The organism is Azospira sp. I13, assembly GCF_003112695.1.
Classification (GTDB): domain Bacteria; phylum Pseudomonadota; class Gammaproteobacteria; order Burkholderiales; family Rhodocyclaceae; genus Azospira.
Window position 1 is genome coordinate 88728 of sequence record NZ_BFBP01000014.1, and the last position, 55911, is coordinate 144638.

The following is a 55911-nucleotide window of genomic DNA, read 5'->3' on the forward strand; positions in this document are numbered from 1 at the left end:
CCTGCAACCGGTCGCGGTGTGGCGCCACTTCGCCACCCTTTGCGCCATCCCCCGCGCCTCCAAGCATGAGGCGGCCCTGCTGGAATATCTGAGCGCCTGGGCCGCCGGCCTGGGCCTCGCCACCGCCCGGGACGCCGTGGGCAATCTGGTCATCCGCAAGCCGGCCAGCCCCGGCCGGGAGCAGGAGCCCGGCGTCATCCTGCAGGGCCATGTGGACATGGTCTGCCAGCAGAACAGTGGCACGGGCCACGATTTTCACCAGGACCCGATCCGCCCCCTGCTGAAGGATGGCTGGCTGCGGTCAGAGAACACCACCCTGGGGGCCGACAACGGTATCGGCGTAGCCCTGGCCCTGGCGGTGCTGGAAGCCGAGGGGCTCTCCCACCCGCCCCTGGAAGTGCTGCTAACGGTGGATGAGGAGGCCGGCATGGGCGGCGCCCTGGGCCTGGCCCCCGGCCTGCTGCAGGGCCGTCGCCTGATCAACATCGACACCGAGGAGTGGGGCCATCTGTACCTGGGCTGCGCCGGCGGCATGGATGTGAACGCCACCTACCACTATGCCAACGAGCCCCTGCCGGTGGGCTGGATCAGCGCCCGCATCGCCCTCACCGGCCTGACCGGCGGCCATTCCGGCATCGACATCCACAAGGAGCGAGGCAACGCCATCAAGCTGCTGGTGCGGCTCCTGGGAGAGCTGCCGGCGGATCTCTGGCGCCTGATCGCCCTGGATGGCGGCACCGCCCGCAATGCCCTGCCGCGGGAAGCCTTTGCCACGATTGCCCTGGAAGTGGCGTCCCTGGCCGATCTCCAGACTACCCTGGCGGCGAGCGCCGACCGGCTTGCCCTGGAGCTGAAGGGGGTGGAAGACCGCCTATCCGTGCGCCTCTCCGAGCTGCCTGGCTTGCCCGCCCCGGCCATGGCCCGGCCTGCCCAGAAACAGCTGCTGGCCGCCCTCAATGCCGCCCCCCACGGGGTGGCCCGCATGAGCCTGGCGGTGCCGGGCATTGTGGAAACCTCCAACAACCTGGGGGTGCTCAGTGTAGGCAACGGCCAGGCCCGGGCCAATTTCATGGTCCGCTCCCTGGTGGATTCGGCCGCCCAGGCCCACGCCCGGCGCATTGCCGACCTGTTCACCCTGATCGGTGCCGATTGCCAGCTCACCGACGGCTACTCCGGCTGGAAGCCGAATCCCGAATCCCCCCTGCTGGCCCTGGCGCAACAGGTCTATCAACAGCAGTTCGGCGGTGAGGCCAAGGTGGAAGTGATCCACGCCGGCCTGGAGTGCGGCATCATCGGCGCCAAATACCCGGGGCTGGACATGCTCTCCTTCGGCCCCACCATCCACGGCGCCCACGCCCCCGGCGAGCGGGTGGAAGTAGATACGGTGGCCAAGAGCTGGCAGTTCCTGGTGGCCCTGCTGGCTGCCTTGCCTAAAACCTGAAAATCTTTGCCACAGGGGGCACAGAGAACACAGAGGCCTGCAGAACCAAGGCGTGTCAGCCAATAGACCGGCTGCTACCAACGACTACCCCTCTCTGTGAACTCTGTGTCCTCTGTGGCTAAAAAAGAGAACCTCGAGGAACCCCATGCCCATCTACAAGATCGACCAGAAAACACCCCAGATCGCCGCGAGCGCCTGGATTGCCCCCAACGCCACGGTGATCGGCGATGCCCGCCTGGCGGAGAATGTCTCCATCTGGTGGAACGCCGTGCTGCGGGGCGACAACGATCCGATCCACATCGGCGCCAACAGCAATATCCAGGATGGCTCGGTGCTGCATACGGATGACGGCGTACCCCTGCACATCGGCGCCAACGTCACGGTGGGCCACATGGTCATGCTGCACGGCTGCACCGTGGGAGACGGCTCCCTCATCGGCATCGGTAGCACCATCCTCAACCGGGCGGTGATCGGCAAGCACAGCATCGTCGGTGCCAACAGCCTGATCGCCGAAGGCAAGGTCTATCCCGACGGAGTGCTGATCATGGGCGCCCCGGGCAAGGTGGTACGGGAACTCACCCCAGAAGAAATTGCCAAGCTGCAGAAAAGCGCCGCCCATTACGTGGAAAACGCCCAACGTTATCGGGAAAAGCTGACAGAACTGCGCGCTTGAGGCGACAATTCCGCCCCGGCTGGATTATCCCCCGCCGGATGCCGGTGTTCCGGCATCGTTCCACCTCCCCATGAATCATTGCCCCATGACCACCCAGACTCCCGCGCCCGACTGCCGCATCTACGGCATCAAGAACTGCGACACCATGAAAAAGGCCTTCGCCTGGCTCACTACCCAAGGCATCGCCTATGAATTCATTGACTACAAAAAGGCCGGCGTCGCTGCTGCCCATCTGCCGGAATGGAACCAGCGGGTAGGTTGGCAGGCCCTGCTCAACACCCGGGGCCTGATGTGGCGAAAGCTCAGCGAGGAACAGCGGGCCGACGTGGATGAAACTAAGGCCTTGGCCCTGATGGCGGAATTCCCCAGCCTGATCAAGCGCCCGGTGCTGGAACTGAAGGGCGCCGTGCATCTGGGCTTCGACGCCGAACGCTATACCGCTCTTTTCAAGTAAGGATCGCCATGGAAGACACCGTACAACGCCTGCTCTTTGAAGCGCTGGACATCCGCGGCGCCATTGTCCGCCTCGGCCCGTCCTGGCAGGCCATGCAGGCCGGCCGTGCTTACCCGGCCCCGGTGGCCCGAGTGCTGGGGGAAATGACCGCCGTCACCGCCATCATCGCGGCCCAGCTCAAGCAGGCCGGCCGCCTCACCTTCCAACTGCGGGGAGACGGCCCCCTGTCGATGCTGGTCATCGACTGCAACGAAAACCTGCAATTCCGCGGCATGGCCCGGGCCGAAGGCCTGGCGGAAGATGCCAACGCCAGCCTGGAACGACTCTGGGGCCACGGCCAGCTGATGCTCACCCTGGACCTGCCCCAGGCCCGGGAGCCCTACCAGAGCTTCGTGCCCCTGGAAGGCAACAGCATTGCCGCGGTCTTCGAGCACTACCTGGAACAGTCAGAACAGCAGCCTTCCCGCCTCTATCTGGCGGCCTCGCCGGAAGGCGTCACCGGCCTCTTTCTGCAAACCCTGCCCGGCGCTGCCGAAAAGGATGCGGATGGCTGGAACCGCCTGCAGCAGCTGGCCGCCACCCTGAAGCCGGAAGAATTGCTGGGACTGGATACGGAAACCCTGCTCGGCCGTGTTTTCGCCGAGGAAACCATTCGTCTCTATCCTCCTCGGAGCGTGGCCTATCACTGCCCGGAGGACTGGGACAAGGTACGGGACATGCTGCGGGCCGTCGGCCGCCAGGAAGCGGAAGATATCCTGCGGGAGCACGGGGAAATCGTCATCCTCGACGATATCTGCAACCGGGAATACCGCTTCGACGCCCAGGCCGTGGCCGATCTCTTCGGCCCGGATGCCCCCACCCTGCACTGAATTTGGCGAGCCAGGCGCCTAGAGCCTGGCGTAAGCCAACAGCCCGGCCACAGTGGTGGCCAGGCTACCGGCAAAGACCAGGGTATTGCGGTAATAAGCATCCAGCTGCCGGCCCAGGTGCTCAAGGGACGGAAACTCCACGGGATAGCCATCGTCGTCTTCAGGGCGCCGCTGCTCGGGGAAATTCATTTTGCTTCTCCAGAACGGTCAAGGTGGAAGCAATCTAACGGCACCGGCCATGCCGAGGCAATAAGCTGGAATGCATAAAAACAAAAGAATCAACTTCCTGCAACGAAAGTTGAAAACGCCCTTAAAACCATTTTAATAAAAGGGTGATTCCAGAGAGGCCACAGATGGTGGCCCCCCCTGCTAGAGAACCTCGCCGGCCAAGTGAGCGCCCCACGGCGAAATGGCGAATGGACTTGTATTCCGCCCAATGACGACCATTGGCGGGCCATTTCGCAAAGCTGGAAACGTGTAGGAAGGCGTAGTGAGAAGCTGGAACCGCCAGGCGGTATCGTGAGATGGGGATACCACAGGCAAAACGGAAGGGAGGTGAAGCGGAGCCACCAAGGCGGCTGCTATCCGGCATATCGAGGGAAAGCCGGAGGAATGGGATGAAAGTAGCGAAACGCCGCATTTCATGGAGTTCCGCTAGGCATTCCGGGGACAGGCGGGTGCAGGTTAAGCACGCAGAAATGAGAAACGGGAAAGTCGTCACCGACTTTCCCGTTTCTTGAATTCTGGAGCGGGAGAAGAGTCTCGAACTCTCGACCTCAACCTTGGCAAGGTTGCGCTCTACCAACTGAGCTACTCCCGCGTTTCGCTGACCGTTGCTGCATCAGGAAGACTCGAATTATATAGACTTTCGGAGGGCTGTCAACACTTTCTCGAAGTTTCCTCTGTTTTCCCTATTTATCCACATGCCGCGCAATCTCCGGCCAGGCCATCCGCATGTAGTAGCCCATGGACCAGAGGGTCAGCACAGCAGCGATGTAGATGAGCCAGGTACCGGCGGAAAGCACGTCCACTCCGGCCACCGGCTGCTGGTACAGCAACAGGGGAATGGCGGCCATCTGGGCCGTGGTCTTGATCTTGCCGATCATGGAAACCGCGACACTCTTCGAGGCACCGATCTTGGCCATCCACTCCCGCAGGGCGGAAATGGTGATTTCCCGGCCAATGATGATGGCGGCGATGACCGCGTTGGTCCGATCCAGCTGCACCAGCATGATGAGAGCCGCCGCCACCATGAGTTTGTCTGCCACGGGATCAAGGAAGGCGCCGAAGGCCGAGGTCTGGTTGAGGGCCCGGGCCAGATAGCCATCAAGCCAGTCGGTGGCACCGGCCACGACGAAGACCACGGTGGCGATGAGATTGCGCTCCTGCAGACTGGCCCAGGATTCGGGCAGGTAATAGATGGCAATGAGCAGCGGAATCAGGACGATGCGCAGCCAGGTCAGGAAGATGGGTATGTTGAAGGGCATTCAGTGCAGTGCTGAGTAAATTCGTTCTGCCAGTTCCCGGCTGATACCCGGCACCTGGGCCAGGCGGTCCACACTGGCGCCGGCGATGCCTTGCAAGCCGCCAAAATGGGCAATGAGGGCCTTGCGCCGCGTCGGCCCCACGCCAGGGATTTCTTCCAGGGTGGAGGTCTTCCGGGCCTTGCCGCGCTGGGCGCGGTGGCCGGAGATGGCGAAGCGGTGCGCCTCGTCGCGGATTTCCTGAATCAGGTGCAGGGCCGGATGTTCTGCCGGCAATTGTAGCGGCTTTCGCTCATCGGGAAAGACCAGTTGCTCCATCCCCACCTTGCGCTCGGGTCCTTTGGAAACGCCGATCATCGGCACCTGGGCCAGTCCCAGCTCTTCCAGGGCGCTGTAGGCCACACCCACCTGCCCCTTGCCGCCGTCGATGAGAATAAGGTCGGGGCAGACGCCCTCCCCCGCTGCCACCTTATCGTAGCGCCGGGAAACGGCCTGCCGCATGGCGGCGTAGTCATCCCCCTTCTGGATGTCGCGGATGTTGTAGCGCCGGTATTCGGACTTGCGCATGCCGTTGCCCTGGTACACCACGCAGGAAGCCACGGTGGCCTCCCCCTGGGTATGGCTGATGTCGAAGCACTCGATGCGCTGCGGCAGCTCCGCCAAGCCCAGGGCTTCCTGCAGGGCTTCCAGGCGCTGCCCCTGCATGGACAGGGTGGCGCGGCGCGAGGCAATGGCAATACGGGCATTCTGCACGGCCATCTCCACCCACATGCGATGGGCCGTCTGGCGCGGCTCCTGGATGGGCACCGGGCGCTCGGCCAGGGCCGCCAGGCTTTCGCCCGCCTCTTCGTCCGCCGGCGGCACATTGACCAGGATGCGGGCGGGAATCGGATGCTCCCGGTAATGTTGGTCGAGGAAGGCGGCAATGGCCTCCGCCGGTTCGCAATCCGCCGCATTCCGGGGAAACAGGGGCTTGTCCCCGAGATGCTGGCCACCGCGGATCATGGCCAGGTTGAGGCAGAGCATGCCGGCTTCCTGGACGGCCACCACGACATCCGCATCTTCGTCACGGCCGCTATCCACATACTGCTTTTCCTGGATGCGGCGCAGGCCCTGGATACGGTCCCGCAGGGCTGCCGCCTGCTCGAAAGCCAGGGCCAGGGAGGCCTGTTCCATGGCCTCCGTCAGACGCAGGATCACCTCGTGCTGCTTGCCCTTGAGGAAGAGGGCCGCCAACTGCACATCCTTGGCGTAATCCTCCTCGCTGATGAGGCCGACACAGGGGCCGCTGCAGCGGTGGATCTGGTACAGCAGGCAGGGACGGGAACGGTTGGCGAAGACTGAATCCTCGCAGGTGCGCAGGTGGAAGGTCTTCTGCAGCAGATGGATGGAATCCCGCACCACCGAGGCCGCAGGAAAAGGGCCGTAGTAATCGGCCTTGCGGTCCGGGGCGCCACGGAAGAAGGCCAGGCGCGGGAATTCATCCCGGGTGAGCTGCACGTAGGGGTAGGACTTGTCATCCCGGAAAAGGATGTTGAAAGGCGGGTCCAGGCTCTTGATGAGGTTGTTTTCCAGCAGCAGGGCCTCGGCCTCGGAGCGGGTCACGGTGGTGTCAATGCCACGGATGCGGCTCACCATGAGGGCGATGCGGGGGCTCGAAACGGTACGCTGAAAATAGGACGAAACGCGCTTCTTGAGGTTCTTGGCCTTGCCTACGTAGAGCACCTTGCCCGTGGCGTCGAGCATGCGATAGACCCCCGGCAGGTCCGTCAGGGTCGCCAGGAAGGTCTTGGCATCGAAGGCAGGCACCTCCGGCTCGACAGCCTGGACGGATGCTTCCGGAGACTCGCTCATGGCGTCCTCAGTCGAGCCGGTCCAGCTTGTCGCGGATGGCGCCCACCACGGCCTCGAAGCCCTCGGTGGTGAGGCGCCCGGTGCGGGTGTTGTAGCCGCTGCAGTGGTAGCTGGTGAAGGTTTCCACGCCGCCGGGCAGCACATGGCGCACGGCGTGGCCAAAGGGGTAATCCTTGACCTTCAGGCCGAAGGTGCGCAACACCGCCTGGTGGGCCACGGCGCCCAGGATGAGGATAGCCTTGAGGTTCGGCATGGCAGCGATTTCCTGGCCCAGGTAATCGTTGCACTGGCGGATTTCTGCCGGCAGGGGCTTGTTCTGGGGCGGCAGGCAGCGCACCGCGTTGGTGATACGGCAATCCTTCAGCTCCAGGCTCGTGTTTGCCCAGCCTTCCGCATTTAGGGGCCAGGACTCGGTGGCGAAGCCGAATTTGTGCAGGGAGGGATAGAGCAATTCCCCGGCGATGTCGCCGGTGAACGGCCGGCCGGTGCGATTGGCACCCCGCTCCCCGGGCCCCAGGCCCACCACCAGCAGGCGGGATTTCAGGCTGCCAAAAGAAGGCACCGGACGGGCGTGCCAGTCCGGGTCCCGCTGGCGGATCGCCGCCAGATGCTCGGCCAGACGGGGGCAATCCGTACAGTCGGTGGAAAAAGTGGCCGGAGTGGCGGGAGTCTTTACAGCAGCGGGCATGGTCGGAAAGCTCGGGAGAGCGTGGCAGGAAGCGGAGCAGGAAGGCCGAAATGTTACCATGGCGCCCCATGGAATCCGCCGCTCCCCAAGCCTTTCCCGCCCCTGGCAAGCCCTGGCGCTGGGACATTTTCTGCACCGTTGTCGACAATTTCGGGGACATCGGCGTGTGCTGGCGCCTGGCCCGGCAGTTGGCCTCGGAAATCGGTCTCGAGGTATGCCTGTGGGTAGACGATCTCAAGAGCTTCGCCCGGCTTTGCCCGGCGGTGGAAATCGACGCACCGGAGCAAAGTGTCGCCGGCGTTCGTATCCGGCACTGGCAGATGCCATTGCCGGAGGTGGAGGCGGCCCAGGTGGTCATCGAAGCTTTCGCCTGCGAACTCCCCGCGGCCTATCTGGCAGCCATGGCCCGCTGCGCCCGGCCGCCAGTCTGGCTCAACCTGGAATACCTGACGGCCGAAGACTGGGCGGCCCACTGCCATAGCGTTGCCTCCCCCCACCCCCGCCTGCCCCTCATCAAGTACTTTTTCTTTCCCGGCTTCGATGAACGTACCGGCGGCCTGTTGCGGGAGCAGGAACTGGAGGCCCAACGCAGCGCCTTTCTGGCCGATGCAGCGGCTCAAGCGCACCTCTGGCAACAGGTGGGTACGGCGCCCCGGGCCGGCGAACGGCCGGTCTCCCTCTTCTGTTACGGCCACTTGCCCATCCAGGGGCTGCTGGAAAGCTGGAGCAAGGGGCCGCAGCCCATTCTCTGCCTGGCCCCCCTGGGCCCCGCCCTGCCCCAGATCAACGCCTGGAGCGGTGGCCGCTTGCAAGGGGCCGGAGACTCCTGGCAACAGGGCGCCCTGCGAATCAGGCTGATGGATTTTCTTGCCCAGGAAGACTACGACCGACTGCTCTGGGCCTGCAACCTCAATTTCGTGCGAGGGGAAGACTCCTTCGTCCGCGCCCAATGGGCCGCACGCCCTTTGGTCTGGCAAATCTACCCCCAGGAAGCCGAGGCCCATGCGGACAAGCTGACAGCTTTCATCGACGCCTATACCGCCTCGCTGGAACCCGCCGCTGCCACCAGCCTGCGCGCTTTCTGGATGGCCTGGAACGGTCTGGCCGAAGTCCCTCCCGGTGATGGCTGGGATGCATTCATCGCCCACCTACCTGCCCTGGCCGAGCATGCCAAACGGTGGCAAAGCGCCCAGTCTCGCCTGCCCGACCTGGCCGAATCCTTGGTGAGATTCTGCCGAAGTAAGCTATAATCACGCGCTTTGATTTTTGGCTCGGATCTTTGTGCAGGTTGTTTTTCGTCTCCCTGCTCCCGTTTTCCCAGCTCCCAGGCCAGCCCCTCAATATTTTCCGCAGGATTTGACGATGAAGACCGCCCAAGAACTCCGCTCCGGCAACGTAATCATGGTGGGCCCCGACGCCCTGGTGATCCAGAAGACCGAATACAACAAGTCCGGCCGCAACGCTGCCGTGGTCAAGATGAAGATGAAGAACCTGCTGACCGGCGCCGCCAGCGAAGCAGTGTACAAGGCTGACGAAAAGTTCGAAGTGGTCCAGCTGGACCGCAAGGAAGTGACCTACTCCTACTTCGCCGACCCCATGTACGTCTTCATGGATGCCGACTACAACCAGTTCGACATCGAAGCCGACAACATGACCGACGCCCTCAAGTACCTGGAAGACGGCCTGGCCTGTGAAGTGGTGTTCTTCAACGAGAAGGCTATTTCCGTTGAGCTGCCCAACTCCGTGGTGCGTGAAGTGACCTACACCGAACCTGCCGTCAAGGGCGACACTTCCGGCAAGGTGCTGAAGCCCGCCAAGATCGGTACCGGCTTCGAGCTGATGGTTCCCGCCTTCGTGGAAATCGGCGACAAGATCGAAATCGACACCCGTACCGACGAGTACAAGAACCGGGTGAAGTAATCGGCAAGGCCGCTCCTGCGGCCTGTGCAAAAGAAAAAGGGCTGCTGCGGCAGCCCTTTTTGCTTTCAGAAATTGTCCCGAAGCCGCCAAAAACTGGCGAAGCGCGGCAAGCCCCGGGAAGTCAGATCGCGATAACGGTAGGTCACCACCGCCCCCAGGGGCGGCGGCCGGCGCCGTTCGGCGTCGGTAAACCCACTCCCCAACAGGAACTGCCGGCCATCCGGCATTTCCACCCGAAGCGCCCCCAGCACGCCCGCATGGCGCCCCTTGCCGGGTTGGTATCCCACTACCACGGCTTCGGCATCCTGCCAGGGCTTGAGTTTGAGTAAGGCAGGGTTGCGCCCGGTAAGGTAAGGGGCATCGGCCCGATGCAGCATCAAGCCTTCGCCACCGGCTCGCCGCACGACGGACAGGCGCTTCATCAAGGCTGCTTCATCGGCCACCCTGAATTGCTCCACGGCTACCAGCCAGGGCACGCTGGCCGCAGCGACCACTTCCCGCAAGCGGGCCGCGCGCTCGGTAAAAGTACCGTTGCCATCGGGGAGTTCAAACACCATGTAGCGTACCTGCCGCCATGCGGCATCGTCAGGCACTTCCCGGCGAACGATGGCCGACAGGGCATCGAACTGCCCGCGGCCCAACCACAGCTCCCCATCCAGGGGCTGCCGGGCTGGCAATCCGGCAAGAAACCAGGCCGGTGCAGCCACCGGCCGACCACTGCGAAAGCGCAAGCCGACACCATCCCACTGGGCTCTCACGCCATCCAGCTTTTCGCTGACCAGGTAAATACCGACATCAGCAGCGTGGAGGTCGCTACGGTAGGTTTCCGCCAGGAGAAAGCCTCGTTCCTCCACTCCGGCCAGAGAAACAGAAGCAAAGCCGAGCAGAAAGACCGCCAACCCGCCCCGCAGCCCCCACCATTCAAGCCACTGCAGGAGCCTGATCATGGCCTATCCTGGAACCTGGCAAAAAACGGAGCAGTCGGAAGGCCGACTCAGTCGTCGTGCATCTGGGATTGCAGGTAATTCGGCAAGCCCACCTTGGCAATCAGCTCCTGCTGGGTTTCCAGCCAATCCACATGCTCTTCCTCCGCTTCCAGAATGTCCTCCAGGATATCCCGGGTCACGTAGTCGGCAACCGACTCGCAGTGGGCGATGGCTTCACGCAGCAGGGGAACGGCCTGCAGTTCCAGTTTGAGATCGCACTCGAGCATTTCCTTCGGGTTTTCGCCGATGTAGAGCTTGTTCAACTGCTGCAGATTGGGCAAGCCCTCGAGGAAGAGGATGCGTTCAATGACTTTGTCCGCATGCTTCATCTCGTCGATGGACTCGTGATAGGCATGGTCGTTGAGCTTCTTCAGGCCCCAGTTCTTGTACATGCGGGCATGAAGAAAGTACTGGTTGATAGCCGTGAGCTCATTGGCCAGGATCTTGTTCAGGTATTGAATAACCTTCTTGTCGCCCTTCATGGCAGGCTCCTTCTCAATAGGGGAAATTGGTGCCTGAAGATTAGCACACGCCACAAAAAAGAAGCCCCTGGTCCGCAAGGAGCAGGGGCAAGGGGGAATACGGATCGGACTGCCCGACCGAACCGCGACCCGAGGTTGATAAAGCGAGATCGGGGGGAGATGCTCAGGAGGGCTTGCGGCCACAGCCGCCACAGCCCTGGCAGCTACCGAGTTCACTGCGCAGTTGCTCGCGAACGTCGCGGGCGCACTTGCCGCAGCAACTCCCGACGCCCAACTCTTCGCGCAGATCTTTGAGGCTGGTGGCCCCCATAGCCACGGAGGCAGAAATTTGCCGATCGGTCACGGCATGGCAGACACAAACGTACATGGCGGAAAGCTCCTGGGCAGCAATCAATAACTCGTCAATGAGAATTATTATCACAAAAGCCACTTAATGCAAGTGCTTCTCAACAAACTTTTAATGACTCGCCCGGCTGCCCCCTCTCCGGCCCGGAAATTTCAGGCCGGAGAGGTCTGAAGCTTGATACGCAAACCCGCTGGCCAACAGCCGGCAGGAGCGCTGCCGTAACGCCGAGATGGCCCCGCCCGCTTGGTTGTCAGGCCGGGGGGCATTGGGTATAGTCCCCGCGCAAGGCTGCACCGACCCAACAGGGTTGTTTTCCTCTGATGCCACCCGCTTCTGTGGTCCAACCGACCAGGTTTTTCCAATCTTTTCCAAGGCCCGGTAAATTCAGCCGGCATCAGTAAATCGGCAAAATCAGGCAGGACCCAGAAACATGCCGATGGTGCAGCGATTGCATCGCCCCACCCTCCAGCGCGAGGGCAGGAAGTTCCTGAAACTAGGGGGATGGCAGCCACAGCCCCTACCGTCTCATTTTCAGAACAAGCCTGGACCGGCTTTCGTGAGGAACTGAAATGACGAGAAAAACCATCCTGAACGAGTGCCATCGCCAGCACCAAGCCCGCATGGTGGATTTTGGCGGCTGGGACATGCCCGTAAACTATGGATCCCAGATCGAGGAGCACCACGCCGTGCGGCAGGATTGCGGCATGTTCGACGTTTCCCACATGTGCGCCGTCGATATCTCCGGTGCGGATGCCAGGAAATTCCTGGAGCGCCTCATCGCCAACAGCGTGGACAAGCTCCAGGTTCCCGGCAAAGCCCTTTACAGTGCAATGCTCAACGAGACCGGCGGCGTGGTGGACGACCTCATCGTCTATTACCTCGGCGACACCCACTACCGCATGGTCATCAACGCCGGCACCGCCGACAAGGATCTGGCCTGGATGGATCACCTGCTGGGCCAGTGGCAGCTGGAAGTCTCCGTCATTCCCCTGCGTGAAGGCCCCCGGGCCGTGGCCATGATTGCCGTGCAAGGCCCCCAGGCCAAGGCCAAGGTCTGGCAGGTGCTGCCGGAAGTGAAAGCAGCGACGGAAGCCCTGCCCCCCTTCTTCGGCGTGCAGATCGGGCAGTTTTTCATTGCCACCACCGGCTATACCGGCGAAGACGGCTTCGAGATCGCCCTGCCGGCCGGCAAGGCGGAAACCTTCTGGAATGCCCTGCTGGAAGCCGGTGTTCGCCCCTGCGGCCTGGGCGCCCGAGACACCCTGCGCCTGGAAGCCGGCATGAACCTCTACGGCCAGGACATGGATGAAACCGTTTCGCCCCTGGATGCCGGCCTGGCCTGGACCGTCGACCTAAAATCCGGACGAGATTTCGTCGGCAAGGCTGCCCTCCTCGCCAACGGCCAGAAGGCCCAGTTCCTTGGCCTCAAGCTGTTGGACAAGGGCGTGCTGCGAGCCCATCAGAAGGTCATCACCGCCCAGGGCGAAGGCGAAATCACCAGCGGCACCTATTCCCCCACCCTCGAACAATCCATCGCCCTGGCCCGGCTGCCCCTGGGCGTCGCCATTGGCGACAGCGTGCAGGTGGATATTCGCGGCAAGCTGCTCCAAGCCCAGGTGGTCAAACCTGTTTTCGTCCGTCGCGGCAAGGCCGTGGCCTGATCCAGCTTTTTGTCCAGAATGTTCTTATTCAACATTCACCATCCCCATTCAAACCGATTCAAGGAGAAACCCATGTCCAACATCCCCGCCGACCTGAAGTACGCCAAGAGCCACGAATGGGTGCGCACCGAAGCGGATGGCACCCTCACCATCGGCATTACCGACCACGCCCAGGAAGCCCTGGGGGATCTGGTTTTCATTGAACTGCCGGAAGTAGGCAAGAGCCTGGCCGCCGGCCAGGAAGCCGCCGTGGTGGAATCCGTCAAGGCCGCCGCCGATGTCTACGCTCCCGTCGCCGGCACCGTCCTCGCGGTCAATGACGCCGTGGTGGACGCCCCGGAAACCCTCAATGAGGATGCCTACACCGCCTGGCTGTTCAAGCTGCAACCCCAGAACCTGGCCGACGTGGCCAGCCTGCTCGACGCCGCCGCCTACGGCGCTGTCGCAGCCAGCGAATAACCGGGGCCCGGCCGGGAAAGGCTCAGGGTCTTTCCCGGCCTACCCGCCCTCCCGTCCGCTGTTCCAACTGTCGTCGCCCGGAGGCCCCATGCCCGCCCCCCAGCCCAAGGTTCAAGCCCTTTCCGCCCTGGAACAGAAGGACGAGTTCATCGCCCGCCATATCGGCCCCTGCGCCAGAGAAATGAGTCAGATGCTGGCCGCCATCGGCGCCGCCAGCCTGGATGAACTGGTGGGCCAGACCGTGCCCGCCGCCATCCGCTTTCCCGCCCAAGTGACTGATTCGCTGCCCCTGCCCGCCCCCCGGCGCGAGCATGAGGCCCTGGCCGACCTGAAGGCCCTGGCCGGCCGCAATGTGGTGAAAAAGTCCCTTATCGGACAGGGCTATCACGAAACCCTGACGCCCAAGGTAATCCTGCGCAACGTGCTGGAAAACCCGGGCTGGTACACCGCCTACACCCCCTATCAGGCCGAGATCGCCCAGGGCCGCCTGGAAGCCCTGCTCAACTACCAGCAGATGGTCATCGATCTGACTGGCCTGGAGCTAGCCAACGCCTCCCTGCTGGACGAAGCCACCGCCGCTGCCGAGGCCATGACCATGGCCCGCCGGGTTTCCCGCTCGGCCTCCAACCGCTTCTTCGTAGACCAAGCCTGCTTTCCCCAGACCATCGACGTAGTCAAGACCCGGGCCGCCTACTTCGGTTTCGAGCTGATTTTTGGCCCGGTGGAAGAGGCTGCCACGGTGGAAGTCTTCGGCGCCCTGCTGCAATACCCGGAAGACAAGGGAGAGGTGAAAGACCTGACCGCCACCATTGCCGCCTTGAAGGCCCGAGGGGGGACAAATTGCCCGGCCGTGGCCGTGGCCTGCGACCTCATGGCCCTGGTGCTGCTCAAGTCCCCCGGTGCCATGGGGGCCGACATGGCCCTGGGTTCCTCCCAGCGCTTCGGCATCCCCATGGGCTTCGGCGGCCCCCACGCCGCCTTCTTCGCCTGCAAGGACGAGCACAAGCGCTCCGTCGCCGGTCGCATCATCGGCGTCTCCGTTGATGCCCGGGGCAACAAGGCCCTGCGCATGGCCCTACAGACCCGGGAACAGCACATCCGCCGGGAGAAGGCCAACTCCAACATCTGCACCTCCCAGGTACTGCTGGCCAACATGGCCGGCATGTACGCCGTCTACCACGGCCCAGAGGGTCTCAAGACCATCGCCCGCCGCATCCACCGCCTGGCCGCCATCCTGGCTATGGGCCTGGCCAAAGCCGGCATCAGGCAGCTCAACGCCTGCTACTTCGACACCCTGCAGCTGGACCTGGGGGCCAAGGCCCTCACCGTGTACCAGGCCGCCCAGAACGCCGGCTACAACCTGCGGCTGATCGAGGGCGGCCGCCTCGGCGTCGCCCTCAACGAGAAGACCACCCGGGAAGACGTGGCCACCCTGCTGCAGCTCATCGCCGGGGTGAAGGTAGATATCGAAGCCCTGGACGCCCAGGTGGCCGCTGCCGACCCATCCCTGCCGGCCGAGCTGCTGCGCACCGACGCCATCCTCAGCCATCCCGTGTTCAACACCCACCACACCGAACACGAGATGCTGCGCTACCTGAAGAAGCTGCAGAACAAGGACCTGGCCCTGGATCACTCCATGATCTCTCTGGGTTCCTGCACCATGAAGCTCAACGCCACCAGCGAGATGATCCCCGTCACCTGGCCCGAGTTCGGCGACATCCACCCCTTCGCCCCCCTGGACCAGCCCCAGGGCTACCTGGAGATGATCGAGCAGTTGGCCGAGTGGCTAAAGACCGTCACCGGTTTCGACGCCGTCTGCATGCAGCCCAACTCCGGCGCCCAGGGCGAATACGCCGGCCTGGTGGCCATCCGCCGCTACCAGGAGGCCAACGGCCAGGGCCAGCGCGACATCTGCCTGATCCCCAAGTCCGCCCACGGCACCAACCCGGCCACCGCCCAGATGGCCGGCCTACAGGTAGTGGTGGTGGATTGCGACGACAACGGCAACGTGGACGTGGCCGACCTCAAGGCCAAGGCCGAGCAGCACGCCGCCAAGCTCTCCTGCCTGATGCTCACCTACCCTTCCACCCACGGGGTGTTCGAGGAAGCGGTGAAGGACATCTGCGACATCGTGCACGCCAACGGCGGCCAGGTGTACATGGACGGCGCCAATCTCAACGCCCAGGTGGGCCTCACCGCCCCCGGCTTCATCGGCGCCGACGTCTCCCACATGAACTTGCACAAGACTTTCGCCATCCCCCACGGCGGTGGCGGCCCGGGCATGGGTCCCATCGGCCTCAAGGCCCATCTGGCGCCCTTCATGGCCGACCATGCAGTGCAGGCCACCGGCCCTGCCGAGCGCAAGCACAAGGGCCAGGGCGCCGTTTCCGCCGCCCCCTTCGGCTCCGCCTCGATCCTGCCCATTTCCTGGATGTACATCGCCATGCTGGGCGGCAAGGGAGTCAAGACCGCCACCCAGGTGGCCATCCTCAACGCCAACTACGTCGCCGCCCGCCTGCAGGAGCACTACCCGGTGCTGTACCGGGGCAAGAACGGCCGCGTCGCCCATGAGTGCATCCTGGATATCCGCCCCATCAAGGCGGCAACAGGCGGCAATGCGGGCATCACCGAACTCGATATCGCCAAGCGCCTCATGGACTACGGCTTCCACGCCCCCACGGTGAGCTTCCCGGTGGCTGGCACCATCATGGTGGAGCCCACCGAGTCCGAATCCAAGGCCGAGCTGGACCGCTTCATCGACGCCCTGATCGCCATCCGCAACGAAATCCGCAAGGTGGAAGCAGGCCAGTGGCCGGCGGACAACAATCCGCTGAAGCACGCCCCCCACACCCAGAAAGATCTGGCCGACGAGGTCTGGAGCCGCCCCTACAGCCGTCAGGAAGCCTGCTATCCCCTGCCCTGGGTGGCCGAGAACAAGTTCTGGCCCAGCGTGAACCGCATCGACGACGTGTACGGCGACCGCAATCTCTTCTGCGCCTGCGCCCCTGTGGAGGACTACCAACATGGCTGATCAGATCTTGGTGCTCACCGTCATCGGTGACGACCGCCCCGGCCTGGTGGAGCTGCTGTCCACCGCCATCTCCGCCCATCAGGGCAACTGGCTGGAATCCTCCATGTCCCGCCTGGCGGGCAAGTTCGCCGGTATCCTCAAGGTCAGCGTGCCCACGGCCCAGGCCGAAGCCCTGCAGCAGGCACTGGCCGGCCTAACCCTGCTCAAGGTGACGGTGGAAAGCTCTCCCGAGAGCGTGGAAGCGCCAAAGGGCCGCCTGCGCCTGTCCCTGGTGGGCCACGACCGCATCGGCATCGTGCGCGAGGTCTCCCAAGTGCTGGCCCGCCACGGCGTCAATGTGGAGGAGCTGGCCACCCACACCTCCAGTGCCCCCATGTCCGCCGAAATCCTCTTCCACGCCCAGGTCAGCCTGCTGGCCGCACCGGAGCTGGATGTGCGCAGCCTCACCGGCGAGCTGGAACGGCTCTCCAACGATCTCATGGTCGATATCTCCCTGGATGAAAAGCTCGCGTCCTGAACCTGTCTGGAAGAGGCGCCTGGGGTAGCGAGGATGGAGACGGTAGGGAAGCAGCCCTGACGTGGATGGATTCTCCCGCCATTCTGGCTTGCCAGGCCCGCCACCATCCCGCGCTTTTCATTTCGGTCAAAGGCGCACTGCCGGCCTTCTGGCAGAATTTCCTACACTTTCCCACCTGAACACCCCATGAGTCCCATCGAAGTCCGCATGCCGAAGTACCCCGAATGCTGGGAAAGCTGCGGCAATTGTGCCCAGGGCGAGATCTTTGTCCTGGAAATCCAGGTCAAACCCGGCGATCTCCTGGAACGGGACGACACTATCCTCACCCTGGAAACCGGCAAGGTGGCCTTGGACATTCCCAGCCCCCACACCGGCACTGTGGTGGAGGTTTTCATCACGGAAGGCGACGTGCTGGCCGAGGGCGCCCTCCTGCTCACCTTGCTCCCGACCTGATCCGGATGGCTCAGGGGGAAGAACAGCGGATGCCATGAACGTGCCCCTACCTAGCAGCTCCCCACCCAGCCCCTGCAAATTCACCCTGGCCAGCCTGGGGCGCGCCCTGGCGACCGGCTGGCGTACCTTTGCAGCCCATCCCCGCCCCAGCATGGCCTGGGCCCTGCCCTTCGCCATCGTCGCCTTGCTCCTCTGGCTCATTCTCGGCCAGGCGGCCGTGGCCCCCATGGCCCTGGCCGTTTCCGGTGGCTTTATGCTGATCGGCCCATTGCTGCTGGTTGGCTACTTTGAACTGGCCGATTGCAATGCCCGGGGCGAGACTGCTGGCCTGGCCCAGGCCCTGGCGGCCTACCGTCGTGCTCCCGCCGGCCTGTGGGCCATGGGAGCCATCTGCGCCTTTTTCTACCTGATCTGGATCACCGACGCCGCCACCCTCTACGGTTTCATTGTGGGCGGCGAAGCCCGGGGCTTTGCCACCCTGCTGGCCCCGGCCACCGAGGTACGCCGCTTCGTGCTGTGGAGTTCCCTCATGGGGGCCGCGCTGGCTTTCATGATTTATGCCGTGACCGCCTTTGCCGTGCCGCTGCTGCACTACCGCCGCGCCACCCTGATTCCGGCGGTTGCCTTGAGTGTCCGCACCGTATTCGGCAGTTTCCCGGCAGCCCTGGCCTGGGGACTGCTATTGGCCGGCGGCGGCATTGCCAGCATCATCGTGCTGCCCCTCTTCCCAGTGGTTTTCCCGGTACTGGCCTACGCCAGTCACGCCCTTTACCGCGAAGCCCTGCAGGAACGCCAGCCTTAGCCGGACAACACCCATGGGATGGCAATGGTCACTGACGCTCATGCCCTTGCCATGCACCTGACACTACCACCAGGAGCTCCTCAAGCCGCCTAAAAACACACTCGCCAGAGGTGTGAGCAAAGGCAGGAAGCACCTGATTTAATGCGGCAACGGCCATAAAAATGCAGTAAACTATTGCACCTTGATCGGCAGGCATGCCGATCAAGGCGATGCCCCATCTGCTCTCAAGCCCTCCGCCCCAGTGATACTCTTCCAGCCCTTGCGGCCTTGAGTATCCCTCGAAGCACACGCGCTTGTAGTTGGTTGTAGTTGGCCACCTGTCTGATGTTCCTGCTGCCATGCCCGCACCTGCGTCGGGTATCCAGCACCGGCCCCTGCCCAGAAGATCGCATCAGCCCGTTGCCGGCGCGGCGCGCCGGGCTTGCACTCACCCGCTGTCCCGTCTGTTTCGCCAGGAAAAGGGGCAGACCCATCGGAGAATTGAATGGCCAAGGAAGAAGCTCTCGAATTTGAAGGCACTGTCATCGAAGTGTTGCCCGAGTCCCGCTATCGCGTGACCTTGAGCAATGGCGTTGAAATCCTGGCCTATGGCTCGGGAAAAATGAAAATGCACCGCATCAAGGTGCTGATGGGTGACAAGGTCACCGTCGAAATGTCCCCCTACGACCTATCCAAGGGTCGCATCACCTTCCGTCACCTGGGTGAAGGTGCCCGGGGCCCGGCCCCCGCCCGCCGCCGCTGACCTGCACACCGGCCCCGCCCACCAGCCGCACACGGCACGGCCGGGGCCAAGCCTAGTCTTGCACTGCTGATCCCGGCCTGGCACCACCGCCTGGTGACCGGGACAGGGTGGCGGGCAGCCGAAATGATGTTATCGTCATCGAATCGGTGCCTGGCCGACGTATCGCATTGCCTCCTGCACCGAACAGGCTCGGCCATCCCCTGATGGCCGAACGTTCATTCCCGCCGCCTTCCGGCAAAGGAGCTTGCATGCGATCCACTCTCCGCCCCTCCCTACTTCTTTCCACTCTGATGCTCCTGGGACTCGGCCTGCCCCTGGCTGCCAGCGCCGGGGATCTCCCCAAGCGCAAATCCGGCCTGTGGGAAATCCGCACCCAGATGGCCGGCGCCCCCAGTATGGGGCCGATGAAAATCTGTGTGGACGAGGCCAAGGACAACCTGATGCAGGAACAGCCCGGGCAGAAGCCGGACTGTAGCGTCATGGACGTCAAACCTGGCAACGGCAAGGTAACGATCCACACGGTCTGCCGCATGGAGCAGACCACCGTCACCACCGACGGCACCATGACCGGGGATTTCAGCAGCGGCTACAAGAGCGACATGACCATGCGTTACTCACCGCCTATGCATGGCATGGCTGAAATGCGCGTCACTCAAGAAAGCCGCTGGGTCGGCCCCTGTGCCAAAGGCCAGAAACCTGGCGACGTCATCATGCCGCAGATGGGGGGAGGCCCGGGCAATGGCCAGGGAGCCGGCAACGACATGATGAACGATCCCAGGGTCCGGGAAATGATGAAGCGGCAGCGCCAGTAGTCTTGCCCCGACAGCACCTCCCACCCACCTCGCCAGGGCACAAAGCACAACGGCCTGCACGCATTCTGCGGCAGGCCGTTGATTTTGGGGCTGGCAGCACGGGCAAGCAGGCCCGGTCGCCGACAATTGGCGGAATCAGGCCGAACCTGGCCCCTGGCGCCCGTCTCCCTCACCCCCCTCGGCTTCACTCTTCGCCGCTGCGGCAGCCTGCAGCAATAGCTGGCGGGTTTCCGGCGTTTCCAGACTGATACGCCCCAGGGTACCGTTGCGGTAGTCGTTGAGCAGGATCAGGGAAGCCTTCTCCAGATCCAATTCTCCAGCCCGGCCCTTAATGATGCAACCGCGCTTGCGGGCGACGGTCTCCACTACCCCCACCGCATCGGTTTCTACCGCCTTCAGGCCGTAACGGGCTTCCAGGCATTCGGGATAGCGCTGCAGCAGCAGCCCGGCGAGATAGACGCCGACTTCCTCGTCGATATAGGCATTGGGACCCACCGCATGGCTGGCGGCAAGCATCAGGCCATCACTGGCCAGTTCGATCCGGGGCCACATCAGGCCCGGGGTATCAACGATGGAGAGGCGGGGCCCCAGGTCCATGCGCTGTTGCTGCTTGGTCACCGCCGGCTGGTCGCCAACGGCAGCCACCTTGCGCTTGACCAGGGCGTTGAGCAGGGTGGATTTGCCCACGTTGGGAATACCCATGATCATCAGCCGCAGGGGCTTGACGTTGCTATCGCGGTGGGGCGCCAGGGTCTGGGCGAGGCTGGGGATACGGGCCACCTCGCCGGGCTTCTTGCAGGAAATGGCCACGGCCTTCACATCAGGCTGCCGCTTGTAGTAATCAAGCCAGGCCTGGGTAGCGGCGGGATCGGCCAGATCGGACTTATTGAGAAGCTTGAGACAGGGCCGCTGACGGTGCTTGCGCAGTTCCTCGATCATGGGATTGCGGCTGGCTTCAGGCAGACGGGCGTCGAGCACTTCGATCACCACATCGGCGAACTCCATGGTCTCGGCGGCCTTCTTGCGGGCCGAGGTCATATGGCCGGGGAACCACTGTATTGTCATGTCTTGCCTGGAATCTCAAATAAGGTACAACGGGGAAAAACGGCGCAAGACGCCGGGAATATCCCCGGAAAGGGCGCCATTATCGCAGGAGTTGGCCGCCTCATCCGTTACAATCGCCCACTTTCAGCCAAATAACCTGTCCAACATGGCCACTCCCCCTCTCAAAGCGCAAAAAATCTTCGCCCTGATGCAAATCATCGGTGGCTTCGTCGCTGCCCTGGTACTGGGCTACTCCACCATGAACAACCTGACTCCGGGCCAGATGAGCGGCACCCAGCTGCTGCTGGCCTGCCTCACCCTGGCCGCCTTGGCCTATGCCGGTTATTTCACCCAGAAGCTGGGCAAGCTCGTAGCCCAGGAGAAGGCCGCCCGGGATCAATGATCCGCGGCGGGCCCGCCGATACGGCTGGAAAATAGGCTGGCAGCCACGATCATGCCGCCCCCCAGCCACTCCCGCGGGCCCATGGTTTCTTCCGCTAGCCACCAGGATGAGAGGGCTGCAAAGAGCAGCTCCGAGAGCAGGATAACGATGGCCCGGTTGGCAGGTGTGTGGTGCAAACCATATTGCACGACCTGATTGACCAGCATCAGCACCACGCCAATGCCCAGCAGCCAGAGCCAGGCTTGCCCGGACGAGGGCCAGAGCAGCGCGCCCTGACCCGCCAACAGCAGGCTGGCGCTGACCACCAGGGCGCCGGCAAACATGGCAAAGGATTTGACCTGGATGGACAAGTCCTGGGCCCGACGGGAAAGCACGTTGGAACAGGCAAAGAGCATCCCCGCAGCCAGGCCCAGCCATTCGGCGCCATGCCGGGGCCAGGGCAGCCCGAGGGCAGGATGCCACAGCATGGTGGCGGCGCCGGCAATGGACAGGGCCACCACGCCCAGGCCGGCCCGGTCCAGGTGCTCCTTCAGCCACCAGCGGGCGAGGAGAATGGTCCATAAGGGCGCCAGGTAGAACAGCAGCAGCACCCGCATCACCTCGCCGTGGAGGGTGGCCAGCACATAACCCAGGTTGCAGCAGGCACCGGCCAGGCCGATGGCCAGCAACAACCAGGAAAAGCGCAGCTGACGCAGGGCCGGGCGCCAGAACAGCAGCGCCAAGACCAGGGCAACGGTATAGGTCAGGCCTGAGGCCAGGATGCCGCCGATGCCAAGGGCCGCCAGCACCCGGTAGGGATACCAGAGTACGCCCCAGATCAAGGCCCCCAGGACCAAGGCTGCCGATGCCAGATGCCTGCCCTGGCCCGTCCCTGCTTCTTCCGCCACGCTCCGCCCTTTATAATCGGTTTTTTTCAGTCCGGCCCGCCACTGTGAACCCCAATCTTGCCAAGCTTCACCCCTATCCCTTCGAAAAACTGCGCCAGCTGTTCCAGGGCATCACCCCGAATCCGGACTACCGGGAAATCAAGCTTTCCATCGGCGAACCCCAGCATGCGACGCCGGCCTTCATCAAGGAAGCCCTGACGGCCAATCTCGGCGGGCTGGCGAATTATCCCACAAGCCTCGGCATACCCGCCCTGCGCCAGGCCATTGCCGCCTGGATGGAGCGCCGCTACGGCCTCGCCGGCGTCAATCCTGAAACGGAAATCCTACCGGTAAACGGTTCCCGGGAGGCCCTCTTCGCCTTCGCCCAGACCGTCATTGACCCCAGCCGCGGCTATGTGCCCCTGGTGGTCAGCCCCAATCCCTTCTACCAGATTTACGAAGGGGCGGCCTATCTGGCCGGGGCCGAGCCCTACTTTCTCAACACCCTGCCGGAGAACAACTTCTCCCTCGACCTGGAGGCACTCTCAGAAGCCGAGTGGGCCCGAGTGCAGCTGCTTTACGTCTGCTCCCCCGGCAACCCCACCGGCAAGGTGCTGGACCTGGAGGACTGGAAGAAGCTCTTCGCCCTCTCCGACAAATACGGCTTCATCATCGCCTCCGACGAGTGCTATTCGGAGATTTTCTTCGACGAGGCCAACCCGCCCCTGGGCGGCCTGCAGGCTGCCAAACAGCTGGGCCGCAGCTTCGAGCGGCTGGTCATGTTCTCTTCCCTCTCCAAGCGCTCCAACGTGCCGGGCCTGCGTTCCGGCTTCGTCGCCGGCGATGCCGCCATCCTGAAGAAATTCCTGCTCTACCGTACCTACCACGGTGGCGCCATGAACCCCGCAGTGCAGGCTGCTTCCGCCGTGGCCTGGAACGACGAGGCCCACGTCCTCGACAACCGTCGCCAGTACAAGGAAAAATTCGCTGCGGTGACCCCTGTGGTGGCCTCGGTGCTGCAAACCGGCCTGCCGGATGCCAGTTTCTACCTCTGGGCAAAAACCCCCATCGCTGACACCGAATTCGCCCGCCGCCTGCTCGCCGACTATAATGTCGTGGTCCTGCCGGGCAGCTACCTGGCCCGCGAAGCCCGGGGCGTCAATCCCGGTGAAAACTACGTCCGCATCGCCCTGGTGGCACCGCTGGCCGAATGCCAGGAAGCCGCCGAGCGCATCCGCAAGTTCGTACAGCAGCTTTAACCCCCTACATAACCCCCACAACGGAAAAACCAACATGCAAGAACTGCAACAGATCATCGAAGATGCCTGGGAAAATCGCACCTCCCTGCAACCCGGCAGCGCACCCGCCAAGATCGGCGAAGCTGTGGACCACGTGCTGGAACAGCTGGACAAGGGCCAACTGCGCGTCGCCGAGAAGATCGATGGCGACTGGGTGACCCACCAGTGGATCAAGAAGGCCGTGCTGCTCTCCTTCCGCCTGGAAGACAACGTGGTGCAGCAATCCGGTGACCTGCGCTTCTTCGACAAGGTGCAGACCAAGTTTGCCAGCTACGACGAACATGCTTTCCGCCAGGGCGGTTTCCGCGTCGTGCCTCCCGCCGTGGCCCGTCGTGGCTCCTTCATCGCCAAGGGCGCCGTGCTGATGCCTTCCTACGTGAACATCGGTGCCTACGTCGATGAAAACACCATGGTGGATACCTGGGCCACCGTCGGCTCCTGCGCCCAGATCGGCAAGAACGTGCACCTTTCCGGCGGCGTCGGCATTGGCGGCGTGCTGGAACCCCTGCAGGCCAACCCCACCATCATCGAAGACAACTGCTTCATCGGCGCCCGTTCCGAAGTGGTGGAAGGCGTCATCGTCGGTGAAGGTTCCGTCATCTCCATGGGCGTGTATATCAGCCAGTCCACCAAAATCTACGACCGTGAAACCGGCGAGATCAGCTACGGCCGCATCCCCCCGGGTTCCGTGGTCGTCTCCGGCAACCTGCCGGCCAAGGACGGCAGCCACAGCCTGTACTGCGCCGTGATCGTCAAGAAGGTGGACGCCCAGACCCGGGCCAAGACCAGCATCAACGAACTGCTGCGCGACTAAGCCAATAACAACAGGGGCGCCACGAGGCGCCCCAATCTTTTCGGCGGGAGGGAGGAAGCGTGATTCTCGACAAGCTGTTCCAGCTGATGGCGGAAAAGCAGGCCTCGGACATTTTCATATCCGCCGGCGCCCCGATCCACATCAAGATCCAGGGCAATACCATTCCGGTCAATCAGCAGATGATGGACCCGGCGATGATCGAGAAAATCGCCCAGGAGTTGCTCACTCCCGAGAAATACGAGGAATTTGAACGGAACATGGAAATGAACCTCTCCTTCGGCATGGCCGGGGTGGGCAATTTCCGCGTCAACCTGTTCCGCCAGCGGGGCTCCATCTCCATGGTGATCCGCTACATCCTCGGCAACATCCCCAGCCTGGACAGCCTGGGGCTGCCCTCGGTGCTTTCCGAGCTGATCATGGAAAAGCGGGGCCTGATCCTCATCGTCGGCTCCACCGGCTCGGGCAAGTCCACCACCATCGCCTCCATGCTGGATCACCGCAACGCCAACCGTTCCGGCCACATCCTGACGGTGGAAGATCCGATCGAATTCCTCTTCAAGCACAAGAAGTCCATTGTGAACCAGCGGGAAATCGGCATGGATACCGCTGACTGGGACAATGCCCTGAAGAACGCCATGCGCCAGGCACCGGACTGCATCCTGATCGGCGAAATCCGCGACAAGCAGACCATGACCGCCGCCCTGGCCTACGCCCAGACCGGCCACCTCTGCCTGGCCACCCTGCACGCCAACAACAGTTACCACGCCCTCAACCGCATCATCAACTTCTTCCCGCTGGAAAACCGCTCGGCCCTCTACCTGGACCTGTCGGTGAGTCTCAAGGCCATCGTTTCCCAGCGCCTGGTGAAAAAACCCGACGGCAAGCGCGTACCCACCGCGGAAATCCTGCTCAACACCCGCCACATCCAGGAACTGATCGAGCGGGGCGAGATCAACGCCATCAAGGAAGCCATGGAGCAAAGCCTGGCCCCTGGCTCCCAGACCTTCGAACAGGACCTGTTCCGGCTCTACAAGAGCAGCGTCATCACCCTGGACGAGGCCCTGGGCACCTCCGACTCGCCCACCAACCTTTCCTGGCTGATCAACAACTCGGAGTTCGGCAACAACGGCACAGCCCAACATGACGAGCAGCCGGCCAAGAACACCCAGGACTCCACCGCCACCAACAGCAACGGCGCCGCCTCGTTCAAGGAATTCACCCTGAACCTGAGCGACGAGTAGCCGCCCAAACGGACCTTTTCCTGCCATGCCCCACCTGCCTCACCCCGACCAGGACCCGACACTGGCCCTGGCCGAACAGCTCATTGCCCGCCGCTCCGTCACGCCGGAGGACAACGGCTGCATGGAGATCATCGGCGCCCGCCTGAAGCCCATGGGCTTCACCCTGGAAGCCATCAACCGGGGCAACACCGTCAACCTGTGGGCCCGCCGCGGCACCGCTGCCCCCCTGATCTGCTTGGCCGGCCATACCGATGTGGTGCCCACCGGCCCCGTGGAGCAATGGACATCAGACCCGTTTACGCCCACCTATCGGGACGGCGTACTGTACGGCCGTGGTGCGGCCGACATGAAGGGCTCACTGGCGGCCTTCGTCACGGCGGTAGAAGCCTTTGTCGCCCGGCACCCAAACCACAACGGCTCCATCGCTTTCCTGCTCACCTCTGACGAGGAAGGCGATGCCACCGATGGCACCGTCGCCGTGGTGGAAGCCCTGCAAGCCCGGGGAGAAGCCATGGATGCGTGCATCGTCGGCGAACCCACTTCGGTCAACACCCTGGGCGACACGGTCAAGAACGGCCGCCGCGGCTCACTCTCCGGCCGGCTGACCGTAAAGGGCATCCAGGGCCACATTGCCTACCCCCATCTGGCCAAGAACCCCATCCACCTGGCGGCACCGGCTATCGCCGAACTGGCCGCCATGGAGTGGGATCAGGGCAACGAGTATTTCCCGCCCACCACCTGGCAGATTTCCAACATCCGGGGCGGCACCGGAGCCACCAATGTCATTCCCGGCACGGTGGATATCCTCTTCAATTTCCGCTTCTCCACCGCCAGTACGCCGGAAGGCCTGAAAAACCGCCTGGAAGCCGTCCTGGCCAAGCACGGCATCGACTACGACCTGGCCTGGACCCTCGGCGCCAAGCCTTTCCTCACCGGTCGCGGCCCCCTGGTGGATGCGGCCATGGCGGCCATCCGCGACGAACTGGGTATCGCAACCGAACTCTCCACCACCGGCGGCACCTCCGACGGCCGCTTCATTGCCGAGATCTGCCCCCAGGTCATCGAACTGGGGCCGGTGAATGCCACCATCCACAAAATCGACGAGTGCGTGGAGGCTGCGGCCCTGCCCCGTCTTTCCGCCACCTACCGGCGCATTCTGGAAAATCTGCTGACCTGACCATGCTCGAACAAGCCCGTACCGAACTCCTCACCCTCCGGGATCTGCTGCGCTTTGCCGTCAGCCGCTTCAACGAAGCCGAACTTTTCTTCGGCCACGGCTCCGACAACGCCTGGGATGAAGCCGCCTACCTGCTGCTGCACACCCTGCACCTGCCCCTGGACCGCCTGGAGCCCTTTCTCGACGCCCGCCTCACCGAGGCCGAGCGCAATACCGTGCTGCACCTCATCGAGCGCCGGGTGAAAACCCGGGTGCCGGCGGCCTATCTGACCCACGAAGCCTGGCTGGGGGAACACCGCTTTTACGTGGATGAGCGGGTCATCGTGCCCCGTTCCTTCATTGCCGAACTGCTCGAAGAACAGCTGACGCCCTGGATTGACGACCCCTGGGCCGTCACCCGGGTGGCCGACATCTGCACCGGCTCCGGCTGCCTGGCCATCCTCGCGGCTCTGGCTTTCCCCGAGGCCGAGGTGGATGCGGTGGATATCTCCCCGGATGCCCTGGAAGTGGCCAAGCGCAATGTGGCCGACTACGGCCTGGAAGATCGCCTGGAACTGGTGCACTCCGACCTGATGGCCGGCCTGGCTGGCCGCAAGTACGACATCATCATTTCCAACCCGCCCTATGTGAATGCGGCCTCCATGGCCACCCTGCCGGAGGAATACCAGCGCGAGCCCGAACTGGCGCTGGCCGGCGGTGAAGATGGCCTGGACCTGGTGCGCATCCTGCTGCGCCAGGCTCGGGAGCACCTCAACCCCGGCAGCCTGCTGGTGGTGGAAATCGGCCACAACCGGGACGACCTGGAGGCAGCCTATCCCGACACCCCCTTCACTTGGCTGGATACCGAAGCCGGCGACCAGTTCGTCTTCATGCTGCGCCAGGAAGAGTTGCCAGACTAAAGCGCCGGCAACCTGTACCAACAGGAAGGCCCAGGCCAGTCGCCTGGGCTTTTTGCCCCGGGCCACCAGGCACCGGGCCATCGAACGACAAGACAAGCATTCCCGTACGGGCCCATAATAAGCACCATGCAATGGGCCCATCCCGGAGACTTCAGACAGGTGCACAGTCCCACGCTTCTCATGCTGCTGGTGATCCTTTTGGGGATCATGGCGCTGACCCAGGTTGCCTCCTGGTACCTCAGCCGCCGGGTACCGGCCCAGGTGTTCTGGGCCGGCGCTTACCTTGCCGCCTTCCTGTCAGCCATCAACATGCTGACCCGCTCCTACCAGCCAGAAATCGCCCTCATCATCGGCGTGCAGATCACTCAGTTCCTCACTGCCTATCTGATGCTGATGGGAGCCAGAAGCTATATGGGCCTCAAGCCCTGGCCTTTCCGTTACGCCGCTGCCGCCATCTGCGCCCTGGTGGCCATTGCCCTGTTCTTTACCCTGGTAGAGCCTAATTCGGCCGTGCGGGTCATCCTGTCCAGCCTGGTGGTGGGCGTACTGTTCGGGCTCTGTGCCGCCACCATCGCCCAGGGCGACATCCGTCGTTTTCCTGCTCGCTACCTCTTCGCCCTCCCCTGTAGCATCCATGCCACGTTCATCCTGCTGCGGCTGATGTATATCTACCAAGCAGACGGCTTTGCCGGCGACCTGACCCAGGGGGCGACGATTCCCCCATTCTTCCTCCTGGAAGCCGTCATCACCCTGGTCATGATGGCCTTCGCCACCCTCATGCTGGTCAGCGAAACCATTACCAGCGACCTGCGTAAGCTGGCAGAAACGGATCACCTGACCAATACCTTCAACCGGCGCTCCTTCCTCAAGCTGTTCGACGGCGCCGTCAGCGCCGCCAATCGGCGACAAAGCCCCCTGTCGGTGCTGCTCATCGACCTCGATCACTTCAAACGGATCAACGATACCCATGGCCATGGCGTGGGCGACAGCGTGCTGCGCCATTTCGTCGCCATCGCCGCCTCCTGCCTGCGGGCAGAAGATATCCTGGGACGGATTGGCGGCGAGGAGTTTTCAGCCCTTCTGCCCGACGTGGGGCCTGCCGATGCCCAGCTCATCGCCGAGCGGATGCGTATCCGTGTTGCCGAGCTGGCGTTCAATGGCCCCCAAGGCCCGATCCACCTGACGGTCAGCATCGGCATTGCCCAGTGCCTGCCCGGCGAAACCCCGGAAAAGGCCCTGCACCGGGCCGACGCCGCCATGTACCGAGCCAAGGAAAGCGGTCGCAACCGGGTGGAATCCTGGGTCGAGGCCTGGCAGTTAAGCGGCACCATCTGACCCTGCGCCGCCCCATAGTGCCGCCCCATGGGGTGCTCCCTTGGCCAGCTACCGCCCCAGCCCCCTCCCTCCCTGCTTTTCCCCATACCTGACCCGGCTTCATCAGGCCTCATCGCTGGCAACCGCAGCCCCAGCCAGGGGGGTACTCACGGCTCTGCGAGCCATAAAAAAACCCAGGCATTTGCCTGGGTTTTTCCTTGCGAGGCCAGCCCGGTCTCAGTCGATCCGGAAGAAGGCAATGTTGCCCTTCAGGCGCTCTGCCTGGGAATGTAGCTCCTGGGCCGTGGCGGCCAGTTCTTCAGAAGCGCTGGCATTGTGCTGGGTGGTCTGGTTCACCTGACCGATGGCCTGATTGATCTGGCCGGCGCCGATGGCCTGCTCCTCGGAGGAAGCGGCAATTTCCTTCACCAACTGGGCCGTCCGTTCGATATTGGGGACCATTTCGTCGAACATGGCACCGGCCTTTTCCGCCTGGGCCACGCTCTCGTCGGCCAGCTTGCCGATTTCCAGGGCGGCAGATTGGGAGCGCTCCGCCAGCTTGCGCACCTCGCCGGCCACCACGGCAAAGCCTTTGCCATGCTCGCCGGCCCGGGCCGCTTCAATCGCCGCATTGAGGGCAAGCAGATTGGTCTGGTAGGCAATCTCGTCGATGATACCCACCTTGCCGGCAATCTGTTTCATGGCCACCACGGTCGCCCGGACGGTCTGGCCGCCAACCTGGGCATCGGCAGCGGCCCGGGTGGCGATTTCTTCGGTCAGATGGGCGTTGTCCTTGTTCTGGTCGATGGCGGCAGACATTTCCTCCACCGAAGCGGTGGTTTCCTCCACACTGGCAGCCTGCTCCGAAGCGGCCTGGGAGAGGCTATGGGAGGTCACGCTAACCTGGTCCGAAGCATTCACCAAGGCATCGGCACTGGTCCGCACTTCGTGGATGACCGCCTTGTTCCGCTCGATCATCAGTTCCACGGACTTCAACATCTGGCCAATTTCGTCCCGGCTTTCGGATTTCACCTGGACCGTCATATCGCCTTCGGAAAGGGAGACCATCACGGCCTGCATACGCTGGACCGGCCCCAGGATGGTGCGCACCAGATAAAGGGAAAAGCCGATCAGCAGGGTCAGGCCAACCAGGGCCAGCCCCCCCTGGGCCAGGGCAGACTTGAGGAAGACCGACTCCACGTCATCCACATAGATGCCGGAACCCACCAGCCAGCCCCATTCCTTGAAGGTCTTGACGTAGGAAATCTTCTCCACCGGCTCGCTCTGACCAGGCTTGGGCCAGAAATAGGTGTAGTAGCCCTGCCCTTTTTCCTTGGCCAGGGCCGACATGTCGCGGAAGAGGAAATTGCCTTTGGGGTCCTTCACCCCCGACATGTCCTTGCCTTCCAGCTCGGGCTTGATGGGGTGCATGACCAGGGTGCTCTTCAGGTCCATGAGGAAGAAATACTCTTCCCCCTCGTAACGCAGGCCGCGCACCGCGGCAACGGCAAACTTCTTGGCTTCATCCTCCGGTAGGCGGCCGGCCTGCTGCTCACCGTAGTAATACTGGACAATGCCATGGACCGTCTCGACCACATTCTTGGTCTTCAGCTTGCGGTCTTCCAGCAGGTTGTCCTTGAGTACCAGCAGACCCTGCCCGGAATTGAGCAGAAAGCCCGCCACCGCCAGACTGACTAGCAGAAAGAGTTTCCAGCCAAGCTTCATGTTTTTCATAGCCTACCCATCTCCATATATTTCTTGTCTCAATTTTGGTGTCTCCGCCTTCTTTTTTGAGTAATGCCGGGGCGGCGGCAACCCCGTGGCAAAACCGATGGCAAAAATGTTAGCGCCCTATTCTAGCCCGGTTTTAGCCTGCCTTCGCCTGGATTCCGGCCCGAAATGACGCGCCGGACCACCATCGCAGCGCCTGGCGCTTTGCCCTTCGCCCCCGGCGGCGAGTAAAATGGCCGGCTCGGTTGGCGAAAGCCCGCCGCTCCTGCCACCCCGCCCCTGTTCCCGGAAGCGTCATCAGCCCCATGTCCGCCAATCGCCGTTTACTGGACCGCAGCCTCGCCGCCGTCTGGCACCCATGCACCCAGATGCAGCACCACCTGGCGGCCGACGGACTGCCCCTGATCCCCGTCAAGAGTGGCGAGGGAGCGTGGCTGACCGACTTCGATGGCCACCGCTATCTGGACGGCGTCAGCTCCTGGTGGGTTAATCTCTTCGGCCACCGCAATCCGCGCATCAACGCCGCCCTCAAGGACCAGCTGGAGACCCTGGAGCACGTCATCCTGGCCGGTTTCACCCACGAGCCGGTGGTACAGCTGTCCGAACGCCTCTCGGCCCTCACCGGCAGTGCCCTGGGCCACGCCTTCTACGCCTCCGACGGCGCCTCGGCCACCGAGATCGCCCTGAAGATGTCGCACCACTACTGGCGCAACACGGGCCGGCCGGAGAAGACCGATTTCCTCTGCCTCGCCGGCAGCTACCACGGCGAGACCGTGGGTGCCCTGGCGGTCACCGACGTGGCCCTGTTCAAGGATGCCTACGCCCCCCTGATCCGCCCCGCCGCCGTGCTGCCCTCCCCCGATGCACGTCTGGCCAAGGATGGTGAGACCGCCGCCGACGTGGCCCGCCGCGCCGCCGCCGCCCTCGAAGCCCATCTCGAAGCCCACCACGGCCACATCGCCGCCCTCATCGTCGAGCCCCTGATCCAGTGCGCCACCGGCATGGCCATGCACGACCCGCTGTACCTCAGCCTGGCCCGCCAGGCCTGCGACCGCTACGGTGTGCACCTCATCTGCGACGAAATCGCCGTGGGCTTCGGCCGTACCGGTACCTTTTTCGCCCATGAGCAGGCCACAGTGGACGGCAAAACCCTGCGGCCCGATTTCCTCTGCCTTTCCAAGGGCATCACCGGCGGCTACCTGCCCCTGTCCACGGTGCTGACCACCGATACCATCTATGAAGCCTTCCTCGACGATGCGGTGACCCGGGGCTTCCTCCACTCCCACTCCTACACCGGCAACGCCCTGGCCTGCCGGGCCGCCCTGGCCACCCTGGACATTTTCGAGCAGGACGAGGTAATCGTCGCCAACCGACAACTCTCGGAACGCCTGCACGACGGACTGGCGCAGATCCGCAGCCATGGCCGAGTGGAAAATTACCGCCGCCGCGGCATGATCCTGGCCTTCGACATCAAGGGTGCCCCTGCCGCCTTTTCCCGCCGTTTCTACCAGGCCGGCCTGGAGCGGGAACTGCTGCTGCGCCCCATCGGCAACACGGTGTACCTGATGCCCCCCTACATCCTGTCCGAGGCGGAATGCCGGCACCTGTGCCAGCGCACCCTGGAAACCCTGGAGGCGGTGCTCAGATGATCTGGGAAAGCCTGGATGCCGAACTGAAGGCCATTGAAGCCGAAGGCCTGACCCGTCGCCGCCGCATCGTCGATTCCCCGGTAGCGCCGGAGATGGTGGTGGATGGCAAGCCGGTGCTGGCCTTCTGCAGCAACGATTACCTGGGCCTGGCCAGCCACCCGGAAATTGCTGAAGCCATGGCCGAAGGTGCCCGCCACTGGGGCGCCGGTTCCGGCGCCTCCCACCTGGTGAGCGGCCACCTGCGCCCCCACCACCAGTTGGAAGAAGCCCTGGCCGCCTTCGTCATGCGCCAGCGGGCCCTGTATTTCTGTACCGGCTACATGGCCAACCTAGCCGTCATCCCCGCCCTGGTGGGCCGGGGCGACGCGGTCTTCGCCGACAAGCTCAACCACGCCTCCCTCATCGACGCCGTGCAACTTTCCCGGGCCGACAGCCACCGCTACCGGCACCTGGACCTGGAGCACCTGGAATTCCTGCTGGCGACCAGCACCGCTCCGCGGAAACTCATCGCCACCGACGCCATTTTCAGCATGGACGGCGATGCAGCGCCCCTCGAAGCCCTTTACGAACTGGCCGAGAAATACGATACCTGGCTGGTCATCGACGATGCCCATGGCTTCGGCGTGATGGGCCCCCAGGGCCGGGGCAGCGCCGCAGCCGTCAAGCTCATTCCCTCCCCCCGGGTGGTCTACATGGGCACCCTGGGCAAAGCGGCTGGCGTCTCCGGCGCCTTTGTCGCCGGCAGCGCCAAGGTGCTGGAATGGCTGCTGCAGAAATCCCGCACCTACATCTTCACCACCGCCTCCAGCCCCGCCGTGGCCTGCGCCCTGCTAAAAAGCCTGGACCTGATCGCTGCCGGCGAGGCCCGCCGGCAACACCTGGCCAGCCTCATCCAGCGCCTGCGGGACGGCCTGGCGCCGCTATGCGCCGGCCGGGGCTGGCAGCTCATGGATTCGGACACGCCCATCCAGCCCCTGGTCATCGGCGGCAATGCCGCCGCCCTGGACCTCACCCGGGCGCTCCTGGCCCAGGGCATCTGGGTGCCGGCCATCCGCCCCCCCACCGTGCCGAAGGGTCAGGCCCGCCTGCGCATCACCCTCTCCGCCGCCCACAGCGCGGCCCAGGTGGATGCCCTGGTGAACGCCCTCGCCACCCTGGCCGCCCCGGCTGATGGCCACCTGGCGGCCACCGAGAACTTGTCATGACAACCTCCATCAAGCGCCCCCTGGCCCTCGTTCATGGCTGGGGCCTGGATTCCCGGGTCTGGGACAACGCCGCCCCGGCCCTGGAAAAGCACTTTGAACTGACCCGCCTGCAACTGCCGGGCTACCCCGGCCGGCCGAACCTGGACGACCCCACCGTCGCCAGCGTGGTGGATACCCTGCTGGCCGAACTGCCGCCAGGCGCCATTCTTCTGGGCTGGTCCCTGGGCGGGCAAATTGCCCAATTGATGGCCGCCCGGGCCCCCCAACAGGTGGCGGCCCTCGCCCTGGTGGCCACCACACCCCGCTTCCTGGCAGCAGCCGACTGGCCCCAGGGGCAGCCGGCCAGCCTGCTATCCACGTTCTCCGGCGCCGTGGCGGTTCTCCCCGGCCCAGTACTGCCGCGTTTTGCTGCCCTTTTCAACCAGGGCGACAGCCACGCCAAGGACATCACCCGCCTCCTGGCCCCCCTAACCAAGGCGCCCCTGCCGGAAAAAGCCGCCCTGCTGCGGGGCCTGGACTGGCTGCGGGATTTGGACCTGCGCCCCCTGGTGCCCCGGCTGCCCCTGCCGGCCCTGGTGCTGCATGGCCGGGCCGACCCCCTGATGCCCCTGGCGGCGGCCGAATGGCTGGCGCAACACCTGCCTGCCGGCCAACTGGAAGTTTTCGAGGCAGCGGCCCACGCCCCCTTCCTGCATGACCCCCAGGACTTCGCCACACGCCTCGCCGCCTGGGCTGCCTCCCTGCCCGAGAAAGGGCCGCACTGATGGAAAAGCAGCACATCCGCCGGGCTTTCGAGCGGGCCGCCGACTCCTACGACCAGGCCGCCGCCCTCCAGCGACAAGTCTGCGATGCTCTGGAGGCGGCACTGGATGCCAATCCCGGCGATCTTTCCAGCGGCGCCCTGCTGGATGCCGGCTGCGGCACCGGCTACGGTGCCGGCCTGCTGGCCCGGCGTTTTCCCCGCCCCCCCCTACTCCTCGCCGACTTCGCCCCGGCCATGCTGGCCCGGGCCCGGGAGACCGCCGGCGACACCCGCCGCCTGCCCCTCTGCGCCGATCTGGAGGCCCTGCCCCTGCAAGACGCCAGCGTGGCCCTTTACTGGTCCAGCCTGGCGGTGCAGTGGTGTGATCTGCGGCGCAGCCTGAAAGAGGCTGCCCGGGTTCTTGCACCCGGCGGCTACCTGGCCTTCAGCACCCTGGGGCCGGGCACCTTCACCGAACTGGCAGAAGCCTTTGCCGGTATCGACGGGCATCGCCATGTCCTGCCCTTCGCCCCGCCTGCCACTTGCGGCGAGGCCATGCTGGCCGCCGGTTTCCACGAGCTGCGGGTGGAGCGCCGGACCCTGCGGGTGTATTACCCGGACCTGCGCTCCCTGCTGCGAGCCATCAAGGATATCGGCGCCAACCAGGTGGGCGGCGCCCGCCGCGCCGGCTTCCTCGGCAAGGCAGCCTGGCAGACGGTGGAGGCGCGCTACGAGCAACACCGCAGCGCCGAAGGCCTGCCCGCCACCTATGACGTGGTGCTGTGCACGGCCGTAAAATGAGCGGTAAGCAGGTGGAAATTCTTTTTGCCACAGCGCAGCGAGAGCGGAAGACCACAGTGCCAGGTGGCCCGGGAACCATTGTCCGGTACTGTCGCTGGAAGCGTTTTTCCTAATGATTTCTGCGCCGCTGTGACCAACATTTTTTAGCGAGCACCGCACCATGAAACAGGGTTATTTCATTGCTGGTACCGATACGGAGATCGGCAAGACCTTCTCCGCCTGCGCCCTGCTGCACACGGCCCGCCAGCAAGGGCTGTCGGCCCTGGCCATGAAGCCGGTGGCTGCGGGCACGGAAGCGGATGGAGAAAACGAGGATGTGCGCCGGCTGATGGCCGCCGCTTCCGTCGTCGCCCCGCGGGAGCTGGTCAATCCCTACCTCTACGCGCCACCCATTGCTCCCCACATTGCCGCTGCAGAAGCCGGCAAACCCATCAAGGCAGCAACGATCCGTCATGCCTTCCAGTCCCTCAAGCCCCTCGCCGACGTGATTCTGGTGGAGGGGGTAGGCGGCTGGCGGGTCCCCCTGGGCGAACATTTTGATGCCGCCGACCTGGCCGCCGACCTGGGCCTGCCAGTGATCCTAGTGGTGGGCCTGCGCCTGGGCTGCATCAGCCACGCCCTGCTCACGGCAGAATCCATCAAGGCCCGGGGCCTGCCCCTGGCCGGCTGGATCGCCAATACCGTCGATCCCGCCATGAGCCGTCTGGAAGAGAACCTGGCCAGCCTTCAGCAACGCCTGCCAGCGCCCCTCCTGGGCACCCTGCCCCACGGCATTACCCCGGAAGAAGCCGGCCGGCTGCTGCGCCTGCCCTGAAAACCCAACAGGCGGATCGGAACGGCACAACCCGTAACAGACGGGGGGCTGGGGTCGACCAGAATCGACCGGAACATCCCGGCCGGCGTTCTTTCGGCGATCTCGCAGTCCCTCCCTGGTGTCTAAGGTTGGCGTGCCAGACGTGGCCAGGCTGAGTGCCGGATGCACCAATGTGCACCACCAGCGTCGCCATTGCGGCAATCACGCCGGTCGCTGCAACCACCTCTGGGCCAGCCCTCACGTCTATATCCTAGGTCCGATATCTTCGACTCGGGGCCTCGACTAGAATATCGGCATAATTCCAGCCTCCCGGCCAGTCCCCGATGCCCTTGTCCTCACCCTCCGGCGCAGATCCCCTACGCGCCGCCGCGCCCCGTCTTTCCCGCTCCCTGCCCGCCTGGCTACCGGTTGCGGTAGCCCTGCTGGCCCTCATCGCCGCCCTTGGCGTCACCGCCCAGGTGGATCGTAGCCAGCGCCAACACCAGGCCCAGGAAGCGCGCCAGCAGGCCCTGGCCGAGGCCGGCGCGATCCGTGACCGCCTGGAGAGCGCCATCAACCAGAAGCTCACCCTTTCCCGCAGCCTGGTGGCCTACGTGGCCTCCCACCCCAACCTGGGGGAGCGGGATTTCGCCTTCATGGCCCGCAACATCATCGCCCAGGAGCCGGGTATCCGCGCCTTGCAACTGGCCCGGGACAATGTCGTCAGCCATACCTACCCCCTGGCCGGCAATGCAGCCGCCATCGGTCTCAAGCTCATGCAGCGGCCGGACCAGCGGCCCCAGATCGAGCGAGCCATTCTCAGCCGCCGCACCATCGTTGCTGGCCCCCTGCGCATCGTCCAGGGCGGACAGGCCCTGATCGGCCGCAGCCCCATTTACATTCCCTCCGCCGAGGGCATTCCCGGCGCGGGGGAATACTGGGGCCTGGCCAATGTGCTGGTGAATGTGGAAGAGCTGTTCAACAACCAGCTGCTGGACCACACCTCCGGCCTGTTCCAGTTTGCCGTCCGCGGCAAGGATGCCCTGGGAGCCTCGGGCGAGTTGATCTGGGGCGATGCCACGGTGTTCGCCGACGATCCCGTATTGCTGGACGTACAGCTTCCCGATGGCAGCTGGCAGATCGGCGTCCAGGCCGTGGAGGGCTGGATGCCGCCCCACCAGAGCCAGACTTGGGCCAGCGGCAGCCTCATCGGTTTGCTCGCCGCCGGGCTGCTCTGGCTGCTCATCCGCACCCCCCTGGTGCTGCGGATGCAGGTGCGGCGGGCCACCGCGGAACTGCGCCACAACGAGCAGAAATTTCGCACCATCAGCGAAACGGTGCCCGCCCCCATCCTCATCACCCACGCCGCCGACGGCTGTGTGCTCTACGCCAACAGCCGCTTTGGCGACATTCTCGGCATCGCCCCCGCCCGCCTCATCGGCCAGAACAGCCGCAGCCTGGAGCCCCAGCCGGATAGCCGGGCGGAACTGCTCGAGGCCATGGACATCCGCAGCCCCATGGCCGGCCGGGAAATCCTGGTGCAGCAGGATGACGGCCGCCAGTTGTGGTTTTCCCTTTCCGCCACCTTGGTGGAATTTTCCCGCCTGCCGGCCGTCATGCTGGTGCTCCAGGACATCACCCGGCGCCGCGCCGCCGAACAAGCCACCGCTGCCCTCAATCGGGATCTGGAAGCCCGGGTGGCAGAACGCACAGCCGCCCTGGAGGAACAGAAATCCTTCTGGCAGGCCCTGGCCAAGGCCCAGTCCGATGTGGATGAAGGGGTCTTCGTCATCGAGGAGGGGCGGATCATCTTCGCCAACGAGGCCCTGGCCCGCATCAGCGGTTACGGCGTAGCCGAGCTGACCGGCGGCCTGCCCTATACCGAGCTGGTGCACCCGGACGTGCGAGAGGCCATCATGACCAAGCACCTGCGCCGCCTGGCAGGAGAAAAGCTGGAAACCCGCTACGAAACCCTGTTCCGCACCCGCCAGGGCAAGAGCTATGCGGCGGAGCTGGCGGTCTCCCTCATTCCCCACGAACCGGCCCCCCGGGTGGTGGTGGTGGTGCGAGACATCGAAGCACGCAAGCAGGCAGAAAACGCCCTGCGGGCCCAGGCAGCCGCCATCGAGGCAGCGGGGGAAATGGTCGTCATCACGGACCGTAACGCCATGGTGCAGCACGTCAACCCGGCCTTCACCCGCCATACCGGCTACAGCCGCCAGGAAGCTCTGGGCCACCCCATCGCCAACCTGATGAAGAGCGGTGTGCACGGCCAGGATTTCTATGCCCGGCTGTGGCAGACCATCCTGGCAGGCCGGGAATGGCACGGCGAGGTCACCAATCGACGCAAGGACGGCACCCTCTTCGTCGCCGAGCAGACCATCGCCCCGATTCTCGGGGAGCATGGCGAAATCACCGGTTTCGTCTCCATCAAGCGGGATATCAGTGACCGCAAGCGCCTGGAGACCCGCCTGGAGCAGATGGCCCATTTCGACGCCCTCACCGGGCTGCCCAACCGTCCCCTCTTTTTCGATCGCCTGGCCCATGCCCTGCGCCAGGCCCGGCGCTCCGGCAACGGCTGCGCCCTGCTCTTCATCGACCTGGACGGCTTCAAGGACATCAACGACAGCCTGGGCCACGAAGCCGGCGATACCCTGCTGCAGGAAGCGGCCCTGCGCATCGTCAGCCACATCCGCGAATCCGATACGGCGGCCCGCATGGGGGGCGACGAATTCACCGTCATCCTTAACGGCATCGCCCATCCTGCCGATGCCCAGCGGGTGGCGGGCAATCTCCTGGCCGCACTGAACAAGCCCTTCCCCTCTCCCCACGGCACCTGCCGCATCAGCGCCAGCATCGGCATCAGCATCTACCCCCAGGACGGGGAGGATGCGGAAACCCTGCTGGGCCAGGCTGACATGGCCATGTATGCGGCCAAGCGGGCCGGCAAGAACCGCTGCTGCACCCACGCTACGGACGTGCGGCAGACCTCCGCCACCCCCGGCTGAACGGGCGACAAAAGCGGGCGATAAGCGTCGCGGGGGCGCTTCCCCCGGCGCCGGATACCGCGGTAAGGGGCAAGAACGCTAGGGCTTACCCCAGGTGTTCTGGCGGCAGGGCCATGCTACTTTTCATGCCAGTGAAATTCAGCCCCCCCTGCCGTCCGCCCATGCCCACCAGCCCCTCGCCCTGCTCCCCCTCCCGGCCTTCGAGGATTTTGTGCACGAAGCCGTGGCCAACGAAATACAGCGTCAGGGACTGCCGGTCGACACCGTGATTCGCCACCTCTGGGCCAGCGCCCAGTACGACTGCTACACCCAGCATGGTGCGCTGCGGCCCATGCTCGACGACTCGGGTCATCCTTTCCCCGAAGTGGCGGCCTACGGCATCCTCATTGCGCAGGCGGTTGCCCGCTTGCACCCGCCCCGAGCCAATCTCCGGCTGGTCCGCTCGTCGCGGCCGGTCCCCCTTGGGGTGGCCACCTCGCCCTAGGTTTTCTCCCGGGGCTACCTGGCGACATTACTCTCAGGACTGCGCCACGCCCATCCTGCCCCCCTCTGGGGCAAGCCCGTCCCGCCCGGCGCAAGGCGCAGCTCCTCCCCTGGGCTATAATCCAGCCTCCCCGCACTGCCAGATTCCGCCTTCGTGTCCGACGCTTCCCTGCCCGCTTCCCTTCCCGTCGCCCTGCCCGTCCAGTTACCCCGCGCTGGCGATCGTTTACACCTGCCTGCCCTGGCTGGCTCGGCCGACGCCCTGGCCCTGGCCGGCCTGGGCTGTGAAGCCCGTAGCGCCAAGCGGCTGCTCACCGTGCTTACCGCCAGCCCGGCGGATGCCCAGCGCCTGCTGGAGGAAATCCCCTGGTTCGCGCCGGACCTCAAGGTGCGTCTGCTGCCGGACTGGGAAACCCTGCCCTACGACAACTTCTCGCCCCACCACGACCTGGTGTCCGAACGCCTGGCCACCCTTTACGCGGTCAGCCGGGGCGAGTGCGAAGTGCTGCTGGTGCCGGCCACCACCGCGGTTTATCGCCTGACACCGCCGAGCTATCTGGCGGCCTACACCTTCTTCTTGAAAAAGGGCGAGAAGCTGGATGCCGAGCAGTTCCGCGCCCAGCTCACCCTGGCCGGCTACACCCACGTCACCCAGGTGGTATCGCCCGGCGAATACTCCATTCGTGGCGGCCTGGTCGATCTGTTCCCCATGGGCTCGGCCCTGCCCTACCGCATCGACCTCTTCGACGAAGAGATCGAAACCCTGCGCACCTTCGATGCGGATACCCAGCGCAGCCTCTACCCGGTACCGGAAATCCGCCTGCTGCCGGCCCGGGAATTTCCCCTGGACGACGCCGGTCGCACCCGTTTTCGCCAGCGTTTCCGTGAAGTGTTTGAAGGCGACCCGGCCAAGTCCGGTATCTACAAGGATGTCTCCAACGGCGTGCCCAGTGCCGGTGTCGAATATTGGCTACCCCTGTTCTTTGAAGAAACCGCCACCCTCTTCGACTACCTGCCCAAGGATGCTGTGCTCTGCCAGCACCGGGACGTGGCCGCCGCCCTGCAGGACTTCTGGCGCGACACCCAGTCCCGCTACAACCTGCTCTCCGGCGACAAGGCCCGCCCCCTGCTGCCCCCGGCCGAACTGTTTCTGTCGGAAGAGCAGTTTTTCATCGCCGCCAAAGGCCATGGCAAAGTCGTAGTGGGCAGCCCGGCGGAAGGCATGCCGCCCCTGGCCACCCCGGTGCCGCCGGTGGCTGTGGAACGCCGGGCGGAAGATCCGCTCATTGCCCTGAAAGCCCTGGTCGCCGCCACCCCTCGGCGGCGCCTGCTGCTGCTGGCCGAATCCGCCGGCCGCCGCGAAACCCTGCAACAGCTGCTGCTGGACCATGGTCTGAAAGCCACGCCCAGTGCGGACTTTGCCGCCTTCGTCAGCGGTGATGCCCCCCTGGCCCTGGGCGTCGGTCCCCTGCAATCGGGCTTCTGCCTGGACGGCCTGGCCGTCGTCACCGAAACCGAGCTCTACGCCGGCAGCCCCAGCCGCCGGGCCCGCAAGGACGCCCAGCGCCGGGCTTCCATGGACAACTGGCTGCGGGACCTCACCGAACTGAAGGTGGGCGACCCGGTGGTGCACGAGTCCCACGGCATCGGTCGCTACATGGGCCTCACCCACATGAACCTGGGGGATGGCGATACCGAATTCCTGGAGCTGCACTACGCCAACGAGGCCAAGCTCTACGTGCCGGTCTCCCAGCTCCACGTCATTTCCCGCTATTCCGGCAACGAGCCGGATGCCGCCCCCCTGCACAGCCTGGGTTCCGGCCAGTGGGAAAAGGCCAAGCGCAGGGCGGCCGAACAGGCCCGGGATACCGCCGCCGAACTGCTGGCCCTCTACGCCACCCGGGCGGCGCGCAAGGGCCACAGCTTTGCCTTCACCGAGCATGACTACGAGGCCTTCGCCGACGGTTTTGGCTTCGAGGAAACGCCTGATCAGGCCGCCGCCATTGCTGCGGTGATCGAAGACATGAAGTCCGGCAAGCCCATGGACCGCCTGGTGTGCGGCGACGTGGGCTTCGGCAAGACCGAGGTGGCCCTGCGCGCCGCCTTTGTTGCCGTGGCCGGCGGCAAACAGGTGGCGGTGCTGTGCCCCACCACCCTGCTCTGCGAACAGCACTACCAGACCTTCAAGGACCGCTTCGCCGACTGGCCCGTGACCATCGCCGAACTCTCCCGCTTCAAGACCGCCAAGGAAACCGCCCAGGCCCTGAAGGACCTGGAGGCGGGCAAGATCGACATCGTCATCGGCACCCACAAGCTCATTTCCAAGGAAGTGAAGTTCGACCGCCTGGGCCTGGTGATGATCGACGAGGAACACCGCTTCGGCGTACGCCAGAAGGAGGCCCTGAAAGCCCTGCGGGCCGAGGTGGACGTGCTGACCCTCACCGCCACCCCCATCCCCCGTACCCTGGCCATGAGCCTGGAAGGCCTGCGGGACTTCTCGGTGATCGCCACGGCACCGCAAAAGCGGCTGGCCATCAAGACCTTCGTCGCCAGGTTCTCTGACGGCATCATCCGCGAAGCGGTGCTGCGGGAGCTGAAGCGGGGCGGCCAGGTGTACTTCCTGCACAACGAGGTGGATACCATCGACAACATGCGGGAAAAGCTCCAGGGCCTGGTGCCCGAGGCCCGCATTGTGGTGGGCCACGGCCAGATGAACGAGCGGGAACTGGAACGGGTGATGCGGGACTTCACCCAGCAGCGGGCCAACCTCTTGCTGTGCACCACCATCATCGAAACCGGCATCGACAACCCCCACGCCAACACCATCCTCATCAACCGGGCCGAAAAGTTCGGCCTGGCCCAGCTGCACCAGCTGCGGGGCCGGGTCGGCCGTTCCCACCACCAGGCCTATTCCTATCTGCTGGTGCAGGATGAGAAGGCCCTCACCAAGCAGGCCAAGCAGCGCCTGGAGGCCATCCAGCACATGGAAGAGCTGGGGGCCGGCTTCTACCTGGCCATGCACGACCTGGAAATCCGCGGCGCCGGCGAAGTGCTGGGGGACAACCAGTCCGGCGAGATGCAGGAAGTGGGCTTCAACCTGTTCACCGAAATGCTCAACCGGGCTGTCGCTGCCCTGAAGCAGGGCAAGGAGCCGGACCTCACCCAGCCCCTGGGCGTGACCACGGAAATCAATCTGCACACCCCGGCCCTGCTGCCGGATGCCTATGCGCCGGATGTGCACGAGCGCCTGACCCTCTACAAGCGCCTCTCCAACTGCGAGCAGGAAGAGGACATCAACGCCCTGCAGGAAGAGCTGATCGACCGTTTCGGCGAGTTGCCGCCCCAGGGGGTGTGCCTGCTGGCCACCCACCGCCTGCGTCTGCTGGCCAAGCCCCTGGGCATCATCAAGCTCGATGCGACAGCCAGCCAACTAACGGTGCAGTTCTGCAAGAACCCGCCCATCGAGCCCATCCGCATCATCGAATTGATCCAGAAAAACCGCCACTACAAGCTGGCCGGACAGGATAAACTTGCCGTCTCCCGCCATATGCCGGCCTTGAACGACCGGGTGTCGGCGGTGAAGGACCTGATCAAGCAACTGAGTTGAACACTGAGTTAAAAGAAAAGACGCCTGAACCATGACCACCCCCGACATCGACAACATCAATATCGCCGCCTTCGACCCCATGCCGACGCCGGCGGCAATGCTGGCCAGCCAGCCCCTCTCCGAGAAGGCCGCCGCCGTGGTGCGCCAGGGCCGGCAAGACCTGAAGAACATTCTGGACCGCAAGGATCACCGCCTCTTCGTGGTGGTGGGCCCCTGCTCCATCCATGACCCGGTAGCCGGCCTGGATTACGCCCGTCGCCTCAAGGCCCTGGCTGAGGAGGTTTCCGACACCCTGCTGCTGGTAATGCGCGTCTATTTCGAAAAGCCCCGCACCACCGTGGGCTGGAAGGGTTACATCAACGACCCCTTCATGGACGACTCCTTCCGGGTGGACGTGGGCATGGCCAAGGCCCGGGAGTTCCTCCTGCAGGTCAATGAAATCGGCCTGCCCGCCGGCACCGAGGCCCTGGACCCGAACTCGCCCCAGTACTACGGCGACCTCATTTCCTGGACCGCCATCGGCGCCCGCACCACCGAATCCCAGACCCACCGGGAAATGTCCTCCGGGCTGTCCACCCCCGTGGGCTTCAAGAACGGCACCGACGGCAACACCGAAATCGCCATCAACGCCATTCTCTCCGCCTCCAAGCCCCACAGCTTCCTCGGCCTCAACGACCAGGGCCAGGTGGCCATCGTGCGCACCACCGGCAATACCTACGGCCACATCGTGCTGCGGGGCGGCGGCGGCCGGCCCAACTACGACACGGTTTCCGTCTCCGTGGCCGAGCAGGCCATGACCAAGGCCAAGCTGATCCCCAACGTGGTGGTGGATTGCTCCCACGCCAACAGCCTGAAGAAGCCCGAGCTGCAGCCCCTGGTGATGTCCGACGTGGTGAACCAGATCCGTCTGGGCAACCAGTCCATGGTCGGGGTGATGATCGAGTCCAACCTCGAGGCCGGCAATCAGTCCATCCCCGCCGACCTCTCCCAGCTCAAGTACGGCTGCTCCGTTACCGACGGCTGCGTTGATTGGGCCACCACGGAAAAGATGATCCGCGACGCCGCCACTCTGCTGCGCGACGTGCTGCCGGGGCGTAGCGCCACCTAAGCCAGCCCTGCGCCGCACCATGCTCCTCAGCCCCTATCTGGATACCTTTCCCCGCATCGGCGAATCCTGCTTTCTCCACCCCTCAGCCCAGCTCATCGGTGATGTGCGGTTGGGGCAGGATTCTTCGGTGTGGTGCAACACGGTGCTGCGGGGCGACGTCAATCGCATCGAGATCGGCGTCTGCAGCAACATCCAGGATTTCGCCATGGGGCACGTCTCCCACAAGAATGCCGCCAAGCCCGACGGCTCGCCCCTGCTGATCGGCGACTACGTCACCGTGGGCCACGGCGCCATCCTGCACGGCTGCAGCATCGGCGACGAATGCCTGATCGGCATGGGTGCCATGGTCATGGACGATGCCGTGGTCGAGCCCCAGGTCATGCTTGGTGCTGGCAGCCTGGTCTCACCGGGCAAGACGCTGGAGCGCGGCTACCTCTACGTGGGCCGCCCCGCCGTCAAGGTGCGGCCCCTCACCTCTGACGAAATCGCCTACCTGCGTTATTCCGCCGAACATTATGTGCGGGTGAAGAACAACCACCAGCAATCGCTGGCCCCGGCCTGAGCTTCCCCCATGACTGCCATGAATCTCATCATCCAGAACGGCGCCCTGCCGACCTTTCTTCTCGACCGCATCGCCGCCGCCACCCGGGCCGAGGCCGTGGAACCCCGCCCGCCCAAGGTGGTTTGCTTCCGCAACGCCCAGCGCACGCCCGAGTTCGAGGCCCTGCTGCCCCTCATCGACGGGGAAAAGCTGGACTGGGCCTTCGTGCCCACCGGCCGCAAGTTGTCGGACTACGGCCTGATCTGTTTTGACATGGACTCGACCCTCATCACCATCGAGTGCATCGACGAGCTGGCGGACTTCGCCGGCAAGAAGGCCGAAGTCTCCGCCGTCACCGAATCCGCCATGCGCGGCGAGATCGACTATCGGGAAAGCCTGCGCCGCCGCCTGGCCCTGCTGGCCGGGCTGGATGCCCGGGTGCTGGCCCGTGTCTATGGCGAGCGCCTGCTACTCTCCCCCGGCGCCCGGGAACTGCTGGAAGCCGCCCAGACCGCCGGCCTGCGCACCGCCATCCTCTCCGGCGGCTTCACCTATTTCACCGAGCGCCTGCGTATTGAGCTTGGCTTCGATTTCGCCACGTCCAACGAACTGGAAATTTCCGGCGGAAAACTCACCGGCAAAGTGGTGGGCGATATCGTGGACGCCCAGGCCAAAGCCCATCACCTCAACCGCCTGCGGGACGAACTGGGTCTTCGCCAGGAACAAGTGATTGCCGTGGGCGATGGCGCCAACGATCTGCTGATGATGGCCGAAGCCGGCCTTTCCGTTGCCTTCGACGCCAAACCTGCCACCCGCGCCAAGGCCTCCGTCGCCATCAGCCACGGCGGCCTGGACAGCCTGCTCAATCTCTTCGAGCAGTAATCCGGCCTTACCTCCCCAAACGGCCAGGGGCGCCAGCTCCCGGGCCGAACTCCTATTCCCCAGACCTCAAGCCCTGATACCAGGGCTTGTTCCGCGTTGCTACTGCCAGCTACTGCCACATTCCCGCCGGCTGGCGGCCGATGAAATCTTCCAGCTTTTCCCGCATTTCCAGGGCCGAGTGGCGGCAGTAGATCAGGGGCACGTCCACCTTCTCCGCCTGGCGCCGCACGTGGCGCAACAGTTCGTGATTCACCCGGGCGCAGACCACCACCACCAGATGGGTGCGGGAGGGAATGACCTTGCGGGAATCCCCCGCCTTGCGCCCGGTCCAGTGCTCCGTCGGAGCATCAAGGATGGCGGGAGCCAGCCGGGCTACTTCATTTTCGATGGTGCGTACGTTATCGGCGCCGACAATCAGCAGTGACATCTGCGTCTCCTTGCCTAAGGAACCGCCTTCCAGGACGGCTGTAAAAAAATGCTGCGCTGCCACAGGAAAGAGATTGCCCGCCGACACTTAGACCCGCCAATACTTATTTTTAATTCTATTATTTCAATTTGAAATATAAACCTTGAGCCTACCCAAGCTCATTGCTCCCAGGGCAAGCCTCGCAGGCGCCAGCCGTTCAGGGTACGCCGTCCCTGAGCATCCTTCTCCCCCTCAAATCCTTCAAGGACGTTGAACACCAGGCTGTAGCCGGCTTCCTGCAACTGGGCTGCGGCCTGGTGGGAACGCTGGCCGGAGCGGCAAAGCAGCAGGAGGATGGCTGCCGGCCCCGTCTGGCGGCGAATCGTCGACAGAAAATCGGGGTTCTCCTGCCAATCCGGGTAGCTCATGAACTCTGCTTCCAGGGCGCCCGGAATACGCCCCACCAGTTCCCGCTCGGCGGCACTGCGCACATCCACCAGCCGGGCATCAGGCCGCAATTTGAGCAGCAGCCACGCCTCTTCCGGCATCAGGGCACCGGCGTAGGGCAAGCGCTCGGCCTCTTTCCGGGCGTGGGCCCGAGCCAGAATCAGTTCTTCTTCCATGGGGGAAATTCCTTCACATTGGGGAGAAAGGGGCCACAGCCCCGGAATGGCGAGATGGGACGGATCGCCAGGGCCATCGGCCAGCTCCCGTACGCTATGGCTGGCCAGGCTGCCCATGGCCCAGACGGCCCGGGCATCGAGACTGTCCAGGGCCTCCACCACCGCCGCCAGGCGCAAGCCGGCGCTCGGGGTGCGAACGTTGAGCAGAGCGCCGGGGCGGGCCTGGTGGATGCGGGCCAGGCGTTCGCCCAGATCGACACGGCCCAGCGCCGCCGGGTGGCCCTCAACCAGGAACAGGGGCATGGCAACCTCATGACAGGGAAATGAACGGGAGACGGGGCGACTCTAGCCAAGGGGCGATATGTAACGAAGTTCCATTTTTTTATTCCCTTATTCCGCAAAACCCCAATACCCAGGCAAATCGCCCCCTACCCACCGGCGCTCGGATGGGGCAGTACGTCCTCAAATACCCATGCCCTCCGGACTTCCCCATAACCAAGAGTTATCAAATCATTCGCTTTTATTCTTTTTATAAAAAAACACTCTGGACTTACAGTAGCCGGCGTCAAGGGTCGAGCCCGTATTTGCTGCTTCCACCCGCTTCTGCCGTCGCCCCACCCAAAGGCATTCCGCGATGCCCCACGGCATTCCGGTGGTGCCGGGGACCACATACCAGGGCCATATCGGGTACGCAGTGGCCGGGCTACCGCCCCTCCCGCGGTTCCACCTCCGGGTGGCCCGCTCCTCTACCACCTTCCGAGATGCCATGACCGATACCTCCCTCGCTGCACCGTCCACCGCCCTGCCCCGCTCCAGCCTGGACCTGATCGGCGCCACGCCCTTGGTGGAAGTGACCCACTTCGACACCGGCCCCTGCCGCCTTTTCCTCAAGCTGGAAAGCCAGAACCCGGGCGGCTCCATCAAGGACCGCATCGCCCGCTCCATGATCGACGCCGCCGAAAAGGAAGGCCTGATCAAACCGGGCGGTACCCTGGTGGAAGCCACCGCCGGTAACACCGGCCTGGCCCTGACCCTGGTGGGCGCCCAGCGCGGCTACAAGGTGGTGCTGGTGGTGCCGGACAAGATGAGCCAGGAGAAGATCTTTGCCCTCAAGGCCCTGGGCGCCCGGGTGGTGATGACCCGCTCCGATGTGGGCGTGGGCCATCCCGAGTACTACCAGGACATGGCCGAGCGCCTGGCCAAAGACATTCCCGGCGCCTGGTACGTGAATCAGTTCAACAACCCCAACAATCCCAAGGCCCACGAGATCGGCACCGGGCCGGAGCTGTGGGCCCAGTTGAAGGGCCGCATCGACGCCGTGGTCTGCGGCGTCGGCAGCGGCGGCACCCTCACCGGCCTGACCCGCTTCTTCCGCCAGAAATCGCCCCGGGTGAAGATGGTGCTGGCCGATCCGGCCGGCTCCGTGCTGGCCGACTACGTGGCCCACGGCTACATCAAGGAAGCCGGCTCCTGGCTGGTGGAAGGCATCGGCGAGGACTTCATCCCCCCTATCTGCGACCTCACCGGCGTGCGCGAGGCCTATACCGTGCCCGATGCCGAAAGCTTCGCCGCCGCCCGGGATCTGCTGAAGAAGGAAGGCATCATGGCCGGCTCCTCCACCGGCACCCTGCTGGCTGCCGCCCTGCGCTACTGCCGCACCCGCACCCGACCGGAGCACGTGGTCACCTTCGTCTGCGACCACGGCAACCGCTACCTCTCCAAGATGTACAACGACTTCTGGATGTCGGACCAGGGCTTCCTGCCCAAGGAAGTGCGGGGCGACCTGCGGGACATCATCGGTCGCCGCGCCGACGAGGGCGCCGTGGTCACCGTGGCGCCGACGGATACGGTGCTCACCGCCTACGGCCGCTTCAAGCTCTACGACGTCTCCCAACTGCCGGTGACCAATGAGGAAGGCAAGATCGTCGGCCTCATCGACGAATCCGATGTGCTCCTGGCCATCACCAAGGACGAGGCCAACTTCCGCCAGCCGGTGAAGAAGTTCATGACCAGCCGCCTCACCACCCTGCCCCCCACGGCCCCCATCAGCGACCTGCTGCCCCTCTTCGACCAGGGCCTGGTACCCATCGTGGTGGACGGGGACCGTTTCCTCGGCCTGGTGACCCGCATCGACCTGCTCAACCATTTGCGGCGCAAGCTGAAAAACTAAATCTTTTGCCACAGAGGGCACAGAGAACACAGAGAAAGAGCGAAACCAGTTGCTCTGCCGAGGCGCCTTGAAACGCCTCCAGCGTCATCGGCCGGGATGGTTTTCCCCTCTGTGCTCTCTGTGTCCTCTGTGGCTCCGTTTTTTTGATTTTTTCGAGCCCCCCATGACCCACAAACAAGGTTTTGCCACCCGCGCCATCCATGCCGGCCAGGAGCCGGACCCCACCACCGGCGCTGTTTCCATCCCCATCTACGCCACCTCCACCTACGTCCAGCCGGCCCTCAATGAGCCCAAACAGTACGCCGGGGCCACTTTCGACTACGCCCGCAGCGCCAACCCCACCCGCCTGGCCCTGGAACGCTGCATCGCCGACCTAGAAGGGGGCGCCTTCGCCACCGCCACGGGCTTCGCCTTCGCCTCGGGCCTGGCCGCCAGCGCCACGGTGCTGGAGCTGCTGCCCGCCGGCAGCCATGTGGTGGCCTCCGACGACCTCTACGGCGGCTCGGTGCGCCTCTTCAACCGGGTACGCAGCAATTCCGCCGACCTCAAGGTCACCTACGCCGACTTCTCCAGCCGGGAGAGCATCGAAGCCGCCATCACCCCGCAGACCAAACTGCTGTGGGTGGAAACCCCGAGCAATCCCTTGCTGAAGCTGGTGGATCTGGACCTGGTGGCCGCCATCGGCAAGGACCGGGGCCTCCTCACCGTGGCCGACAACACCTTCGCCAGCCCCTGGATCCAGCGGCCCCTGGAACACGGTTTCGACATCGTGGTGCATTCGGCCACCAAGTATTTGAACGGCCATTCCGACGTGATCGCCGGCGTCGCCGTCACTGCCCGAGCGGATCTGGCGGAACGCCTGGCCTTCCTGCAGAACGCCGCCGGTGCAGTGCTGGGGCCCTTCGATGCTTTCCTCGCCCTGCGCGGTTTGAAGACCCTGGCCCTGCGCATGGAACGCCACTGCGCCAACGCCGAGGCCATCGCCCGCTGGCTGGAGCAGCATCCGGCCATCGAGAAGGTCCATTACCCCGGCCTGGCAAGCCACCCCCAGCATGAACTGGCCCAGCGCCAGATGCGGGGCTTCGGCGGCATGGTCTCCGCCGTGGTCAAGGGCGGCCTGCCGGCGGCGAAGAAGCTGCTGGAGCACACCAAAATCTTCGTCCTGGCCGAAAGCCTGGGCGGGGTGGAAAGCCTGATCGAACTGCCGGCCCTGATGACCCACGCTTCGGTCCCCCCTGAGCAGCGCCGCCGCATCGGCATCGACGATGGCCTGGTGCGTCTTTCCGTCGGCGTCGAAGACGTGGAAGACCTGCTGGCCGACCTGGCCCAGGCCCTCGCATAAACAATAAAAGGAGAACAGCAAATGAGTGAAGAAGCCCTGGTACTGCGGCAGGACAAGGACGGCATCGCCCGCCTCACCCTCAACCGCCCCGCCGCCCGCAACGCCCTCTCCCGGCCCATGATCGCCGCCCTGCAGGCCGAGTTCGATCGCATTGCCGCCGACCCGAGCATCGGCGTGGTGATCCTGGCCGGTAACGGCCCGGCCTTCTGCGCCGGCCACGATCTCAAGGAAATGCGCGGCGCCGACTACGGCGAAAGCTATGCCGAAGACCTTTTCGAGGCCTGCGCCCGGCTCATGCAGCGCATTGTCAGCCTGCCCCAGCCGGTGATCGCCCGGGTGCATGGCATCGCCACCGCCGCCGGGGCCCAGCTGGTGGCCAGCGCCGACCTGGCCATCGCCGCGGATGACGCCCGCTTCGCCACGCCCGGCGTCAATATCGGCCTCTTCTGCTCCACGCCCATGGTGGCCTTGTCGCGCAACGTCTCCCACAAGCACGCCCTGCAGATGCTGCTCACCGGCGACCTCATCGACGCCCCCACGGCCCTGCGTTTTGGCCTTATCAACGAGCATGTGTCCGTGGAGCAACTGGATGTCGCGGTGGAAGCATTGGCGGTTAAAATCGCCAGCAAGTCGCGCCACACCCTGGCCGTGGGCAAAGCCGCCTACTACCGCCAGGCCGAACTGCCCCTGGACGAGGCCTACGCCTACGCCAAGGGCGTCATGGTGCAGAATCTCCAGGCCAGGGACGCCCGGGAAGGCATCGATGCCTTCATCGACAAGCGCCACCCAACCTGGTGCCACGGCTAACGCAGCAGACCCGAGGGGAACCCGGGGCTGCCCGCCCCACCCCTCACACGGAAGATTTGCATGAGCGACATTGCCACCCTGCGAAAAGTCCTCAAGGAAAATCGCACCATCGCCGTCGTCGGCCTCTCCGCCGACTGGAACCGGCCCAGCTACTTTGCCGCCAAGTACATGCAGCAGCGCGGCTATCGCATCATCCCGGTGAATCCCAAGTACCAGGAAATCCTGGGGGAGAAGTGCTACCCGGACCTGCAATCCATCCCTGAGAAGGTGGACATCGTGGACGTCTTCCGCAAGCCGGAAGACTGTGCCCCCATCGCCCGGGAGGCGGTGGCCATCGGCGCCAAGGTACTGTGGCTGCAGCTGGGCGTGGTCAATGAGGAAGCCCGCCACATCGCCGAAGCCGCCGGCCTCACCGTGATCGAGGACCGCTGCGTCAAGATCGAATACGCCCGCCTCTTCGGCGGCCTCAATTTCATGGGCGTGAATACGGACATCGTCTCCTCCCGTCGCCCCACCTGATCCGTCCGATTTCCCGAAAGCACACCATGGCCGACCACCAGTTCGGGTTCGACACCCTTTCCCTCCACGCCGGGCAGGTGCCCGACGCCGCCACCGGCAGCCGGGCCACGCCCATCTACCAGACCGCCGCCTACGTCTTCGATTCGCCGGAGCACGCCGCCAGCCTGTTCAACCTGCAGACCTTCGGCAACGTTTATTCCCGCCTCTCCAACCCCACCGTGGCCGTGCTGGAAGAACGCATCGCTGCCCTGGAAGGGGGCAAGGCCGCCGTCGCCGTGGCCTCCGGCATGGCCGCCCAGATGGTGGCCCTGCTCAACCTGTGCGAGGCCGGGGACGAAATCGTCGCCGCCCGCACCCTCTACGGCGGCACCCACACCCAGCTGGACGTGAATTTCCGCAAGCTGGGCATCAACACCATTTTTGTGGACAGCGACGATCCGGAGAATTTCGCCCGGGCCATCACCCCCAAGACCAAGGTGATCTACGCCGAAACCATGGGCAACCCGGGCCTCAACGTGCTGGACATCGAGGCCGTGGCGAAAATCGCCAACGCCGCCGGCCTGCCCCTCTTCGTGGACAACACCTTCGCCAGCCCCTACCTGTGCCGGCCCTTCGAATGGGGCGCCGCCATCGTGGTGCATTCGGCCACCAAGTTCATCGGCGGCCACGGCACCACCCTGGGGGGCATCATCGTCGAATCGGGCAAGTTCCCCTGGGACAACGGCAAGTTCGCCACCATGACCGAGCCCAGCCCGGGCTACCACGGCGTCAAGTTCTACGAGACCTTCGGCAACTTCGGCTTCACCGCCAAGTGCCGCATGGAAGGCCTGCGCACCTTCGGCCCGGCCCTCTCCCCCTTCAATGCCTTCCTACTGCTGCAAGGGGTGGAAACCCTATCCCTGCGCATGGACCGCCATTGCAGCAACGCCCTGGCCATCGCCCGGCATCTGGAAGCCCACCCCCAGGTGGAATGGGTCAATTACCCGGGCCTGCCCTCCAGCAAGTACCACGATCTGGCGAAGAAATACCTGCCCAAGGGGGCCGGTGCCGTGCTTACCTTCGGCATTAAAGGTGGCAAAAACGGCGGCGCAGCCGCGGGACAGAAGTTCATCGACAGCGTGGAATTCCTCTCCCACCTGGCCAACATCGGCGACGCCAAAACTCTGGTGATCCACCCGGCCTCCACCACCCACCGCCAGATGACCCCGGAACAGCAGACCGCCGCCGGCGTGCCGCCGGACCTGATCCGCCTCTCCGTGGGCCTGGAGACCCTGGACGACATCCTCTGGGACATCGACCAGGCCCTGGCCAAGGCGGTCGCCTGAAGCCAGCCCCGGGGAGGGTCTGGCACTGCCCCCTCCCCGGAAGCAAAAGGCGTTGATTCCCCAGGACAATCGGCGCAAAATTGGAGCATCCGTAACGAGGACGAGCCATCGTGTCCAGCCTATCCCCCCTTTCCGCCACCGCTCCCCGGGTCGATTTGCAGCAACTGCCCCAGGCGGACGTCGGCACCGCCGGCCAGCGCGGCACCCAATCCCTTAACCGGGACAAGGCTGCCCCCCCTCGCCAGACTGAGTCTGCCGGCGCAACGGAATCCGCCCCCGCCAGCAGCGTTGTCTCCCTGAGCAGCGCCGCTCTGCAAGCCAGCCGTGCCGCCAGCCCCAGTGCCCCGGCTGCGGCCACCAACCCGGCTACAGCCCAGGCAGCACCGCCGACTGATGCGGTACAGCCGGCAAGCGCCAGTGCAATCCCGAGCACCAATGCCGCCACCCCGGCCACGGCGCCAGCCAATGAGCCCCGGGACAACACGACCACCGACAACCTCACCCGCCGCCTCGACCAGGGCGTGAAGGCCAGCCCGGCCAATCCGGCTAGCACCTCTCCCGAAACCCGCAATGCGGAAAAGGCCAACAGCGCCTCCGAAGAAGCCCTGCGCCGCACCCAGGACGACAATCGCAACGCCCAAAAGAGCGCCCAGACCGAGTTCTATCGCAAAACTGAGCAGGGCACCGCCGGCCAAAGCCTGCTGGCCACCGCCTGATTCGAGGATTCACCGCGCCGGAGTGCATCGGCAGCGCCTCAGCTTGCAGAGGCCTCCATTCTGGCGCCTCCTTGCAACGCCTGTTTCCGCCCCATGCGAAACAGGCGTTTTTCATGGGCGGGCCTTTCAGGTGGGCCTTGCGGTTTCCCTTGAGGCCGGGCCCGGGCTTATCCCCATAACCGAACCCATTGCCTGATCGACGGCACCCTTCTTGCATTTCCCTGGCGGTCCCCACCTGATTGTCGTCAACGCGACAGGAGCGCCCCATGCCTCTTTACGATTACCGCTGCCAGGCCTGCCAGCACACCTTTGAACTGCTGGTACGGGTCAGTACCGTGCCGGCCTGCCCTCAGTGCGGCAGCACCCAGCTTGAAAAGCTCCTCTCCCTGCCGGCCCCCCAGGGCAAGACTGCCGGCCTGGTGGCCGGTGCCCGCGCCCAGGCAGCCAAGGAGGGCCACTTCAGCCACTATTCGGCCAAGGAGCGCCCCAAGATCGGCTGAGGGCCCCGAAGCCCGCCCCTTCCCGGGGCGCTTGCCGGCCGCTCACTGACCATGAGCTTACCGCACGCTTACCCGTTCGTACCGCGCGCTGAGTTTTCCGGCTCCAGGGTTTCCCGGGGGGTGCGGCGCAGTCGCCCTTCCTGAAGCCACGCCAGGGAGTCCTGCCACAAGGTGGGGCGAAAGCGTTCATGGAACCAGGCGAAGTGGCCGATGGCCGCCACACCGGCCGCATCCGGCGCCAGGTGCAGATGGTGGCGCCGGGCGCCCCGGTAGTAGCCCAGCAGGCGGCGGACGGCCGCCGGGGTGCCGAAGGGATCGTCCGTCAGGCTCACCGCCAGCATTTCGCCGCGGAAGCTGTCGAAATGGGCCAGGGGTGCTTCCCCGGCCTGCACGTGGCGGCGGTAGGACTTTTCCAGGGAGGCGGGGCGGAAAGCCCATTCGTAGGCAGCCCCGGCAGGCAGATCCTCGTGCCAGCCCAGACGCCGGGCCGGGAAGTAGCCGAGCAGGGCCGTCAGGGCCGGCATCAGCACATGCCAGCGCAGCCACATGAGGGGCTTGCCCGGGCCGTAGTCGGGCCAGTAGGCGTACTGGCTGCCCACGGTGAACGCCCGCTGCACCGCCGCGCCGGAAGGGGCCAGGCCCAGCAACAGGCCGCCGATGCTGTGGGCCACCAGATGCAGGGGTAAATCCGGGTAGGCCTGCCGCGCCCAGGCCAGGGCCGCCTCGCAGTCGTAGCGCCCCCAATCGAGCTTGCGGATGTGGCGCCACTGGCGCAGGTTGCCTTGGCGCGATGCGCCGATGCCCCGGTAGTCATAGGTCAGCACGACAAAGCCATGCTCGGCCAGGAAGCGGGCGTAGCGGTGGTAATAGACGGCCTTGACCGCCGTGGCCGGGTTAATCACCACCACACCGAGGGGTGTGCCCGCCGGTTGCCAGTGGTGGGCAGCGAGGGGGTAGCCGTCACTGGCGGCCAGCGCCAGGGCGGTGGCAGTCACCGCCTCGGCGGGCGGAACGAAGCGGTCGGCGGGGGCATTCATGGGGATCATCTCGTAGGTTTCGGAGGTATCGGGGTTGGCGAAATGGTCGGGCCGTTGCATCAGTGACGCCAGGGCGGCCGCCGGGTTCCCGGGGGCATTTTTTGGCGTGTCGCGGCCCATGCCGGCCGTCAATCGCTACCCGGAGTCGGGCACCGTTGCGGCATCGGCTCGGGCGAGTGGTGAATGGCGAACGACAAGCGTCGATTTAAACCTCAGCGGCCGTGCCCCTGGAGTTCCCAGGGCAGCAACGCCGCCAGGAAGCCCCGCACCGGCATCAGGGACAGGGCCGCCGGATCGTCCGCCGTGCCGCCCACGGCCAGGCGGCTGTCCTGGCAGGCCGAAATGACCAGGCAACCGGCCGTTTCCACCCCGTAACGCTCGCCGGCCCGCAGGATGGTATCGCCGCCCCCCGCTTCCGTCAGCCACAGTTCGCCCTGTCGGCATTCCAGGGTCTGGCCCCGGGCATCCGCCAGTACCAGCATTTCACGCCGCTCCAGTTCCAGGTGCAGCCAGCGGGCCGTTGCCCGGCCTTGCAGGATCGGGATCATTTTCCTATCCTCCATTCATGCGTTTTCCATATAGCCTCATACATCAAGACCAACCATGGCCTAAGTATGGAAAGCACCTTCTGAAGTCACAAACGGAAAATCCGCATTCCACTCATGCAATAAACGCATAAATACCACAATGCCATGACCCTCCCCCTGCACTGCCTGCCGCCCCTGGATTCCCTCAAGGGTTTCGTCGCCGCCGCCCGCCACCTCTCCTTCACCCGGGCGGGGGAGGAACTCTGCCTCAGCCAGTCCGCCATCAGCCGCCAGGTGCAGACCCTGGAGGAACAACTGGGCGTCGCCCTCTTCCAGCGCAGCACCCGCAGCCTGCGCCTGACGCCGGAAGGCGAGCGCCTCTTCCGCGCCGCCGGCGAGGCCCTGGACCGGCTCGGCAGCGTGGTGGAAGAACTGTCTGCCAGCCGGCGCCGGCCCCGGGTCACCATCTCCGCCTCCACCGGCGTCGCCGCTCTGTGGCTGGTGCCCCGTCTCTCCGACTTCCAGGCCCGCTACCCGGACATCGGCGTGCGGGTAGCCGCCGACAACCGCAATGTGGATCTGGAGGCAGAAGAAGTGGACGTGGCCCTGCGCTACACCACTCCCGCCGCCGCCCCGGCCGGCTGCCCCCGCCTTTTCGA

Annotated in this window: 54 protein-coding genes and 1 tRNA gene (1 of these 55 cut by a window edge); 39 read left to right on the forward strand and 16 right to left on the reverse strand. The window is 64.6% G+C overall.

The window, feature by feature from the left end; all coding sequences use genetic code 11:
• The first annotated feature begins 1 nt into the window (after nucleotide 1).
• The 4 genes from AZSI13_RS14385 to AZSI13_RS14400 all read left to right on the forward strand — a co-directional run bounded on the left by AZSI13_RS14385 (nucleotide 2) and on the right by AZSI13_RS14400 (nucleotide 3437).
• A complete protein-coding gene (locus AZSI13_RS14385; RefSeq protein ID WP_235609785.1) occupies nucleotides 2-1441 on the forward strand; it encodes an aminoacyl-histidine dipeptidase in 1440 nt (479 codons plus the stop codon).
• A gap of 145 nt (nucleotides 1442-1586) precedes the next feature.
• The gene (locus AZSI13_RS14390) at nucleotides 1587-2114 is read left to right on the forward strand and encodes a gamma carbonic anhydrase family protein (protein ID WP_109041871.1); all 528 of its coding nucleotides are present in this window, start codon (nucleotides 1587-1589) and stop codon (nucleotides 2112-2114) included.
• Nucleotides 2115-2199: 85 nt separating this feature from the next.
• Nucleotides 2200-2568, forward strand: a complete 369-nt coding sequence (locus AZSI13_RS14395) for an ArsC family reductase (RefSeq protein WP_109041872.1) — start codon at nucleotides 2200-2202, stop codon at nucleotides 2566-2568.
• A gap of 8 nt (nucleotides 2569-2576) precedes the next feature.
• Entirely contained in the window at nucleotides 2577-3437 is an 861-nt protein-coding gene (locus tag AZSI13_RS14400; protein WP_109041873.1) for an Hsp33 family molecular chaperone HslO, read from the forward strand.
• Between the two features lie 18 nt (nucleotides 3438-3455).
• Here AZSI13_RS14400 and AZSI13_RS17640 read toward each other — a convergent pair whose 3' ends face one another.
• From AZSI13_RS17640 to AZSI13_RS14420, 5 genes are all read right to left on the reverse strand, one after another.
• Complete coding sequence (locus AZSI13_RS17640; RefSeq protein WP_165833539.1) at nucleotides 3456-3626, reverse strand: hypothetical protein; 171 nt, start codon at nucleotides 3624-3626, stop codon at nucleotides 3456-3458.
• 555 nt (nucleotides 3627-4181) lie between these two features.
• Nucleotides 4182-4257: transfer RNA gene (locus tag AZSI13_RS14405), tRNA-Gly, on the reverse strand.
• Nucleotides 4258-4348: 91 nt separating this feature from the next.
• Entirely contained in the window at nucleotides 4349-4924 is a 576-nt protein-coding gene (gene pgsA / locus AZSI13_RS14410) for a CDP-diacylglycerol--glycerol-3-phosphate 3-phosphatidyltransferase (protein WP_109041874.1), read from the reverse strand.
• Nucleotides 4925-6775 (reverse strand): excinuclease ABC subunit UvrC, encoded by a 1851-nt coding sequence (gene uvrC / locus AZSI13_RS14415; protein WP_109041875.1) that lies wholly within the window; start codon nucleotides 6773-6775, stop codon nucleotides 4925-4927.
• Nucleotides 6776-6782: 7 nt separating this feature from the next.
• Entirely contained in the window at nucleotides 6783-7463 is a 681-nt protein-coding gene (locus AZSI13_RS14420; protein ID WP_109041876.1) for a uracil-DNA glycosylase, read from the reverse strand.
• Nucleotides 7464-7513: 50 nt separating this feature from the next.
• On the opposite strand from AZSI13_RS14420, the gene earP reads away from it, so the two are divergent.
• Nucleotides 7514-8713 (forward strand): elongation factor P maturation arginine rhamnosyltransferase EarP, encoded by a 1200-nt coding sequence (gene earP, locus AZSI13_RS14425; RefSeq protein ID WP_109041877.1) that lies wholly within the window; start codon nucleotides 7514-7516, stop codon nucleotides 8711-8713.
• Between the two features lie 112 nt (nucleotides 8714-8825).
• Nucleotides 8826-9383 carry an elongation factor P gene (gene efp, locus AZSI13_RS14430; protein ID WP_109041878.1) on the forward strand — a complete coding sequence of 186 codons (558 nt, stop codon included), beginning with the start codon at nucleotides 8826-8828 and terminating at the stop codon, nucleotides 9381-9383.
• Nucleotides 9384-9448: 65 nt separating this feature from the next.
• On the opposite strand, the gene AZSI13_RS14435 is transcribed toward efp, so the two are convergent.
• The 3 genes from AZSI13_RS14435 to AZSI13_RS14445 all read right to left on the reverse strand — a co-directional run bounded on the left by AZSI13_RS14435 (nucleotide 9449) and on the right by AZSI13_RS14445 (nucleotide 11218).
• The gene (locus AZSI13_RS14435) at nucleotides 9449-10330 is read right to left on the reverse strand and encodes a DNA ligase (RefSeq protein WP_109041879.1); all 882 of its coding nucleotides are present in this window, start codon (nucleotides 10328-10330) and stop codon (nucleotides 9449-9451) included.
• A gap of 47 nt (nucleotides 10331-10377) precedes the next feature.
• Complete coding sequence (gene bfr / locus AZSI13_RS14440; RefSeq protein ID WP_109041880.1) at nucleotides 10378-10851, reverse strand: bacterioferritin; 474 nt, start codon at nucleotides 10849-10851, stop codon at nucleotides 10378-10380.
• 163 nt (nucleotides 10852-11014) lie between these two features.
• On the reverse strand, nucleotides 11015-11218 hold the full coding sequence (locus tag AZSI13_RS14445; protein WP_109041992.1) for a bacterioferritin-associated ferredoxin: 204 nt from the start codon (nucleotides 11216-11218) through the stop codon (nucleotides 11015-11017).
• Between the two features lie 548 nt (nucleotides 11219-11766).
• Here AZSI13_RS14445 and gcvT point away from each other — a divergent pair.
• The 8 genes from gcvT to AZSI13_RS14485 all read left to right on the forward strand — a co-directional run bounded on the left by gcvT (nucleotide 11767) and on the right by AZSI13_RS14485 (nucleotide 19674).
• Nucleotides 11767-12858 (forward strand): glycine cleavage system aminomethyltransferase GcvT, encoded by a 1092-nt coding sequence (gene gcvT, locus AZSI13_RS14450; protein WP_109041881.1) that lies wholly within the window; start codon nucleotides 11767-11769, stop codon nucleotides 12856-12858.
• Nucleotides 12859-12930: 72 nt separating this feature from the next.
• Nucleotides 12931-13317 (forward strand): glycine cleavage system protein GcvH, encoded by a 387-nt coding sequence (gene gcvH, locus AZSI13_RS14455; protein WP_109041882.1) that lies wholly within the window; start codon nucleotides 12931-12933, stop codon nucleotides 13315-13317.
• A gap of 88 nt (nucleotides 13318-13405) precedes the next feature.
• The gene (gcvP, locus tag AZSI13_RS14460; protein ID WP_109041883.1) at nucleotides 13406-16348 is read left to right on the forward strand and encodes an aminomethyl-transferring glycine dehydrogenase; all 2943 of its coding nucleotides are present in this window, start codon (nucleotides 13406-13408) and stop codon (nucleotides 16346-16348) included.
• A complete protein-coding gene (locus AZSI13_RS14465) occupies nucleotides 16341-16865 on the forward strand; it encodes a glycine cleavage system protein R (protein ID WP_109041884.1) in 525 nt (174 codons plus the stop codon). The genes gcvP and AZSI13_RS14465 overlap by 8 nt, the downstream gene beginning before the upstream one ends.
• Nucleotides 16866-17051: 186 nt before the next feature.
• A complete protein-coding gene (locus AZSI13_RS14470; RefSeq protein WP_109041885.1) occupies nucleotides 17052-17318 on the forward strand; it encodes a biotin/lipoyl-containing protein in 267 nt (88 codons plus the stop codon).
• A gap of 34 nt (nucleotides 17319-17352) precedes the next feature.
• Complete coding sequence (locus AZSI13_RS14475) at nucleotides 17353-18120, forward strand: DUF2189 domain-containing protein (protein WP_109041886.1); 768 nt, start codon at nucleotides 17353-17355, stop codon at nucleotides 18118-18120.
• 484 nt (nucleotides 18121-18604) lie between these two features.
• A complete protein-coding gene (gene infA / locus AZSI13_RS14480) occupies nucleotides 18605-18862 on the forward strand; it encodes a translation initiation factor IF-1 (RefSeq protein ID WP_109041887.1) in 258 nt (85 codons plus the stop codon).
• 248 nt (nucleotides 18863-19110) lie between these two features.
• Entirely contained in the window at nucleotides 19111-19674 is a 564-nt protein-coding gene (locus AZSI13_RS14485) for a DUF3617 family protein (protein ID WP_109041888.1), read from the forward strand.
• 135 nt (nucleotides 19675-19809) lie between these two features.
• Here AZSI13_RS14485 and ylqF read toward each other — a convergent pair whose 3' ends face one another.
• Nucleotides 19810-20739, reverse strand: coding sequence for a ribosome biogenesis GTPase YlqF (ylqF, locus tag AZSI13_RS14490; protein WP_109041889.1), 930 nt, complete (start codon nucleotides 20737-20739; stop codon nucleotides 19810-19812).
• Nucleotides 20740-20884: 145 nt separating this feature from the next.
• Here ylqF and AZSI13_RS14495 point away from each other — a divergent pair, with 145 nt between their 5' ends.
• On the forward strand, nucleotides 20885-21121 hold the full coding sequence (locus AZSI13_RS14495) for a hypothetical protein (protein ID WP_109041890.1): 237 nt from the start codon (nucleotides 20885-20887) through the stop codon (nucleotides 21119-21121).
• On the opposite strand, the gene AZSI13_RS14500 is transcribed toward AZSI13_RS14495, so the two are convergent.
• The gene (locus AZSI13_RS14500) at nucleotides 21115-21942 is read right to left on the reverse strand and encodes a DMT family transporter (RefSeq protein WP_235609786.1); all 828 of its coding nucleotides are present in this window, start codon (nucleotides 21940-21942) and stop codon (nucleotides 21115-21117) included. The genes AZSI13_RS14495 and AZSI13_RS14500 overlap by 7 nt on opposite strands.
• A gap of 110 nt (nucleotides 21943-22052) precedes the next feature.
• Here AZSI13_RS14500 and dapC point away from each other — a divergent pair, with 110 nt between their 5' ends.
• The 6 genes from dapC (at nucleotide 22053) to AZSI13_RS14530 (ending at nucleotide 28751) form a co-directional block, all read left to right on the forward strand.
• Nucleotides 22053-23246, forward strand: coding sequence for a succinyldiaminopimelate transaminase (gene dapC / locus AZSI13_RS14505; RefSeq protein WP_109041892.1), 1194 nt, complete (start codon nucleotides 22053-22055; stop codon nucleotides 23244-23246).
• Nucleotides 23247-23280: 34 nt separating this feature from the next.
• Entirely contained in the window at nucleotides 23281-24099 is an 819-nt protein-coding gene (gene dapD, locus AZSI13_RS14510; RefSeq protein WP_109041893.1) for a 2,3,4,5-tetrahydropyridine-2,6-dicarboxylate N-succinyltransferase, read from the forward strand.
• Between the two features lie 59 nt (nucleotides 24100-24158).
• Nucleotides 24159-25340, forward strand: a complete 1182-nt coding sequence (locus tag AZSI13_RS14515; protein WP_109041894.1) for a PilT/PilU family type 4a pilus ATPase — start codon at nucleotides 24159-24161, stop codon at nucleotides 25338-25340.
• Between the two features lie 25 nt (nucleotides 25341-25365).
• On the forward strand, nucleotides 25366-26517 hold the full coding sequence (gene dapE / locus AZSI13_RS14520) for a succinyl-diaminopimelate desuccinylase (RefSeq protein WP_109041895.1): 1152 nt from the start codon (nucleotides 25366-25368) through the stop codon (nucleotides 26515-26517).
• A gap of 2 nt (nucleotides 26518-26519) precedes the next feature.
• Nucleotides 26520-27416: a 50S ribosomal protein L3 N(5)-glutamine methyltransferase gene (gene prmB, locus AZSI13_RS14525; RefSeq protein ID WP_109041896.1), complete on the forward strand. Its 897-nt coding sequence runs from the start codon at nucleotides 26520-26522 to the stop codon at nucleotides 27414-27416.
• Between the two features lie 159 nt (nucleotides 27417-27575).
• Nucleotides 27576-28751, forward strand: coding sequence for a GGDEF domain-containing protein (locus AZSI13_RS14530; protein ID WP_165833540.1), 1176 nt, complete (start codon nucleotides 27576-27578; stop codon nucleotides 28749-28751).
• Nucleotides 28752-28967: 216 nt separating this feature from the next.
• On the opposite strand, the gene AZSI13_RS14535 is transcribed toward AZSI13_RS14530, so the two are convergent.
• A complete protein-coding gene (locus AZSI13_RS14535) occupies nucleotides 28968-30464 on the reverse strand; it encodes a methyl-accepting chemotaxis protein (protein WP_109041898.1) in 1497 nt (498 codons plus the stop codon).
• Between the two features lie 302 nt (nucleotides 30465-30766).
• Here AZSI13_RS14535 and AZSI13_RS14540 point away from each other — a divergent pair, with 302 nt between their 5' ends.
• The 6 genes from AZSI13_RS14540 (at nucleotide 30767) to AZSI13_RS14565 (ending at nucleotide 38659) form a co-directional block, all read left to right on the forward strand.
• Nucleotides 30767-32110: an adenosylmethionine--8-amino-7-oxononanoate transaminase gene (locus AZSI13_RS14540; RefSeq protein WP_109041899.1), complete on the forward strand. Its 1344-nt coding sequence runs from the start codon at nucleotides 30767-30769 to the stop codon at nucleotides 32108-32110.
• On the forward strand, nucleotides 32107-33315 hold the full coding sequence (bioF, locus tag AZSI13_RS14545; RefSeq protein WP_109041900.1) for an 8-amino-7-oxononanoate synthase: 1209 nt from the start codon (nucleotides 32107-32109) through the stop codon (nucleotides 33313-33315). Before AZSI13_RS14540 ends, bioF begins: the two co-directional genes overlap by 4 nt.
• Nucleotides 33312-34079 carry an alpha/beta fold hydrolase gene (locus AZSI13_RS14550; RefSeq protein WP_109041901.1) on the forward strand — a complete coding sequence of 256 codons (768 nt, stop codon included), beginning with the start codon at nucleotides 33312-33314 and terminating at the stop codon, nucleotides 34077-34079. The genes bioF and AZSI13_RS14550 overlap by 4 nt, the downstream gene beginning before the upstream one ends.
• The gene (gene bioC, locus AZSI13_RS14555) at nucleotides 34079-34858 is read left to right on the forward strand and encodes a malonyl-ACP O-methyltransferase BioC (RefSeq protein WP_109041902.1); all 780 of its coding nucleotides are present in this window, start codon (nucleotides 34079-34081) and stop codon (nucleotides 34856-34858) included. The genes AZSI13_RS14550 and bioC overlap by 1 nt, the downstream gene beginning before the upstream one ends.
• 160 nt (nucleotides 34859-35018) lie before the next feature.
• A complete protein-coding gene (gene bioD / locus AZSI13_RS14560; protein ID WP_109041903.1) occupies nucleotides 35019-35672 on the forward strand; it encodes a dethiobiotin synthase in 654 nt (217 codons plus the stop codon).
• Nucleotides 35673-35995: 323 nt separating this feature from the next.
• On the forward strand, nucleotides 35996-38659 hold the full coding sequence (locus tag AZSI13_RS14565; protein WP_109041904.1) for a PAS domain S-box protein: 2664 nt from the start codon (nucleotides 35996-35998) through the stop codon (nucleotides 38657-38659).
• Nucleotides 38660-38744: 85 nt separating this feature from the next.
• On the opposite strand, the gene AZSI13_RS17345 is transcribed toward AZSI13_RS14565, so the two are convergent.
• On the reverse strand, nucleotides 38745-39011 hold the full coding sequence (locus AZSI13_RS17345) for a hypothetical protein (protein WP_133247324.1): 267 nt from the start codon (nucleotides 39009-39011) through the stop codon (nucleotides 38745-38747).
• 285 nt (nucleotides 39012-39296) lie between these two features.
• Here AZSI13_RS17345 and mfd point away from each other — a divergent pair, with 285 nt between their 5' ends.
• Genes mfd through serB form a run of 4 tightly spaced genes read left to right on the forward strand, consistent with a single transcriptional unit; the run spans nucleotide 39297 to nucleotide 45280 of the window.
• Entirely contained in the window at nucleotides 39297-42749 is a 3453-nt protein-coding gene (gene mfd / locus AZSI13_RS14575) for a transcription-repair coupling factor (RefSeq protein WP_235609787.1), read from the forward strand.
• Between the two features lie 31 nt (nucleotides 42750-42780).
• Entirely contained in the window at nucleotides 42781-43857 is a 1077-nt protein-coding gene (locus tag AZSI13_RS14580) for a 3-deoxy-7-phosphoheptulonate synthase (RefSeq protein WP_109041906.1), read from the forward strand.
• Between the two features lie 19 nt (nucleotides 43858-43876).
• Nucleotides 43877-44419, forward strand: coding sequence for a gamma carbonic anhydrase family protein (locus tag AZSI13_RS14585; RefSeq protein WP_109041907.1), 543 nt, complete (start codon nucleotides 43877-43879; stop codon nucleotides 44417-44419).
• Between the two features lie 18 nt (nucleotides 44420-44437).
• The gene (serB, locus tag AZSI13_RS14590; RefSeq protein ID WP_109041994.1) at nucleotides 44438-45280 is read left to right on the forward strand and encodes a phosphoserine phosphatase SerB; all 843 of its coding nucleotides are present in this window, start codon (nucleotides 44438-44440) and stop codon (nucleotides 45278-45280) included.
• Between the two features lie 109 nt (nucleotides 45281-45389).
• Here serB and AZSI13_RS14595 read toward each other — a convergent pair whose 3' ends face one another.
• Together AZSI13_RS14595 and AZSI13_RS18420 are read right to left on the reverse strand one after the other, a co-directional pair.
• Nucleotides 45390-45707: a DUF2325 domain-containing protein gene (locus AZSI13_RS14595; RefSeq protein ID WP_109041908.1), complete on the reverse strand. Its 318-nt coding sequence runs from the start codon at nucleotides 45705-45707 to the stop codon at nucleotides 45390-45392.
• Nucleotides 45708-45865: 158 nt separating this feature from the next.
• Nucleotides 45866-46612 carry a rhodanese-like domain-containing protein gene (locus AZSI13_RS18420; RefSeq protein ID WP_369406673.1) on the reverse strand — a complete coding sequence of 249 codons (747 nt, stop codon included), beginning with the start codon at nucleotides 46610-46612 and terminating at the stop codon, nucleotides 45866-45868.
• 463 nt (nucleotides 46613-47075) lie between these two features.
• Between AZSI13_RS18420 and AZSI13_RS14605 the strand changes: the two genes are divergently transcribed.
• The 7 genes from AZSI13_RS14605 to AZSI13_RS14635 all read left to right on the forward strand — a co-directional run bounded on the left by AZSI13_RS14605 (nucleotide 47076) and on the right by AZSI13_RS14635 (nucleotide 53688).
• Nucleotides 47076-48479, forward strand: coding sequence for a cystathionine beta-synthase (locus AZSI13_RS14605; protein WP_109041996.1), 1404 nt, complete (start codon nucleotides 47076-47078; stop codon nucleotides 48477-48479).
• A gap of 163 nt (nucleotides 48480-48642) precedes the next feature.
• On the forward strand, nucleotides 48643-49821 hold the full coding sequence (locus AZSI13_RS14610; protein ID WP_109041909.1) for a PLP-dependent aspartate aminotransferase family protein: 1179 nt from the start codon (nucleotides 48643-48645) through the stop codon (nucleotides 49819-49821).
• 21 nt (nucleotides 49822-49842) lie between these two features.
• Nucleotides 49843-50628, forward strand: coding sequence for an enoyl-CoA hydratase (locus tag AZSI13_RS14615; RefSeq protein WP_109041910.1), 786 nt, complete (start codon nucleotides 49843-49845; stop codon nucleotides 50626-50628).
• 60 nt (nucleotides 50629-50688) lie between these two features.
• Entirely contained in the window at nucleotides 50689-51147 is a 459-nt protein-coding gene (locus tag AZSI13_RS14620) for a CoA-binding protein (RefSeq protein WP_109041912.1), read from the forward strand.
• Between the two features lie 26 nt (nucleotides 51148-51173).
• On the forward strand, nucleotides 51174-52472 hold the full coding sequence (locus AZSI13_RS14625) for an O-acetylhomoserine aminocarboxypropyltransferase/cysteine synthase family protein (protein WP_109041914.1): 1299 nt from the start codon (nucleotides 51174-51176) through the stop codon (nucleotides 52470-52472).
• Nucleotides 52473-52582: 110 nt separating this feature from the next.
• Nucleotides 52583-53188: a hypothetical protein gene (locus AZSI13_RS14630; RefSeq protein ID WP_109041916.1), complete on the forward strand. Its 606-nt coding sequence runs from the start codon at nucleotides 52583-52585 to the stop codon at nucleotides 53186-53188.
• A gap of 266 nt (nucleotides 53189-53454) precedes the next feature.
• Entirely contained in the window at nucleotides 53455-53688 is a 234-nt protein-coding gene (locus AZSI13_RS14635) for a zinc ribbon domain-containing protein (protein ID WP_109041918.1), read from the forward strand.
• 68 nt (nucleotides 53689-53756) lie between these two features.
• Here the strand turns inward: AZSI13_RS14635 and AZSI13_RS14640 are convergent, their stop codons facing one another.
• Complete coding sequence (locus tag AZSI13_RS14640; protein WP_235609788.1) at nucleotides 53757-54785, reverse strand: alpha/beta fold hydrolase; 1029 nt, start codon at nucleotides 54783-54785, stop codon at nucleotides 53757-53759.
• A gap of 152 nt (nucleotides 54786-54937) precedes the next feature.
• Nucleotides 54938-55273 carry a DUF2917 domain-containing protein gene (locus tag AZSI13_RS14645; protein WP_165833542.1) on the reverse strand — a complete coding sequence of 112 codons (336 nt, stop codon included), beginning with the start codon at nucleotides 55271-55273 and terminating at the stop codon, nucleotides 54938-54940.
• Nucleotides 55274-55417: 144 nt separating this feature from the next.
• On the opposite strand from AZSI13_RS14645, the gene AZSI13_RS14650 reads away from it, so the two are divergent.
• Nucleotides 55418-55911: the 5' portion of a LysR substrate-binding domain-containing protein gene (locus AZSI13_RS14650; protein ID WP_109041921.1), read on the forward strand. The gene runs 427 nt beyond the window's last position; only the first 494 of its 921 coding nucleotides appear in the window; its start codon is at nucleotides 55418-55420; its stop codon lies off the right edge, out of view.

Bases quoted from the DNA above. Each gene is read 5' to 3' on its own strand.
- AZSI13_RS17640 (WP_165833539.1), bottom strand. From the start codon at position 3,626: ATGAATTTCCCCGAGCAGCGGCGCCCTGAAGACGACGATGGCTATCCC.
- efp (WP_109041878.1), top strand. From the start codon at position 8,826: ATGAAGACCGCCCAAGAACTCCGCTCCGGCAACGTAATCATGGTGGGC.
- gcvP (WP_109041883.1), top strand. From the start codon at position 13,406: ATGCCCGCCCCCCAGCCCAAGGTTCAAGCCCTTTCCGCCCTGGAACAG.
- AZSI13_RS14565 (WP_109041904.1), top strand. From the start codon at position 35,996: ATGCCCTTGTCCTCACCCTCCGGCGCAGATCCCCTACGCGCCGCCGCG.
- AZSI13_RS14395 (WP_109041872.1), top strand. From the start codon at position 2,200: ATGACCACCCAGACTCCCGCGCCCGACTGCCGCATCTACGGCATCAAG.
- infA (WP_109041887.1), top strand. From the start codon at position 18,605: ATGGCCAAGGAAGAAGCTCTCGAATTTGAAGGCACTGTCATCGAAGTG.
- AZSI13_RS14420 (WP_109041876.1), bottom strand. From the start codon at position 7,463: ATGCCCGCTGCTGTAAAGACTCCCGCCACTCCGGCCACTTTTTCCACC.
- AZSI13_RS14605 (WP_109041996.1), top strand. From the start codon at position 47,076: ATGACCGATACCTCCCTCGCTGCACCGTCCACCGCCCTGCCCCGCTCC.
- AZSI13_RS14580 (WP_109041906.1), top strand. From the start codon at position 42,781: ATGACCACCCCCGACATCGACAACATCAATATCGCCGCCTTCGACCCC.
- AZSI13_RS14390 (WP_109041871.1), top strand. From the start codon at position 1,587: ATGCCCATCTACAAGATCGACCAGAAAACACCCCAGATCGCCGCGAGC.
- gcvT (WP_109041881.1), top strand. From the start codon at position 11,767: ATGACGAGAAAAACCATCCTGAACGAGTGCCATCGCCAGCACCAAGCC.
- AZSI13_RS14595 (WP_109041908.1), bottom strand. From the start codon at position 45,707: ATGTCACTGCTGATTGTCGGCGCCGATAACGTACGCACCATCGAAAAT.
- AZSI13_RS14535 (WP_109041898.1), bottom strand. From the start codon at position 30,464: ATGAAAAACATGAAGCTTGGCTGGAAACTCTTTCTGCTAGTCAGTCTG.
- AZSI13_RS14585 (WP_109041907.1), top strand. From the start codon at position 43,877: ATGCTCCTCAGCCCCTATCTGGATACCTTTCCCCGCATCGGCGAATCC.
- uvrC (WP_109041875.1), bottom strand. From the start codon at position 6,775: ATGAGCGAGTCTCCGGAAGCATCCGTCCAGGCTGTCGAGCCGGAGGTG.
- AZSI13_RS14620 (WP_109041912.1), top strand. From the start codon at position 50,689: ATGAGCGACATTGCCACCCTGCGAAAAGTCCTCAAGGAAAATCGCACC.
- bioD (WP_109041903.1), top strand. From the start codon at position 35,019: ATGAAACAGGGTTATTTCATTGCTGGTACCGATACGGAGATCGGCAAG.
- bioC (WP_109041902.1), top strand. From the start codon at position 34,079: ATGGAAAAGCAGCACATCCGCCGGGCTTTCGAGCGGGCCGCCGACTCC.
- AZSI13_RS14435 (WP_109041879.1), bottom strand. From the start codon at position 10,330: ATGATCAGGCTCCTGCAGTGGCTTGAATGGTGGGGGCTGCGGGGCGGG.
- AZSI13_RS14445 (WP_109041992.1), bottom strand. From the start codon at position 11,218: ATGTACGTTTGTGTCTGCCATGCCGTGACCGATCGGCAAATTTCTGCC.
- dapD (WP_109041893.1), top strand. From the start codon at position 23,281: ATGCAAGAACTGCAACAGATCATCGAAGATGCCTGGGAAAATCGCACC.
- AZSI13_RS14475 (WP_109041886.1), top strand. From the start codon at position 17,353: ATGAACGTGCCCCTACCTAGCAGCTCCCCACCCAGCCCCTGCAAATTC.
- AZSI13_RS14550 (WP_109041901.1), top strand. From the start codon at position 33,312: ATGACAACCTCCATCAAGCGCCCCCTGGCCCTCGTTCATGGCTGGGGC.
- ylqF (WP_109041889.1), bottom strand. From the start codon at position 20,739: ATGACAATACAGTGGTTCCCCGGCCATATGACCTCGGCCCGCAAGAAG.
- AZSI13_RS14485 (WP_109041888.1), top strand. From the start codon at position 19,111: ATGCGATCCACTCTCCGCCCCTCCCTACTTCTTTCCACTCTGATGCTC.
- gcvH (WP_109041882.1), top strand. From the start codon at position 12,931: ATGTCCAACATCCCCGCCGACCTGAAGTACGCCAAGAGCCACGAATGG.
- serB (WP_109041994.1), top strand. From the start codon at position 44,438: ATGAATCTCATCATCCAGAACGGCGCCCTGCCGACCTTTCTTCTCGAC.
- AZSI13_RS14610 (WP_109041909.1), top strand. From the start codon at position 48,643: ATGACCCACAAACAAGGTTTTGCCACCCGCGCCATCCATGCCGGCCAG.
- AZSI13_RS14495 (WP_109041890.1), top strand. From the start codon at position 20,885: ATGGCCACTCCCCCTCTCAAAGCGCAAAAAATCTTCGCCCTGATGCAA.
- AZSI13_RS14400 (WP_109041873.1), top strand. From the start codon at position 2,577: ATGGAAGACACCGTACAACGCCTGCTCTTTGAAGCGCTGGACATCCGC.
- AZSI13_RS14470 (WP_109041885.1), top strand. From the start codon at position 17,052: ATGAGTCCCATCGAAGTCCGCATGCCGAAGTACCCCGAATGCTGGGAA.
- dapE (WP_109041895.1), top strand. From the start codon at position 25,366: ATGCCCCACCTGCCTCACCCCGACCAGGACCCGACACTGGCCCTGGCC.
- AZSI13_RS17345 (WP_133247324.1), bottom strand. From the start codon at position 39,011: ATGACCCGAGTCGTCGAGCATGGGCCGCAGCGCACCATGCTGGGTGTA.
- AZSI13_RS14635 (WP_109041918.1), top strand. From the start codon at position 53,455: ATGCCTCTTTACGATTACCGCTGCCAGGCCTGCCAGCACACCTTTGAA.
- AZSI13_RS14615 (WP_109041910.1), top strand. From the start codon at position 49,843: ATGAGTGAAGAAGCCCTGGTACTGCGGCAGGACAAGGACGGCATCGCC.
- AZSI13_RS14640 (WP_235609788.1), bottom strand. From the start codon at position 54,785: ATGCAACGGCCCGACCATTTCGCCAACCCCGATACCTCCGAAACCTAC.
- prmB (WP_109041896.1), top strand. From the start codon at position 26,520: ATGCTCGAACAAGCCCGTACCGAACTCCTCACCCTCCGGGATCTGCTG.
- bioF (WP_109041900.1), top strand. From the start codon at position 32,107: ATGATCTGGGAAAGCCTGGATGCCGAACTGAAGGCCATTGAAGCCGAA.
- pgsA (WP_109041874.1), bottom strand. From the start codon at position 4,924: ATGCCCTTCAACATACCCATCTTCCTGACCTGGCTGCGCATCGTCCTG.
- bfr (WP_109041880.1), bottom strand. From the start codon at position 10,851: ATGAAGGGCGACAAGAAGGTTATTCAATACCTGAACAAGATCCTGGCC.
- AZSI13_RS14625 (WP_109041914.1), top strand. From the start codon at position 51,174: ATGGCCGACCACCAGTTCGGGTTCGACACCCTTTCCCTCCACGCCGGG.
- AZSI13_RS18420 (WP_369406673.1), bottom strand. From the start codon at position 46,612: ATGCCCCTGTTCCTGGTTGAGGGCCACCCGGCGGCGCTGGGCCGTGTC.
- AZSI13_RS14645 (WP_165833542.1), bottom strand. From the start codon at position 55,273: ATGATCCCGATCCTGCAAGGCCGGGCAACGGCCCGCTGGCTGCACCTG.
- earP (WP_109041877.1), top strand. From the start codon at position 7,514: ATGTTACCATGGCGCCCCATGGAATCCGCCGCTCCCCAAGCCTTTCCC.
- AZSI13_RS14540 (WP_109041899.1), top strand. From the start codon at position 30,767: ATGTCCGCCAATCGCCGTTTACTGGACCGCAGCCTCGCCGCCGTCTGG.
- AZSI13_RS14465 (WP_109041884.1), top strand. From the start codon at position 16,341: ATGGCTGATCAGATCTTGGTGCTCACCGTCATCGGTGACGACCGCCCC.